Raw genomic sequence first — 56,120 nt, 5'->3', positions numbered from 1 at the left:
CCTCGAACGCCTGCAGCAGCGGCACCCCGGCCTTGAGCAAGGTCGCCAGCTGCCGGCTGAACCCCGCCGGGTCGGCCTTTGCCCGCCGTTTCGGCAAACTGAAGCCAAGCCCGCCGGCAGGCCGCAAGCTGGCGACCTTGATGCCCTGGCGGATCAGCCCGGCGCGCACATAAGCCGGGCTGCGCCCGGGCGTTTGGCCACTGACCGGCGTGCCATTGGCGTCGGTGCCGTGCCAGGTGTAGAGGAGTGTGGATTGGGTCATGCAAAGGTCCTTTTCCTGCCCGTGCGACAAGCCTGGAAACAGCTTGCCGCGTCCATGCAAGGGCGCGCGTCCGTGATGCTCACTAGAGTAGTTCAGCGAAGACGACGCCCCAGCGGGCAGGGGTGACAAAAGGTGTCTGTTCAGGCCTACTGCGCCGCTGCCAGCCGGGGTCGAGCCTGACCTCAACGAGTACGCGTATCAAAAAGGAAACCGTTCATGAAAGGGCAACGCGGTATCACCCTGATCGAACTGATGATCGTCGTTGCGATCATTGGCATTCTGGCGACCATCGCCTTACCGATGTACACCAACCACCAGTCACGCTCCAAGGCCGCGGCCGGGTTGCTGGAGATCAGCGCGCTGAAGACGGCGATGGACCTGCGGTTGAATGACGGCAAGGATGTGGCGGATGTGGCCGCGTTGGGTGGCCAGCCGGCGACGGCGCATTGCGCGATCACGGCTAGTGGCAAGGCGGCGGATGGCAACGGGAGCATTGTTTGCACGCTGGTGGATGCGCCGGCTACTGTGCTGGGCAAGGCACTGACCCTGACGCGTTCGGCTAGTGGGTGGGCGTGTACTACCGACATTGAAGAAGACCTGGCGCCGAAGGGGTGCAAGGCGCCTTGAGGGTAGGGCAATAAGTCAGAGGAAACAGGGGTTTGCGTAACGGGTGCGAGCAGTGGTACGTTGCGCTACACGCCGGTGTAGCTCAGTCGGTAGAGCAGCGCACTCGTAACGCGAAGGTCGCAGGTTCGATTCCTGTCTCCGGCACCAGATTATGTTGGCACGATGCAGGTTTTCCTGGTTTCGGCCCCTCCAGAAATGCCCGCCTTGTGCGGGCATTTTTGTTTCTGCCTCACTGTGCTTTTGGCAGCTCAGGCTACTTCAGCCCCCCCGCTTCGCCTGAGTGCATGGTCCGGGGCTTTTCACTTCCGATTGCACAGGTTTCAAGATAATGGGTGCCTGGCATTTGGCTTTCGCCCAGTGTTTGCGGGGTGTTTGGCGAATTTTTTTAAGATAGTGCTTTCACCGGTTAGAGATATTTTTCAGATGGCCAAGCTTTCCATCACTATCTCCAGCTGTTGACCCCGCCTGGTCATCACATAGCCAGCAGGCGAATCGCATATCATGTGGGAGCGGGTTCACACGCGAACCGGCGCAGCCGGTGCTATCACCGAGATGCCTACTTCCCTTGGAGGTTGGCTTGGGCCCACTGTTCGGCGGTCGTGACTTGAATCGCTTGCCGCTCATTGAAGGTCCCAGCTTTCGGCCAGGCCACGCCTCGGCCCTGGGCAAATACAGCGCGATACTTCTTGATGTGATGAGTCGGGTCTTTTTCCAGCTCTTCCATCAGATACGGGACCGTCCATTCGTTACGTTTGAAAGGTCGTCCAAGGACACGTTCGAGCAGCCCGGCAACCTCATCGTAAGTAACAGTGTCGCCGGAGAGGTACACGATTTCGTTGCGGAAGCGGGGCTCGAAGAAAACGATTTCTGCTGTCAGCGCCCCGATGTCGTCTGGTGTGGTAAGGGTGACGCTGTTCTCAAGGCCGCCCAGCGCGTTCACGGTGTCATTTTCGAAGTCCACCACCTCAAAAATAGGCTCGAACATAAAGCTGGTGAACATGCCAGTCGAGATGATTACCCATTCTGTCTTGTCTTGAGCACGCAGCAGCTCGCGGACGTCAAGCTGGGCATCAAAGAGGTCCTGCGGGCTTCCGCGTCCGATCACCTCAAAATCCACGCCGAACTGCCAAGGGAAGTAGCGCTTAACGCCGGACTTGAGGGCCGCCCTGGCCAGCTTCATCGGAGTTTCTCGGCCTGCAACCATTCCTGCGCAGCCAATGACGGTGTCGAATTGGGCGAACACCTCTGCAAGCTGGTCGATGGAGTCGTTCACCAGATCGGCTGCGACCATGTGAATGCCGAGGCTACGAAGCTCATCGATTTCAGTTTTTTTTGCAGGCTCCTGTGTATTGATGGTGGATTTGCGGAGCAGCACGCTGACCTTTGAGCCAGGGGCTCGTTTTGCAACCTGGGCAAGGTTGCGAAGGACTGGCAGGCCAAGTTCACCTGCGCCCAAAACGAGGATCGATTGAGGGGTAGGCTGGGTGGGATGAGTCATGATTTGTCCTGAATAGAGTTGCTTGTAAGATGGACAAATGCTTGCACGACTATGCAGCGTTCGTAAGAAGGCACACGCGTGATACCAGGGGGAACAATGTCGGATCATGAGGCTCTGAGGCAGGCCGAAGCTATCTGCCAGACGCTCAGAGAGGATGACGATGGGGTCAGGCGTGAGGTTCTCACGCATGCGGGCAGTCGCTGGTCTCTGGGTATCCTGCACGCTCTGGGCGTCTACGGCACGATGCGCCACGCCGATATCAGAAGACAGCTGAATGGCATCACACAGCGGATGCTGACCAAGACACTGCGATCACTTGAGCGGGATGGCTTGGTCAACCGTCACGAGTTCCAGGAGATTCCGCCCCGTGTGGAATATGACCTCACGCCGCTGGGGGTGGAGCTGCTTATCCGCATGTCGCCTATCTGGATGTGGGTGGTTGAAAACGTGGACCTGATTCGCCAGGCCCGCCACAGGTTTGATAGCCAGGAAGGAAAGACACCATTCTGGCAAGAGCCCGTCCCGATGCCAGCGGGTTCAGATACTAGGCATGACACCCCGCTGATAGCTCAGGCTATAACATCGAAAAGAGACAAATAACTTATCTGTTTTTGCACGGTCCGTTTGCGAACAGGCGAAGCTTACAAGAGCTTGGTCACATCATGATTAACATGTGCCCGAACCTGACGCTAGCGAACGACCCGGTAGTAGTCCGGCATGTCCTCCAACGCTGACCAGCATACGACGCTCGATGCGTCGTCGAGCGAAGCCTCTCCCTTATCCACATCAGCCAACAATGCCTTTACCAGAGCGCAGATCTGGCTCCGGACATCATCCAGGCTGTTTATTTCTGCAAGCCGCAAGCTATACGTCCAGCGGTCTGCAGCGCCGTTTTTCGTTTCCCAGCGGAAAAGGCGGGCGGTGCCGTCTTGCAGGCGGTTCATGGACCTCGGGGAGATATCGCGCATTTCAAAGCCCATGTAATTCTCGTACTTCACATCTGTCGGGTCATCCCACAGGTTGATATGAAGCAGAGGCTCCGGGCTGAAACCACCTTCAGCATCATCACAAAGAAAACTCATCTGGAATGCCAGATGCGCTGTTACCTTACGCTTGCCTTTCGGTGTGAGAGGCAGTGACCAGGCTGCGGCGCGGAAAATCCAGCCACTCGTATCAGTTTTGTAGCTGCTCGACCACTCGCCTGGTTTGTAGAGGGTGTCCAGTGGGCTCTTGCAGAACAGGTCGCTGACCTCGCGCTTGATCAGGTTCGCAAGTGCTTCGCATTCATCGCCGACCTTGGACACGAAGGCGATAGACGCTGAGATCGCTTTACCGGTTTCACTCATTTGCATTGCACTCTCAAGACTTCACTGGCTCAGACTGAGCGAAAAAAATATGGCCTGAAACCGCTGGAGGTAGCGGCTGTTTGATGGACTTGAACCCACCGAAGGGCTCGACGGCCAGCAGTTTTAGGCAGCGACGGACTTGCTCGCTCCAGCGTCGCAGCTCAAGTCCTGGCCCCGTACGGATAGTGGACACGGCGGTGAGGATGTCAAACCACGAGCGCATGAGCAGCTTACCGTTCCAGACATCCCGGCGATTCAACGCGTTGGTGGCTTCGCTGGTATCCAGGCCGATGAACATGTGAAGCGCGCGGTTTTGCTCATCTTTATCTAGATAGCTTTCCCACTGCTGGTGCAGTTGGTCCTGGCCGCTCAAGGGGGCACGCCATTTGAGTTCAACTAGCAAAATCTGACTATGCGTGCTCCAGGTCAGCTCCACACGAAGGTCTGGCTCGATCCGACCTTTGCGTGGCCAGAAGTGCATCTCTGCATGAGTAGGTGTATCAGCGGGAAAGGCGTATTCAGGATTTCGTAGCTGCACCAACGCGCCCCAGAAAGCGGCAATAGCCGCCGGGGAGAGAAGCGCCAGAGGGCCCAACAGCGTAGAGGTGATTTCGTCTTCCTCGGCCACTCTATGCTCAGTTGTTTCGTCCCGATGGCCTAGATAGCGCCGGTAGAGCCTGGATTTCTTGTGGCTAAATGCATGCAACATGAGGACTCCTTGTACTTTGCAGACTCGCTCTACTCAGGCCTGAAGGGTTCATTACCGGAACTGGTACCGAAGGCCGCGCAAAGTAATCTGGGCAGCCATTCCGCTGCTCGACCAGTCAAGGTAATGGCATCCTTTGTATCGACGGGTTCGGTATTTATATGAACAACATGGGCACCGTGTTCACGGGCGATCTCGGGGATCCGTGCGGCCGGATAAACCATTGCGGATGTTCCTACGGACAGTAACAGATCGGCGTTTCTTGCAGATTTGAACGCGGTTCGTAATTCGAGCTCGGGCAAGTCTTCGCCGAACCAGACTACACCGGGGCGAATCTTGCCGTTGCAATGGGAGCAGCGAGGCGGCTCGAGAAGGCTTGCTTTCGTTTCCGACGAGGGGCATTCAGCCAAGGCATGCAGGCGGGCACAAGCGAAACAACGGGCAGCTTGAAGACTTCCATGAAGATGGATCACGCCCGTGCTACCTGCGCGCTCATGCAGGTCGTCGACATTCTGAGTCACCACCACCAATGCCGGCACATGCTGCTCCAAGGTCGCAATGGCAAGATGCGCCGCATTCGGTCGAGCCTGGGCGACCTGGGCCCTGCGCCATTCGTACCAGCCCCAGACCAGGGCCGGGTCATTGCGAAAAGCCGTTGCCGTCGCGAGCTGGGCTGGGTCGAACTTTGCCCATAGACCGCTCTGTTGGCCCCGGAATGTAGGGATGCCGCTTTCTGCCGAAACCCCTGCGCCGGTGAATACCACTAGCCTACGAGCATTGGCTAACCACTCCACGGCGTTCGCGAACGCAGCGTCAGTCGTCTTCATAAAGCTCAATCCCTCTTCTGAGGCGCTGAAGCAAACGTTGCTTCAACGTCTCCGGTCCTGTCACGGCAATAGAGCCCGTGTGGGAAAGCAACCACCACTCCAGCTCCCAGCTATCCGCGACTTGTGCGCGTATCCAGCCGCCTTCCTCGCTGGACATCGTCTCCATGCTTTCGCTCAGCGGTGTCTCTTGCAACAAGCGCAAAAGCCCATCGCTCACCCAGGCTTCGAGGGTGATGAGTTCAGCTGCGTTATCGCCAAACTGCATGGCACCCGAAGCGGCATAAGCCTTCAGGTCAAAGCCGCAAAGTGTTTTGGCGGATATTTCCGTGATCGCCACGTCGCTCATGCGATGGAGCGCAAATTGGCGGGCGTCTTCATGGGGCTCTGCCATTGCGATCAGGTATGTGATTTCTCCGCGTTGCACCAATCCGAGTGGATTGAGCATGAGTTGGCTCATTTGATCGCGATGCGCCGAGTAATAGCTGCAGGTCAGCTGGCGATTCTCAATCAACGCTTCTTGCACAGTTGCCAAACAGGCAGCATCGATCTTCGGCTTCACCAAGGGCAGGTAGGCAGGCACGCTGGCGACCTTCTCCGGCCAACGGCTTGCAGGCGACTGCCGGGTAAGTGCGCTCAATTTGCTATTGGCTTGCTCGAAACGAGGCTTGAGCGCGCCAAGCATGAAGGCGGGAATCAAAGGCTTGAGCATCTCTTGGGCAAGAGTCAACGTCAGGGCCTCCAGGACGGTCACCGCCGTTGCCTGGACGCTCGAGGGCGGTGCCCAGCTGAAACCGTAGGGCACGCTTTTATCGTTTTTGCGAATCGCGAACACGGTAGCCAGGTCCTCCAAGTCCCGTTCGACTGTGCGCTTGGTCGTGGGAAACCCAGCTTCTGCCAGGCGCTGCTGCAAGTCTCTCGCCGTTGCTCCGCTTCCCGAAGTAGGCAGCAACTGCAACAGCTCCCACTGGCGGCTTAGGGTGTTTCTTCCTGAGTTGGAGGGCACGGTGATTCCTTGGTGATCGAGTGATGGCTGGCTGCTCAGCATTTTCCACGATATCGAGACCGTATGGGTCGCGAGTGAGCGCGACCCATTGCGACCACCCGCTAGCGGAAGATGGTGCCCTCGTATTGGAGAGCCCGTAAGGTGGTCATGCTCACCATGTGAATATTCCAATACAGCAATAGTCAGCCAGGATTTTCAGGTTTTTCCAAGGGGGTAAAATAGTTATGTCTGAATTTGCTGATGGTGGCGATGATTATATAAATATTGTGGTTACGGATTTTGTCACGGGCCATAAGTCTGTTTGTGTTTCACTGGATGCACCGATTGAACGGCTTGCTCACCCGCGCTTTGATATCCACCTTATCATCGATGCGCCAAAAAAGTTTTGCGTTGCGGAGGCCGTTGGAGAAAATATATTCTTCATAGATGCGCGTCCAAAGGGCAGGGCTCTAGGGGAAAATCAGTATCAAGTTATCTATGATGGGGCTGAGGACAGCACAGCTGGGTTCTATCAGTGGGCTTGCGAATGCGTCGGTTTTTTCAAGGTCATGCAGTTCAATTTTGGCATTGTCTGTGTCGATTATGCTGACTTCCTCACTGCGCTATCCTGCTGCAAGGCCAATACCTTGCGTTTTGAAAAAATGACGTATGACCATCATGCTGTGGTGCCTTATGAAAAGCATTCTGGGCCGCCTTACAGGGTCATTTATTGCTGTCTTGATGGCGGATTGGATCTCTCGCTTGGACATTATGTGAAGTTCGCAGAAGCGTTAGAAGCCAGCAATCCAGAGCTTGTGATGATAAAGTCTGCCATGAAGCTCACGAAGTCTACGGTGTACTCCATAATGCTGCTGGGTGAGGCAGTCGATCAGACTTTGCCAATGCAGTGTCAACATAACCACGCCTCCTGAGCGCGGCCTTGACCAACCCCAGTATGACAACCACCTGAGTGTAGATCCGGACTTTACCTCAGGGGTTACATGGGATGCCATGCAGGGCAGCTGCGGACATCGCAAAACAGTAGATCGAAGTCCGGGTTTTTGAGCCACAAGGCGAGAATCCTGAGGTTTGCGGAGCGAATCTTGCGATCGTCCACCTTTCGAAAACGTCTAGGCGGTGTCTCTCGCTGACTTGCGAAGCTGTCGCTGTGAAACCGCGCCAAGCGCTTGCGGATTGCTGGAGAGCGTGAAGTGAGCAGCTCGGGCTCGATGTCCCATAGCACAAAAACATAATCGTACTGGCAGCCGTGGCGCCTATAGGTGCGTGCCATATACAAATCTCCATATCATTATCTGGCTGACATGGTGGTCTCCTTCGGCAAGGTTGGAAGGGTAAGTGTTTCGGAGCGTGTGTGATGCACGCTCCGGTTTAGGCGATTGATTACAGGTCGTCTAGCAGCTCGATTTCGCGGGTGATGAGAGCAGTGATGTCGATCAGGCCTTCGCTGGGGAATACTTCAGTATTTATCCACCACGCGTTACGACAGCCCGGAGTGAAGTGCAGTGCACCCATGTCTTGAAGTACGGCTGCCAGCGCGCTGGCGTCAGGTGGGTTACCCTTCTTGTCGGTCGCTTCGTAGTAGGCGTTGCCGATACCAAACGCGCTTTCGCCGGCACGGACCTTCGTTGCGCTATTGGCCAGAGGGAATGGCGTGCTGCCCGATACTTCCCGAAGAATATTCAACATCTTGTTGATGACCTTGATCGGATAGCGGCGGCCTCCATGAAGCTGTATTCCGCCGTCATCGATCAGGTAATGGAATTTGTTGCCTCTTGCAGCGGTGTAGCACTCAGTCCAACCGTCACCTGGCATTGGGGGAGCGGTCAATATGGCCTGAGCATTGCTCCCGTCACGGGGCAGGTCATAACCGATCATGAACAATGCAGCCTCCAATTGACGTAGCGCCGGTACGGCAGAGGAGGCAGCGAAGTCACTGGCTGGTGCTCGTGCCAGTGCTGCTGCCAGAATCCAGCTAGCTTTGAGATTCCACTCTGCATGATGAGCACCGGCGATCAAACGTGGAAAGCTGAAACCAGCCTGGCTAGGGTTGCGGTTCTTGGGCGATTTTGCATGAGGACCCTCTTTCGAAGGCGCCCAGGGAAAGGCGAGCTCGGCGGGGACACTCGAGAGCTGTTTCTCCCGGCAGTACTTCACGACGATCCAGCCGAGGGCGGCCGCAACGCGGCTGTCGTAGATGATGAAATCGTCGACCAGCAGCGAGTAGACCTTGGTCATACCGGCGTTGAAGCGCAGATCACTGCTTACGAGGATCTGCTCAGTCAGATCGCCGCGGGTCAATGCGGCGGCTGTCGACGCCAGGGTCTGGGCGAGATTGTCGATGTTGATACTTAGCCAGCGAATGTTTCCTGCCTCGACACCGCCCCATCTCATCACATCTGCAGCAGCGGTAAACGCAGCCTGATCGTTTGCCGTGTTTATGCTGCTCTGCAACGCACTACTCAATGCGTTCAGCGCCGCGCAGTTGCTGGTGAGGTCCGTTCCTGGTGGAACGTCATGAGCGCCTTTGTGCCGCCATTGATAGCGTGCGCAAGCATCCTGGAGCCCTTGGCATTTCCAAAGAGTGTCGTTGCGGCGGTCCGTGTATTCATGAGTGAAAAGCGAGGTGTTGTTCAGATTTCTGGCCAGCCAATCGACAAAGTCACCTACCACATGGTTCATCGTGGCAGAAGAAGTGGTGCCGAGGTACTGATCGCGATGCATGTCCCGATTCCTTGTGGTGGGTGTCTTGAGTTGCGCTAGTATCCGTCCAGGTGCGACACAACCTGTCGTATGCGGGTAGCTGGATTATCCGAATCAACACCAATAGAGACGGCTTGATCTTCGCATCCGGATGCGGGCCGACAAAGGAGCTGAATGTGAGCAAGCAGGATTTGCCGAATGCCATCAAAACCTTGAAACGGCGATTCGAACTGCTGCGCAATGTGGGATCGGCAAGATGGAAGGGCATTACCGCGACTGAGTTACTGGGCAGCGATGACAGTGGTGTGGATATTCGAACGATCCAGCGAGATCTGGAAGTCATGGCCAAGGCAGGCGTGCTCAAGGGGAAATCGCGGGGTAAACATGAAACTCCGAGGTGGTTCTTGCACGATGAAAGCCCCATTGATATGAATTTTGCGGGTGATTATGGGCAGGTAGAGGCACTGGAATTAACACCCTCCCAACTGAAATCCAGCCGCGTGGCCTTGGGGATCGTGACACTCTACGAGCACGCCCAGCACCTTTTGCACCATGCAGCGCTAGCTGATTTGAAACCGATCTATGAACGGTCCAAGGATATTCTCAGAAAAAATCACTCACTGGAGCATGGCTGGGTCGGAAAGGTCGTGCACGGAACCCAGCAAGTTCAACTCCGCCCAGCCAAGGTTTCCAGTGTAGTGCTACACGCAATTCAGACCGCCGTTCTGGAGGGCACCCAAGTCAGGGCGGACTACCGATCCCGTCGTAGCAAAGATACCAAAAGCATGCTCTTGAACCCCCTCGGCCTTGCGTATCAGGACTCAAGCATTTATTTGGTTTGTCAGCTGGACGGTGACCAGATCATTCGCAAGCTTCCACTTCAACGCTTCGAAGCCGTTCATGTGCGTCAGTCTCGTCGAGTATCGATACCAGAGAATTTCGTACTGGCTGAGCATGTGCAGAAAATTCACAAAGCGTGTGGCCCCGTCCGATTGAAAATGAGGATCAATGGGGCACTTCGTGAGCGACTGGATGAGTCGGAAACACCATTGACGGAAAATCAGGTAATGACTCCCCTGAGTACCGGCGACTGGATACTGGAGTGTGATTACGAGTACACCCAGGGCCTTGAGTGGTGGATTCTTGGTCATGGTGCTGCCATCGAAGTACTTGAACCGGCCGAGTTGCGGGAAAGCATCAGCGGTTGCGTCAGGCAAATGGCCAAAACATATGGGCACCTTTCCTCTAACACGACAAGAGAAACGCTATGACTGATGAAAAACACGATGATCGCCCTGTTTACCAGGCAACCTGCCATTGTGGAACGGTGCGTTTTTCACTTCGCTTGACCGATGGTGTGCGTACAGCGCGCCGGTGCAACTGCTCGCTCTGCCGTATGCGGGGGGCAGTGGCGGTATCAGCCAACCTGGGCGACATCACTGTCACCCAAGGGCATGAGGCGCTCACTCTTTATCAGTTCAACACAGGTGTTGCAAAGCACTACTTCTGCTCGAAATGCGGCATCTACACATTCCACCAGCGCCGCTCCTCACCGGATCAATACGGGGTCAACGTTGCCTGTATCGAAGGCATGAGCCCATTTGACTTCCCGGAAGTCCCTGTCAGTGAAGGGCGGATTCATCCAAAAGACCGCGTAGGTGGAGGCTCATTGACTGCTGGATGGCTGCGATATGAAAGCAACCATGATTGATACGCCTGGACCCTGGAACTGCTAGGCGAAGCCCTGGTCCAGCACGACGAAATGCTGGAATGCGAACACAACCCGCGCATAAGCTTTCGCTACACGGCGGGTATCCATCAGGCGATCCGGATCATCAGCCGTCTGGCCAGTGAGCAGTGTGGGAAGGTCGTGGAGCGAAACGGCCAGGCCCCTGAGCGTTAGGCGAGATCATCGATGAATGGCGGACGAGATATCACAGGCCGCTGAAGCGTTGGCATCCCAGGGGCAGGAACGCCAAGGCTCAGCGCTGCGGACTATTTCAATGGCAGTGATGGTCACCGGTCTTGTGATTGGTGTGGCAACCCCTGGCGTCAGTACCGCCACTGTGCGCAAAAGCGCCTACCGATGAGAACGAAAGGACTGCAGCGATCAACAGCGAAACGATTTTCATCAGGCTACTCCTTGCTTGGCTAGGTGATGGCTTATTGACATCTCAAGCGTATGGCAAAATGCTTCCGGTTAACAACCAGAGCAGCGCTGGCACAGCGTATAACTGTCAAAACCGAGCGATATCCTTTTGGCCCGGTTAGGTGTTTTACTTAGTGCTTTAGATTGAGAAGGATCTGATCTAGATGGTGTCGAAGGACAGCTTGAGCGGTTTGATCGCGTTTGTACGTGCGGCTGAGTCGCAGAGCTTCACCTTGGCGGGGCGTGGTTTGGGTATTTCCTCCTCTGCCGTGGGCAAGAGCGTTAGCCGCCTGGAGGAGCGCCTTGGCGTGCGTTTGTTCCATCGCAGCACCCGACAGATCAGCCTGACCAGCGAGGGGCTGGACTTCTTCGCCCGTTGCCGCACCCTGCTGCAGCAATTGCAGGACGCCGAGGCGGCCTTGGCCAACTCCAAGCAGAGGCCCAAGGGCGTGCTACGGGTTAGCCTGCCGGCAGTAGGCTACCGTCTGATTTCCGGAAGCATGCGCGAATTCTACCGGCGCTATCCCGAAATAGAACTGGACCTGGACTTCAGCGACCGGATGGTCGATGTGGTGGAAGAAGGTTTTGACGCGGTAATCCGTAGCGGTGCGCTGCCGGACTCGAGCCTGGCCGCCCGCAAGATCTGCACCTTCCGCTTCGTGCTATGCGCGGCACCCGAATACCTGCAGCGCTATGGCGTCGCCCGCACCCTTCAGGACCTGAGCAGCTATCGGGGTATCGGCTACAAGCTGCCGTCGAGCGGCAAGCTGCAGCCATGGACGTTGCAGGCGCAGGGCGAGCGGGTTCAAGTGCAGGTTGAAACGGCGATGGTCATGAACAGTGTCGAGGCGGTGCTGGCGGCCTGCCGAAATGCCATGGGCGTGGCCTACCTTCCCGACTTTGTGATCCAGGAGTACATCGCCAGTAACGAGTTGACTCTGGTAATGCGTGAACTGAGTCTGCCGGGTGACTTCTGGATCGTCTGGTCGCCGACCAGGCTGCTGTCACCTAAAACACGCGCTTTCATCGACTTCTTGGGCGAGACTGACCTGATGACCAACGCCAGCTGAGCAACCAGCTGGCGTTGCATCACGCAGGTCAGGCAATCAACAGCTTCTTGAAGCGCGCCGAGTAACGGATAGCCTCGACCACCTTGAGCCGGACCGGCACTTTGTAGCTGTCCATGCGTTCGCGGCTGTACTGGCGTATAGCCCGCAGGACCTCGGCGGTAGCATCGCCATAGTCGCCATCGAGTACCACCTCGGCGGCGACGAACTGCCCGGTCAGGCCGTTGCGCTCGCCATAGGCCTTGCAGTCCTTGATGCGCGGGTGCTGCATCAGCACCGATTCGACCTCGGCGGGGTACACCTTCTCGCCACCGACATTGATGATCTCCTTGCTGCGGCCAAGGATCTTCAGGTAGCCATCAGCATTGACTTCGACCAGGTCGCCGGTCTTGAACCAGCCGTCATCGGTGAAGCTGTCCATGCTGTGGTTGAGGTAGCCCATCACCTGGGTAGCGCTGCGCAGCCACAGTTCGCCGTCGACCACACGGTATTCGGTATCGCCTTCCTGGAAGCGCATGAACAGGCTGTCGGAGGACTGCGAGCTGGTGTTCATGATACCGGTTTCGCTGGTGCCGAAGGTTTGCAGGAATTTCACCTTGGGCAGTTTCTCGCGCAAGGCCCCCAGCAGGCTTTCGGGCATCGGCTCGGTGCCGTAGGTAATCATGCGCAGGGCCCCCAGGTCGTAGCGCCCGAAGACATTGTTGATAAGCATCAGATTGAGAAAGGTCGGCGAGGTCGGCAGCACCGTGATCCGGTGATCGGCGATCAATCGGGCGACGATGTCCGGGCTCTTGGTGGCGGCAATGGTTGCCGTGCCGCCGATGGTCAGGATGTTGAGCAAGGTATTGATGCCGCCAATATGGTCGAACAGCAAGAACAGGAAAATGCTCAGGCGCCGAGAGCGCTTGTTCTGGTAGCTGGCCACCAGCCGATCAAGGTCGTGCAACATGGCCTTGGGCTGCCCTGTAGTACCGCTGCTGAACAGGATCAGGCCAGCATGCCCGAGCCCCTTGAGCTTGGCCACCAGAGCATTGTCTTCGCCCTGCGGAGTGTGCCGGGTGACCTCGCCGCTGTCGGCATTGATCTGGTACTCGGCTTGAGCGGCGGCAAGCTTGTTCTGCACTTCCTGCTCGTTGCTGGCGGTGTTCAGCGCAATTACATTGCCGTTCTGGTACAGCGCCAGGAACAGCGCGATGCCACGGAACGAGAAATCGCCCTGGACGAATACCGTGGTCTGCGCTGCGACACCTTGGGCCTGCAGGTGTTCGAGCTGGTGCAGTACCTCGGCCTTGAGTTCGGCGTAGCTATGGCTTTGCTGCTCGGTGTTGAGAAATGGTGTATCGGCAAAACCGTCGAGCTGGTCGATCAGAGGCTTGAGAGTCATCAGAAATTCCCTTTTGTGAGGCTTCGCTCAGAAACGCACCGGAAGTTCGTTGGGACGGCGCAGCACGGTGCCGTTGATCCAGGCCAGCGATTGCGGCGCGCGGTCCAGCTGCATGTCGGGCAACTGTTCGATCAGCGTCTCGAGCACGATGCCGATTTCCAGGCGGGCCAGGGCCGGGCCCATGCAACTGTGGATGCCATGACCGAACTGGATGTGTGCGGCCTTGTCCTCACGCAGTGGGTTGATCCGCAGCGGCTCGCTGAACACCGCCGGGTCGCGGTTGGCCAGGAACACATTGGCATACACGCAGGTGCCCGCCGGAATCTCACCACGGCTGGTACTCACCGCCTGAGTGGTGATGCGCGGGAAAGCCGACAGCTTGCCGATCGGGATAACCCGGATCAGCTCCTCGATCAGTGCCGGCAACTGCTCTCGGTTACGCTGGGCGTGCATCCACAGCGCGGGGGCGCACAGAAGCGTGTAGACCGATTTGGTCATCACGCTCAGGGCGTTGTGATCGCCACCTAGCAAAATGCCCAGCAGCACGCCGACGAATTCCTCGTCGGTGAGTGGGTCGTCCATGCTCGCACGCTGGTCGACGTACTGCCGGATGAACCCGTCCGGTTCGGCGTGGCGGGTGCCACGCACGAAGTCCATCAGGTAATCGAAGCTAGCCTTGACCGCTACTTCGATACCCGGGATATCGTCCGGCGGCGCCGACTGGATGATCTGGCTCCAGGGGCGGAACAGTTCGCGGTCCTGCAGCGGGATCCCGAGGATGTGGCACACGGTGGAGGCAGTCAGGTCCTGTAACACCGAGGCGAACAAGTCCGGTGCCAGCTCGCCGTCACGCATGCGCTGGACGTTGCGCCGGGTGGTGGTTCGTACATGCTCGCGCAGGCTTTCCACCCCGCGCTTGCTGAAGGCTCGGGCCACAGTGGCACGCGAGCGCATGTGTGCCGGGTTGTCGAGGTTCAGCAGCAGCTCCGGCTGGGTCGGGCCTGGAAGGAAGGTCGGGCCACCTTCCACGTTGCACAGGGTGCGGCTGATACTCGGGTCGGCCAGGAAGCTACGGCAATCGTCGTAGCGGGTCAGGTGTGTGGCGACGTGGCCGCTTGGCAAGCGGATCTGCTGCAGTGGCTGGTCGCTGTCGAGCACGTGGTAATAAGGCGCGGCATCCAGGTTGGGGATGTCCATCACAAAGGGGAAGCTGTGGGTCGTCATGTCGGGCCTGCCACGTGTCAACGGGATGGATAAAGCAGCGCGCGCACGGCGTCGCGCACTTCGAGGCTGTCCTGGAAGTGAATCGCCTGCCAGCCGGCGGCGCGGGCCGCCTCACAGTTCTCCTCGACGTCGTCGATCAGTACACAGCCGTGGTCGTCTACACCCAGCTCGCGGGCAGCCAGCGCGAAGATGCGTGGGTCGGGCTTGCGCAGGCCGACCTTGCACGAATCGATGATGCCGTCCGTGACGTCGTCCAGGCCGACCATGCGCCGCCACGACGTTTCCCACTCAACGGTGTTGTTGGTGAGGATGGCCGCCTTTACCCCGGCCGCCTTGACCTCGTGGAACAGTTCGAACATGTGCGGGTTGACCTCATGGTCAGCAAACCACTGCTCGCCGTGGTTGTCGAAATCGCAGCGGCTGAGGTCGATGCCGGGATACAACTTGCGCAGCGCGGCGCTCATTGCCTGCCCCCATTCCACCTGGGTCATCAGGGCAAGCTCAATGGGGGCCTGGAACTGCACGCCCAGTGGACGTGCGACTTCGTGCATGGCCGCTTCCATCTGCTGGCGGTTGATGCCGGTCTTGCTTTCATAGACGCGGTACAACTCAGCGATAGAGGGGGAGAGTACGCCGCCGAAGTCGAACCAGATTGCCTGAGTAGTCATGGGTGTTGTCCTTGTCAGAGTGAAGTCGTCAGGGTGACGGGGGGAATCAGCAGGGTGTCGCGCAGCGACAAATGCGCCAGGCCAACCGAAAGGCCGACGCCAAAGCCACAAGCCACCAGGTTGTCCTGGCGCAGGCGTTCGGCATCCGGGCTGGCCGACAGTAGTACAGGGATCGATGACGGCCCGGTGTTGCCGATACCGTCCACATGCACTGGGATACGAGCCGCGTCGATGCCAAGCTTTCGGCCGAGGTAATGCAGCATGAAGGCGTTGGCTTGGTGCAGCAGGAAGTAGGGGATGCTGTCAGCCGGTAGCTGCAGCTCATGCAAGAAGGCATGCAGTGCGGCCGGAACCTGTTCCAAGGCGAAGTTCATCACCTGCGCACCGTCCATGAACAGGCTGCCAATTGCTGCGCTGGTGGTGCCTGGCTCGCGCTCTGCGGCCTGATAGCGTAACGGTGTCCCCAGATGCCTGGCGCCGTTGCCGTCGGTGGAAAAAGCGAACGAGAAACTGTGGGGGCCAGCCTCTACCAGGGTGGCGCTGGCACCGTCGCCGAACACCATGCGCACATGATGGTCCTGTGGCTGTAACAGCTTGCTGATGACGTCGCTGGTGCACAGCAACACGCGTCGGCAGCTACCGCTGGCAACCAGCAGCGAGGCCTGGAAAAGGCCATACACGTAGCCAGAGCAACCGAAATTGAGGTCGAACGCCGGGATGTCCCGGCGCAGGCCGAGCCGGGCTGCGAGTATTGCGCTGCTCGCCGGCATCAGTGCATCAGGTGTCTGGGTCACCAGCACGAGTGCATCGATGCTGTACGGGTCGACATCTGCGGTGTCAAACAGGCTGCGAGCGGCACCACAGGCGAGATCGGTAGTGGACAGCTCGCCGGCGATTCGCACACTGCCGATGCCGGTGCTTTTGGCAATCCGCGCGGCTTCGCGCTCACCGAACAGCGCGGCGAAGTCATCAAGGGTGAGTTGACGATCCGGTAGCGCCGATGAAACCGCGCGGATCGAAAGGCCATGAAGGGTGCTGTTCATCGGAGTACCTCAGGCAGGTTCTGCGAGGCTGCTGGCGACCGCTTCGAACAGTTCACCGAGGGTGTTCAGTTCGTCCAGGATCTCCGGGTGCAGGGCAAGGCCGAACTGGTCATTGAGCACGCCAAGCAAGGTCACCTTGGTCAGCGAGTCCCAAGTGGCCAAAGGCTCAAGCAGGAGGTCATCGGCAAGTTTCGATTCGGGCAGTTCCAGAAGCCCGGCCAGCTCTTTTTTCAGGGCGAGTATGTCCATGCTGTATGTCTCCAGTTGGGTAAAGCCGATAGGGTGGGGGGCAGAATGCGGTCAGAGCCCGCCGAGGTAGATCACCTGGCCGGTGATGAAGTCGCTCTGCGCCGACAGGAAAAAGTCGGTGACATGGCTGACGTCATCGAAGCTGCCCAAGCGCTTGATCGCCTGTTGCTGTAGCAATGCGTTCATCTTCGACGCAGGAATGGCGCGGGTCAGGTCGGTGTCGATCGGTGTCGGCCCAAGGGCATTGACCGTAATCCCGTAGCTGGCCAGCTCCTTGGCCATCACTGCGGTGAGGGTTTCAACAGCGGCTTTGGAGGCCGCGTACAGCGCTTCACCCTCGAGTTTGAGTGGCCTGGCCACCGTGGAGAAGTTGATGATGCGCCCGGCACCCTCACGTTTCATCAGCTTTGCCGCCTCGCGGCTAAGTAGAAAGGTACCGAGCAGGTTGGTGCGCACGATCTGTTCAGCGGTACTGTAGGGGGTGAGCAGCGAGTGGTTCATACTGGCGATGCCGGCGTTGTTGATCAGATGATCCAGGCGTTGGTGGCGGCGGCGGATCTCGCTGACCATGGCTAGCACAGCGGCCTCGTCGGCCACGTCCAGGGCGAAGTGTTCGTACCCGGGATGGTCAAGATCGCTAGCCTGGCGGCTGCAACCAATGACCCGATGACCACGCGTCAGGTAGTGCTCGGCCAAGTGCCGACCGATACCTTTACGGGTGCCGGTGATGAGCGTGATCGGCTCAGCCATGTTCCACCTCGGCGCAACGCTTGCTGATGTAGTTGGCGAACGAACCGACGGTGGCGAACGGGCTGCGTACCGCCGACATGGCGCTGTCGTTGACCAGGGTCAGGCGCACATCAAGTTGCTGTTCGAGCAGTGCCTCGACTTCGACAACGATGGACACCAGGCTCATTGAGTCCAGCGCACCGCCATGCCCGTACAGCGCGGTTTTTTCGCCGGCGGCCAGGTCGATGGGGTGAGCCAGGCTCTGGTTTTCCAGGCGGATGGCGGTGTAGATAATTTCCAGGATACGGGACTTCATGGGACGCTCCTTGTGTCAGTCCATCATCGTGATGTAACGGTGCAGCAGCTGGTTTTCCTTCAGGTAGAAGTAGCGCGAGTCGATCACGGAGGTATCGAACTCGACCGTCGCGAGGGCCCGTCCTTGCTGGCGGAACTGCATGGCGACGGTGAAGCGGAAGTTGATCGGCCCGCTGCGCTTGAGGGTGACCGGAATGCACAGGATTTCTGTCGGTACCGGCAACAGGAAGTCGTTGTAATCGACCCGAATACTGTTGGTGATGAAGTTGGCTTTGCCCCGGGCCGCGGGTGCGATGTAGAACTGTTCGGCGGTGGCGATCGACAGCTGTCGGGCGGCTTCCACGATCATCATTCCGGAGATGTGCTGGCCGGTGAGATGGTCGCTGAGCTCGGCGTTGGCTTCATCGATCATCAGCGCCGCGCTGAAGGTGCCATTGCCGTTATCGACCACTTTCGAGATGGCTATATTGTGCCGTTCATGTTTATGCGTTGTGCTTCTGCAGGCACGAACGCTCAGCTGTTCCGGAACCAGGCTGATTTGCGGTTTATTGAGTGCGTACAAGTTTGAAAGTTGATCATCGCTGACGCCCTGGCCAATATGCAATGTCAGTGCGGCCTGTCCGGAACTTGCAAGGGCGTGGGCGGCATCTGCGGAAATGAACAGGTCATTGTTGCAGTGATTTTTTATACGGTTGCCAACCACGATGTAATGTTTGTTGTTGGCGGTTTTGTTATCGGTCTCAACAGCGCCTGCGGTAAACGGGCACAGTGAGGCGGGCAAAGCCTGAGCGAGCGCTTCCATGTTTTACCTCTGCAGTTAGTTAAATGATGATGGTGGTGTTTCAGGCAGCAAGTGCGTCCAGCAATATCTCTGACAATCGGTCTGTTTGGGTTTGGTAGAAGAAGTGACGGCCAGGCAGGCAATGTTCGGAAAAACGCCCCCTGCTGTATTGGCGCCACGCCCGGACCTCTGCGAATGGAGCGAAACTGTCCTGGGCACCGGCTATGGCTGTCAGCGGTGTATTCAACTGCGGGCGAGGCCGATGGCAGTAGGTGCTCGCTGCACGGAAGTCGTTCCTGAGGTTGGGCAGCAGGTATTTACGTGCGGCTGGGTTGCTATACAAGTAGGGAGGAACGGTGCCGAACGTGGCAATAGAGTCGAGAAAATCGTCATCTTCATCGTGTACCCTGACGCCATGGCAGCTGAACAGATGCGGCGGGCGACAGGCCGCTACCACCAGTTCGGTGATGGCCCACGGCATGGCCGCTTGGCGCTGTGCGACTTCATATGCCACCAATGCGCCAAGGCTGTAGCCAAACAGCACGACCTGGGCTGGGCGTGACTTGTGAAGGTGCTCGATCACCTCATTGGCCATATGTCCTACAGTAGTGGGTGACGGTGCGAGTGCGCCTTGATAACGGCCTGAATAATGAATGTCGATACAGTCGACGCCCGGCGAAAGAGTGCTCTGAAGCGCTTTGAATGCACGGCTGCTACCCCCGGCAAAGGGAATGAAGACAATACTTTTTTGAGTGTTGCATGCACGCATGTTCAAACCCGTCGATAATCATTCTATGGGCGGTATGCCAAGCAAGGCGATGGCTGCCCGGATGGGCCTTTAATGTGCGAAATTATATTTCAGGATATTTCGTGGTATTTGAGCATTTTAGGCTGAAGACTCCGGACTATAAGTTGAATATGCCGGCGCGGCAGTACCCATTGGAGAACGGTGGATTGTGGTTTATTAGGGGCAGTGCTGGCTGGGCAAAAAAAAACGCCACCGGGCAGGTGGCGTTTTTTTTGAAATCACTGGCTGGGTAACGTGCCGGTGTGTGGCCGTAACATCGTAAACAATGTAGCGCCGGCCCCGAGGGAGCAGGCCAGGCCGAATAGTAGCGGGCCTTTCCAGTGCCAGTGCTGCCAGAGCCAGCCGCCCATGGCGCTGCCCAGGGCGCCGCCACAGAAGTTGCACACCATGTACACAGTGTTCAGGCGACTGCGGTACTCAGCACTGAGGCTGAAGATCCTGCTCTGGTTGCACACTTGCCCCAGCTGCAGCGCGAAGCACAGCAAGTTGGCGCCGAGTAGCAGCACGCCCAGTTGCGGCCAGCTGATCAGCAGCGTGAAGGCGAGGCACGCCAGCACGATCGACAGGATGCTCATGGCTACCGTGCCGTAGCGGTCACATAGCTTGCCCGCCATGGGCGTGAGCAGGCCAGCCAGCGCGCCCCAAAAGCTGAAGATGCCAATGTCAGCGTTGCTCAGGCCCAGAGGCGATGCCTGCAATTTGAAGGCGATCACCGACCAGAACGCACTGAACGCAGCAAACAGGCTGGCGCCCAGCACGCACGACAAACGCAACAGGGGCTCGACGCGTACCAGGCCGGCCATTGAGTACATGAGTTGCGCATAGCCGGGGGCACCGGAAGTGCGCGGGCGGGCGTCGATCAACCCGGGCAGGGCTACCGCGCAAGCCAGCATACCGAGGGCGGCGCAGCGGTACACCGCCTGCCACCCGGCAAGCTCGCTAAGCAGCCCGGCCAACGAGCGCGACAGCAGGATCCCGGCCACCAGGCCGGTCTGCAGCAGGGCAAGGTTGCGGCTACGATGCTGGGCGCAGGACAGCCCAGCGACATAGGGCAACATCACCTGTGGAATGCAGGTGCCCATGCACACTAGCGCACTCAGCGTCGCCAGGCCTGCCAGGCTACTGGTAATGCTGGCCAGGCCGAGCATCACTGCGCTCCAGCCCAGCAGGGCTTGGCACAGTCGACGTGGATCGAGGCGATCACCCAAGGGCACAATCAGCAGCATTCCTAGCGCATAACCAAGCTGTGAAGCTGTGGCGATCCAGCTGACTTCACCCGTGCCCACTTGCAACGCTGTGGCGAGTAACGGCAGAAGGGCCTGATTGAAGTACACATTTGCCACCGACAGGCCACAGACCACCGCCAGGCCGACGAGGGCGAGCACAGGGATCCCGTTGTTGCGTGAAATCGCCATGCCGTCGTCAGCCCCGCACCGAATCGGAAGCTGGCAGGCTGCTGTGAGGCGCTTTGGCACGCCTTGCCTGGTCGTCTTGCCCAAGCAAGAAGAACGCCGCACCAGCCGACAAAACGGTGAATCCGATCAGCACCAGCACCAAGGTGCCGAAGCCGTCCAGATACGCGGCCTGCAGCAGCAACGGGTCGACGCCCTGAACCTGGCCCAGGTCGCCCATTACCAGGCGCTGCGCCAGTTCGCTGTAATCGCCGGCAGGCAGTACGCGCCCAAGACTGTTACCTACCAGCGCAGTGAGCAGGGCGATGGTGATCGCCAGGGCGACACCTTCGCCCGCCACGCGGGTGGTGTTGAAGATGCCAGCGGCCATGCCTGCCTGCTCTTTGGGAATCACGCTAACCGCCAGCCCGTCCATCAGGCCCCAAGGGAAACCGGTGCCGATACCAATCACCAGCATTGCCAGCACCAGTTGCTGGTAATCGCCAATAACGGCATGGGCCAACAGGTACAACCCCGTGGCCGCCACCAGGAAGCCTGCAGCCGACAGCACGCCAGCACTTACCCAGCGGGTCAACCAGGCGGCCAGCAGCGGGACCACCAGCATCGGCGCCGACAGTGCCAGCATGATCAGGCCGCTGTGCATCGGGGCGATGCCTTCTACGCCGATCAAGCGAAACGGAAGCAGCACGATCAGCACGATGTAGCAATAACAGGTGCCGATCGGCAGAATCTGCACCCCGACAAAGCGCGGGTATTTCAGCAGGCTCAGCTCGAGCATTGGCTGCCTGGCGCGTAGCTCGATGGACACGAACGCCAGCAAGCTCAGTGCCGCGCCGCCGAACAGGCCCAGGATCAGCGGGGAGCGCCAGCCGGCCTGGGGCCCCAGGATAATCGCAGTGGTAAACAGTGCGAGCATGCTCGAGAAGGCAAGCACACCGGGCAGGTCCAGCTTGGGCGCTTCGGGGTTAAAACTTTCGCGCATCCGTGACAACGCCGCCAGCAGCGAGATTGCAGCAAGGACCGCGGTGCTGACGAAGATCGAGCGCCAGCCGAACTGTTCGATCAGCAGGCCGCTGACCATCGGCCCGAAGGCCAGGCCCAGCCCGAACGTGGTGCCAAGCAGGCTGAACGCGCGCGTGCGGGCCTGGTCCTCGAACTCTTGAGCCAAGGCCGCGGAGCCACTGGCCAGGGCAGCGGCGGCGGCAACGCCTTGCACCGCCCGCAGGGCATCAAGCCAGACGATGTTGTAGACGCTCGCCAGCAGGATGCTGACGATGACGAACAGGGCCAGGCCCAGCGTGAACAGGCGCTTTCGCCCGTAAATGTCCGACAGGGTTCCGGCTGCCATCAGCAGGCTGCCGAAACTGAGCATGAAGGCGTTGGTGATCCAGGTAAGCGAGGCCGGCTCGGCATCGAAAGCCTTGCCGATGGCCGGCGTGGCCACGGCGCCACCGGTGAAACTCAGCGGCAGCACCAGGGCGGCCAGGCAGATGGCTGCCAGAACATAGTAACGGCCCGCGTGCGGGGTGTGATCAGTAGCCTGATCCATTGCGCTATCCCTCCTGTTGTAGCACCGTGTGCGTTAAATCTATAGTGGCCGCAATAATGGATAAACAGGCTGGAACTCCAGTCATAATGGACAAAAAGGAAGTAATGCCATGGATAGCCTGAACGGCATCCTCGCCTTCGTGAAAACTGCCGAGTCGTTGAGCTTCGTCAGCGCGGCGCGGGCGATGGGTATTTCCGCATCAGCGGTCGGCAAGAACGTTGCCCGCCTGGAGAGTTCGTTGAAGGTGCGGCTGTTCCAGCGCAGTACGCGCAAGGTCAGCCTGACGGCGGAAGGCCAACTGTTCTATGAGCGCTGCCGGCGCATCCTCGACGACCTCCAGGATGCGGAGGCCATGCTGTCCCATGCGATACAGGCCCCGCGTGGTCGCTTGCGGGTCAGCCTCCCAACCATCGGCTACCGTTTTCTGCTGCCGCTGATGCCGGCTTTTCGCAAGGCGTACCCTGAAATCGAACTGGAGATGGACTTCAACGACCACCTGGTCGACCTGATCGACGATGGCTTCGATGTGGTGATCCGCAGTGGCGGGCTAGCCGATTCAAAACTGATGTCGCGTAAGCTCGGGCCGTTCCGCTTCGTCCTGTGCGCAGCGCCAACCTACCTGGCACGTAAGGGGCGCCCCCAGACGCTAGCCGACCTGGAGCGACACGACTGCCTGCGCTATCGCTTCGTCACGACCGGCAAGATCATGGACTGGAGCCTCGGCGCCGATCCCGAGATTACCCAGTTGCGCTTACCTACGGTGCTTACGCTGAACAACATGGAGGCGATGCTGATGGCTGCGGTGGACGGCCATGGCATCGCCTACATGCCGGACTTTCTGGTACGTGAATCGGTCAGGACTGGTGCCCTGGAAAGCCTGCTTGATGCGCATACCTCCGACCAGGGCCAGTTCTGGGCGCTATGGCAATCGAGCCGCCATCTGTCGCCGAAGATTCGTGTGTTCGTCGACTTCATCGCCGAGCGATTGTTCAAGGCGTAAATTGCCCGGCGCCCCACCCTGGGGATCTGCTGTGGCTCGCCCTCCTGAAACCCCAGGCCGGCCAGCACTAAACGCCGTGATAGTCAGCCCCAGCAATTGCTCTCAGAAAACCTCGATCGGCCAGCCGCCGCAGGTCCCGCCATTCGCGCCAGTCCACCAATCCCAGGCGGTCCATTTCATCGGCCAGGCGCACCAATTCCTCGTGGTGGGTGCTAGGGCAGTTTCGTCTTTGCTCGACGTCGTCGTAGAGCAGAAACCAGCGATTGATCGCTACGAGCCGGCGCTGTCCCAGGGTTATCTCTTCGCTGAACGCGTTCATGCCGATACCCGCTCAGGGATGCTGGTGATGATCCGGCGGTGTGCTGCACTCGTGTTCATGCCCGGAACCTGGCCACTGCGCAACTCGCAGGTACCGGGCTGGCCGAGCATGCAGCGGATTACGTACAGGTAGTTGACCATTGCGAATGCCCTCTGGGCTGAACCGGGACAAGCAACTTGATCAGGTTGATCCTGAGCGAGCCGCATCCGTTCAGCCGGATGGACGGCTGGCTGCGAATCGAACGGTGTTTGGCCCTCACTCACGAGCGATTGTTTTTGGACCAGGCTTTCAGGGCCGCTGATAAACGCTTTTTGTATACCCCGCCGCCATGATCGTTGTCGCAAGAAGCAGGGGCCACATCCATTAGGGCATTTCGTCAGCTCCTTCAAAATTCGTTGCAAGATGCGCCGCTTGGGCTCTGTCACTGATGAACACAGACCTTCCTGTGTAACTACCGACATGAGGTGTCAATCATGGCTAGCAATCAGGACAACCGCGGTAACCAAGGTGGCAACGCCGATACCAATCCAGGCAACTTTGCCAACGATCGCGAAAAGGCATCGGAAGCCGGGCAGAAAGGCGGGCAAATGTCAGGGGGTAACTTCAAGAACGATCCAGAGCGCGCCTCGGAAGCAGGCCACAAGGGTGGCCAGGCCTCGGGTGGCAACTTCAAGAACGACCCTGAGCGTGCGTCCGAAGCAGGCCGCAAGGGGGGGCAGGTGTCCGGGGGCAACTTTGCCAATGACCGGGAAAAAGCCTCGGAAGCCGGACGGGTCGGTGGCCAGCACAGCCACGGCGGCGGTCGCAAGAGTGACGACGACCGCTAGTCATCCGTGAAAAACGCAGGGGCAGCCCGGCTGCCCCTGCATGCCTGAGGACCTGCTTATGTTCATGCACAACAAGCGATTGCAGTACACCGTACGCGTGGCGCAACCTGATCCGGGCCTGGCCAACCTGTTGCTGGAGCAGTTCGGTGGCCCGCAGGGCGAGCTGGCAGCAGCCATGCGCTATTTCACCCAGGCGGTCAGTGAGGACGACCCTGGCCGCAAGGACATGCTCTACGACATCGCGACCGAGGAACTCAGCCATCTGGAGATCATCGGTTCGATCGTGGTCATGCTCAACAAAGGGGCCAAGGGCAACCTTGCTGAAGGCGTGGAGGCCGAGGGCGAGCTCTACCGCTCGCTGACCGGTGCCGGCAACGACTCACATGTCACCAGCCTGCTGTATGGGGCCGGGGCGCCACTGGTCAATTCCGCCGGCGTACCTTGGAGCGCAGCCTACATCGATACCATAGGCGAACCGACTGCCGATCTGCGTTCGAACATTGCCGCCGAGGCGCGGGCCAAGATCGTCTACGAACGGCTGATCAACGTCACCGACGACCCAGGCATCAAAGACGCGCTGGGTTTCCTGATGAGTCGCGAAATCGCCCACCAGATGTCGTTCGAAAAGGCATTGCATGCCATCCAGCCAAACTTCCCGCAAGGCAAGTTGCCAGGTGACCCAGAGCTCAACCGCACCTATTTCAACCTGTCCCAGGGCGGTGAAATGCGTGGGGCATGGAACCAGGGGCAGGACTGGATCTATGTCGACGAGCCCCACCCGGCGGTAGACGGCGGCGATGGCTCTGCCAGCATCCAGCTGGACGAGCACAGCGCGTCGGTGGTCGAGGCAATGAAGCTTCGCACCCAGTCGAATCCGGAGGCGCAACCTCTGACTGGAGCAGAGCTGGGCAAGGTCAACAGCGGACAGCAATGAGAAAGGCCCGCGCCGGAGTTGATCCGGTGCGGGGTAGCACCCTTAGCGCTTGGCTGTGGCGTCAGGGTCGGCCGAGCGGGCCAGGAACGCTCGGGTTACCTCTGGCAGATGATCCTTCAGCCATTCGGCCATGGCCACCTCTTCCTTCAGGATCGAACGACAGGCTTGTGCAGTAGCGCTGTCCCCGACCGCCTCGGCCGCCTCGATCAGCACCGTGTAAGACGCGATTTCCATGTTCTCGAACACGTACCCTGCCATGGCGCCTTTGACCACCTCATCGCTCATGGCCATCCCGCCCACTGCCTGCCCGAATGCCATGAGTTTGCCGGCCAGGTCCTTCAAGGTCGATGTGCTGCCGCCCAAGCGCTCGATGCACTCCACCAGCAGGCGCTGTTGGCCTTGGGTCTCTTCAATATGCCTCACGATGCGGCCCTTGAGTTCCGGGTAGTGCTCCAGGCGCTCAGCCTGGCCTTTGAGCATGCTTTCCGCTTGCTGCTCCATCGCATGGGCATCACGCAGCCAGTCGAGCAGGTTGTCCTTTGGAGTTGCCATGATCAGTACCTCGTTTCCGGTGATGGGTATCTGTTCAGAAAACCCTCAACGCGGCCACGGTTGGTTGGACCGACGAACGGGGCAGGCAAAGGCGAGACCAACCACTTCATGGATGAAGCAACCACAGCGCCCCGATCAATGCAGGAGGCATGACCAGTGCCCCCAGGCGCAGGAAGTCCAGGGCACCGACGTGTTCGCCTTCACGGCGAACGGCAACCAACCAGAGCAAAGTGGCCAGGGAGCCGGTAATCGACAGGTTCGGCCCGAGGTCGACGCCAATCAGCAGCGCTGCCGTGGTCCTCGCGGGTAACTCGACAATATGCCCGACGGAGCCGGCGATCAGGCCGGTCGGCAGGTTGTTCATCAGGTTGCCGGCAATCGCTGCGACCACGCCGGCGCTCCAGCTCGCCTGGGGCTCGGAGCTGCGCGCCAGTGCGGCCAAAGCATGGGCCAGGCGCTCGATCACACCCGTCTGTGCCACCGCTTCCACCAGCACGAACAGGCCGGCGACCAAGGGCAACACGCCCCATGCCACGCCTTTGAGCACCGGCATCGGGTTGCGCCGCTGGCGCAGGTGAATCAGCCCGGCCGTGGCGAGGCCGGCGCAGAAAGTGGGTAAGCCAAGCTGCCGGTCCAGGGCGGAGGTCAGCAGCAAAAGTGCGCCTGTCAGCACGATACCCAGCGCGCACAAGCGTGCACCGCTGGACAGCGGTTGCACGTCGATGGCCGTTGCCAGGGGCTGGCGGATCTGCTTGCGCTGGGCCAGCCGCAGCACCAGGTACGTCAGGCCGATGGCGGCCAGCGACGGCAAGGTGAATTGCCGCAGCCACTCCAGCAACGGCGGCATCTGGCTGCCGAACACGACCAGGTTGGCCGGGTTGGAGATGGGCAGCACAAAACTGGCGGCATTGGCGATGAAGGCACAGATGAACAGATAAGGCAGCGGCTCGGCCTTGGCTGCCCTGCATGCGGCGTACACCGCTGGGGTCAGCACTACAGCCGTGGCATCGTTTGAGAGGAACACCGTTACCAGTACCCCCACCAGGAACACCAGGTCGAACAGGCGCTGGCCAGAGCCCCGGGCGTGCTGCACCGCGTACATGGCCAACCAGTCGAACAGCCCTTCCTGGCGTGCCAGTTCAGCCAGCACCATCATACCGATCAGAAACAGGTACACATCGCCACCCTCGGCGACAGCGGCGAGGGCTGTGTGCACTGGCACCAGGCCAAACACGGTCAGCAATACAGCGGCGCCAACCGCCCAGACATACTCCGGCACGCGCCAGGGACGCAGGATTACCCCACCGGTCGCAACGGCGGCCACGGTCCAGATGAGCAAGGATGGATCAAATGCAGGCATGCAGTTTACTCGAGCAATTTTTTGTCAAAGTGATTTCGCTGACTTTTCAAACAAGCTTTTCGGATGCAGGCGGGAGGCGATGCCAAAGGTATAGGTGAGTAGCCCGATTGCGGCCACGATGCCCAGGGCGACGAAGGCTGCGCTATAGCCGAAATGCTGCGCGATCCAGCCGGCGAGTGCGTGACTCATGGCTGCGCCTGTTCCCTGGATCGTCATCACTGCACCAAGCCCTGCATTGACGTGCCCGGTGCCGCGCAGGATACAAGCGACAAGCCCAGGCAAGGCGACCCCCAGCAGGCCCGCGCCGATTCCATCAAGGGCCTGTACCGGAATCAGCGCCCACGGCGACTGCCAGAAACCGGCTATCAGCCCGCGCAAGGGCAAGGCCAACAGGGCGGTAATGATCAGCGCCCGATACCCGTGCCGTGAGGCATACCACCCGGCCCAAAGCGCCACCGGAATCATGACCAGCTGCGCCACGATGACGGTCGATGCCGTGAAGATGCTAGGGTCGGCCAACCCTCGCGTGACGACTGACTGTGCCAGCAAGGGCAGCATCGCGGCATTGCCCAGGTGGAACAGCAGCAGGGTGATCGCGAGCAGGCCCAGCTCGCGCGAGCCCGCCAAAACCCGCACCAGGGAAGGCGAAGGACGGCTACCTTGCGCAGGCAGGTTGCCGGTGAGGTCACCACCGCGGGCCCGCTCATGGTTGATGTCCTGTGGATTGATCTTCCACAGGCATGCAAGTGCAGCGCATGCCATCAGGGCCATCAGCACCAGTACGGCTGACAGCCCCCAGCGGTAGCCGGCCAGCCCGGCCAATGCCGCCGCGATCACGTTGCCGGCGTGGTTCCAGGCTTCGTTGGTGCCGAGCTGCCGAGGCAAGTCTCGCTGATCAACCATGCCCAAGGTGATGCCCATGATGCCGGCGCCCATCAACGCGCCCACAGCACCTGTCACCACCTGCGAGGCGACGGCGACGCCGAACGATGGTGCGGTCCATAGCGCTGCCGTGGCGAGAATGAGTGCGAGGGTGCCGCTTGCCAGAACAAGTCGCTTGCGGCGCGAAGCATCGATCCAGGCGCCCATCGGCGTGGTCGCCAGCATGCCAGCGATGCCGCCGGCGGCCATTACGTAGCCGATGTCATCGGCGCGCCAGCCGTGGCTGACCAGCAGCACTCCCAGGAAGGGGCCCAGGCCATCACGGACGTCGGCCAGGAAGAAGTTGAGGCCGCACAACCAGCGACGTGAGCTGGCATGTGCCGGGGGTATGAAAGGTGTTGTCGGGGGCATAGGGAAGTTCCAGTCAGCGCAAATGCGACGACCCGGCCGGTGCGGCAGAAGCTTGCACTGGCCGGGTGTAGAGGGGCATGCCCTTATGGTGCGCGGTCGTAGAGCGGCTGCAGGGTGGATAATGTGGTGCCCATGCTGACCGCTTCCAAAGCGGTGCCAAACGCATTGCGCGTGCCCAGCCCGGACGCCGCGAACGGTGCGCCCGGTTGCACGGAAAGACGCAGGCTCTCGGAAGGGAAACGAACGATGCTGCCATCGCTCAGGATGACGCCGTTGGCCTCGCCCCGTGGGCCAGTGAGCACGGTGTCCACTTGGCCTTCCACCTGTTGGGGCTGCAGGCGCTGGGCGCGCAGGTGTGGCGGCAGGGCTCGGCCTTGGCCAACCGGCGGCGGCTGGTCGTACACGGTGCGCCCGCTGTCGGCGTGGATGATGGCGTCAGCCTTGAGCATGCCTCGCGTTTCCGCCCGTCCGATGATGCGCACGGCATCCCCCACCTTGACCGTGGCCGTGAGCGCATCGGCCATGTGCGGTGGAAATCTGGCAATGGTTCCGTCGCTCAGGCGCAGGCCGTCGACTTCACCGTAGGGATTGATGAGCATCCGCTGCACCTGGCCTTCCACCGTGTACTGGCCCGTCAGGCCTGGGGCTTCCACTCCCTGATGCGGTGTCGGAGGCAGGTGGGCGGCGGCGGGCGGCATGGCATGTGCGCTGAGGCTACCGAGGCCGAATACCAGCGCAACAGGTGTGGCAATGAAATACCTGGACATAGACGAAGCTCCTTGGATCGGGAAAGCACCCAACCTGCAGGGCAAGCACCATGCCAATTAAGATTTACAATAAAATCAAGCAGTTATGTACTTTGCAGGCAATGTGCCGTCCGATCTCGTGACGCCTGGGTGTCACGGGATCGGACACCGGCTTGCGTGCGAAGGGGCTAGTCCAGACCGAACTCGGCCAGCTTGCGATAGAGCTGCTGGCGGGACAGCCCGAGGCGCCGCGCCGCCTCTGCGCGGTTGCCAGCCGTTGCAGCGAGGGCGCGCACGATCATCTCGCGCTCCAGGCGGGCGACGGCCTGTGCCATGGGGCCGTCCCAGTCGATGTCCAGGCCCGGGGTAAGCGCAGCCGCAGGCTGCAACCCGATGTGTTCTACATCGATGACCGGGCCGTGGCTGAGGATGGCCGCACGCTCCATGGCATTGCGCAGTTCGCGCACGTTGCCAGGCCAGGTATGGGCCAGCAGCAAGCGGGCTGCCGCCGCGCTCAAGCGCTTGGGCGAGTCGCCGCCCAGCAGGCGCAGAAAGTGTTCGGCCAACAGCAATACGTCGCCCAGGCGCTCACGCAGCGGCGGCAACCACAGTGGCACTACCTGCAGGCGGTACCACAGGTCTTCCCGGAAGCGCCCCTCCTTGACTGCGCTGGGCAGGTCTCGGTGTGTGGCGACGATGATGCGCACGTTCACCGGCTGGACGCGGTTGGCGCCCACGGGGGTGATTTCGCGCTCCTGCAGCACCCGCAGGATCTTCGCCTGCGTGGCCAGTGGCATATCACCTATTTCGTCGAGGAACAGGGTGCCGCCATCGGCTTCACGAAAGCGCCCGGTACGGTCATTGACGGCACCGGTGAACGCGCCTTTTACATGCCCGAACAACTCGCTTTCCATCAGTTCGGCCGGGATCGCGGCGCAGTTCACTGCGACGAAGGGGCCGCTGGCTCTACCGCTGTTGCGATGCAGGGCGCGCGCCACCAGTTCCTTGCCGGTGCCTGTCTCGCCGAGGATCAAGGCGGTGGCGTCGGAGTTCGCGGCCAGCCCGATGCGCTTGAAGACCTGGCGCATGGCCTCGCTGCTGCTGACCAGTTCGGTGCCATCCACGGGCTCTGTTGCGGCAGCTGATGCCCCGGCCGCCTGGGTGCTGTCCGGGGTGTGGGCTGCTCGCCGCAGGGCCCGTTCGAGCGTTTCGAGCAGGGCGGCCCTGGTCACGGGCTTGGTCAGATGGTCGAACGCACCCAGGCTCATCGCCTCGATGGTGTTGCCGCCACTCGCATAGGCGGTGAGCATGATGCACGGCACCTGCGAGATGCACGCCGCGCGGCGCAGGAACACCAGGCCATCCTCGCCTGGCAGGCGCAGGTCGACGATGGCCGCATCCACGTCCTCGGTGCGCAGCTGGTGCAGGCCTGCATCGGTGGTTTCAGCCTGCAGCACCGCATGCCCCAGGTCCTGCAGCATTTCTGCAAGGCTGTCGCGGAACGCAGCGTCATCGTCGACGATCAGGATTCGGGCCACGGTAGCTCCATTTCTATACGCGTTCCCTTGGCCGAGTCGGCGAGGCCGACCCGCCCGCCGTGACCTTGCACGATCTCGCGCACCAGCGCCAGGCCCAGGCCGGTGCCACCTGCGCGGGTGGTGGCGAACGGTTCGAACAGTGTTTCGCGCAAGTCGGCCGGAATGCCGGAACCATCGTCCGCCACCCACAACAGCAATGTGCCACGGCGCGTGCGATGCGCACCGAGTTCGATTGCACCGGGTGCTTCGGTGTGCGCCATCGCATTGAGCAGCAGGTTGTCGAACACCCGTGCCATTTGTGTCGGGTCGAACAGCGCAACCTTCTTCGCGCTGGCGGTCAGCTGCGGTTCAACCGCCAGTGTGATGCGTACGCCTTTGTTTTGCGCCGCTTCGGCGTGGGCATCGCGTTGCTCCGCCAGCCATTCTTGCAGGTCTACCGCCTGGCGCTCGGCGCGCAACGGTTGCGTCAACGCCAGCAGGCTCGACACCAGCGTCTCCAGCCGTGCCGTTTGCGACAGTACCGCCTCCAGGGCGCCAGCCACACGTGCTTCGCGCCGGTCGGCCGGCGCTGCCATGGCGTTTTCCACCTTCATGCGCATCGTGCCCAAAGGATTGCGGATTTCGTGCGCGAGCCCCGCGGAAACCCGCCCCAACGTGGCCAGGCGTTCCGACTGGGCCAGTTGCTTTCGCAGATGGGCGGACTGGCGCTGCCAACGCGAAATCATCCAGCCCAGCCATGCGCCGGAGGCCACGACCAGCGCCAGCAGCAGGCTCACCGCGAGGATCAAGGTGTTGACTGTTTCTGAGGCCAAAAGCGGCACGCGCATCAGCGTCCAGGCGATCAGTCGCCGGTCTTCGGTGTGCACAGGGCATGCAGCGAAAGCCACGGCTTCGCGCAAACCCGGTCGGACGTCTGCCACGAGGCCTGCTGAATCCTGCGCGCGTTGGGCCGTGGAGGCTATGCGCTCCAACTCGGCACTCGGCGGGTCGCGCTTGATTCCCGTGCCGTCGTAGGTCGGGAACGCGTAGGCCACCACACCCGCATCCGCTCGCCAGAAGCCGCCCTCCATGCCCGGCTGGTCGCGCAGTGCCAAATCAAGCACCGCCTGTGCTGCGGCTGGGGTCATGAGAGAGGGTTGATCTTGCGCAGACGGGAGTTGCTGGCCAACGCGTGCTGCACCCGCCTGCAGCGCCTGGCAACTGGTCGAGGTGAGTTGGCGCGCCTGCGCAATCTGCGGGCCGGCGCCTTGGCGGCCGATGATCAGCAGCAGCCATGCCAGCACCAGCGCAACGGCGGCAATGGAAAGCCACAGGATCAGCAGATCACGTCGAACGGAGGGTTGCAGCGACAGGGCCGGTTTCCTTTGAGGTGAGGCACCGCTGGTCGATCGGCGGGCGTTCTGCTGGCAACCTTGCCAGATGGCATATCGCCGTGCAAGGACACGGTCGGTTGAATTAGCGGGGACTCTGTGGGAGCGGCTTTAGCCGCGAACACCGGCGCAGCCGGTGCCAGGCAACGCGTTGGATTCTTCGCGGCTAAAGCCGCTCCCACAGGGTACGCGTACCGCTTCCATTTGCCTTTGTGTGGCCTTTTCGCCTCGACAGGCGATACTTCTCTGTATCGCAGGCGTGTTCCTGGTGGCGCGCGCCGCTGGGAGGTGTCACGTGAAAAAACTGGCAATCGTGGGTGCCGGCATGGTCGGCGAGGCGGCGGCGCAGATCATCGCCCGGGAAGAGTTGTGCCGTGAGTTGGTATTGATGGATGTGCAGGGCGAGATGGCGCAAGGCAAGGCGCTGGATGTGTGGCAGGCGGCAGTCGAGTCGGGTTCCGATACCCGGGTTTACGGCGGGGCCAAGGCTGAAATGCTGCAGGGGGCCGAGCTGGTGGTCATCACCGCAGGGGTGCCGCGCAAGCCTGGGCAGTCGCGGCAGGATGTACTGAGTATCAACCTGCCCATCCTCGACGGGATCATGGCCGATATCAAGCAGCATGCACCCACCGCGACGGTGCTGGTGGTGTCGAACCCGGTCGACGTGCTCACCTATCGCGCCTGGAGTCTGAGCGGGCAGGGGCGCATCAAGGTGTTCGGCCAGGCGGGTGTGCTGGATACAGCACGCATGAAGTGCTTCATCGGCGAGCAGACCGGCTTTTCCGCCCGGGATATCACCGCGCTGGTACTGGGCGGGCATGGCGACAGCATGGTGCCGCTGATGCGCTATTGCCAGATCGGTTCGGTGCCGCTGTCGCACTTCTTGTCCGGTGAGCAGATCGAGCAGATCGTGGAGCGCACGCGCAAGGGCGGTGGCGAGATTCTGGGGTTGAAGAAGCTGGGCAGCGCCTGCGATGCGCCGGGCGTGGCGATTGCGCAGATGGTCGATGCGATCGCCAACGGGCGAAACCGCATATTGCCGGCGGTGGCGATTCTGCAGGGCGAGTACGGGCGCAAGGATATTGCCATGGGTGTGCCTTGCGTACTGGCGGAAGAGGGACTGGCGCGGGTGATCGAGTTGCCGCTGGATGCGCAGGAGCAGGCGATGTTCGATCAATCGGCAGACCAGGTGGCGCGGGATATTGCTGAAATGAAGGCGCTGTGACGCTGTGGGAGTGGCTGAATCGACCTTGAGCCCTGTGCAGTACCCGTGGGAGCGGGCAAGCCCGCGAAGCAGGCGACGCGGTGGATGGCACGGGCTTCGCCCGTGTTCGCGGGCGAGCCCGCTCCCACAGGGATCGCGCCAGCTTCGCCCCTAGCGCTGATAAGCCTTGCCAAAATGCCGCTCCAGCCGCGCCTGCACCAACTCCAGCAGGATCGACAGCAGCCAGTAGATCACCGCCGCCGTGGTCAGCATCTCCAGGTACCGATAGCTCGATCGCCCGTACGACTGCGCCAGGAACATCACCTCCCACACCCCCATCACCGATATCAGCGATGAGTCCTTCAGCATCGAGATGAACTGGTTGGCGGTAGGCGGAATGATCACCCGCATGGCCTGGGGCAGGACGATATGCCAGAAAATCTGTGGCGTGCGCATGCCCAGCGCCAGTGCCGCTTCACGTTGCCCGCGGGCGACACCGAGAATGCCGGCCCGGAAGATTTCGCTCAGGTAAGCCCCGTAGTTCAGCGACAGGGCGATGATGCCGGCGCTGATGGCGCCCGGTACCAGGCCAAGCTGCGGCAGCCCCAGGTAGATCAGCAGAATCTGGATCAGCAGCGGCGTGCCACGGAAGAACGAGGTGTAGAAGCTGGCGACACCCACCAGCACCGCGCTGTTCGACAACCGCGCCAGTGCGGCGGCAAAGCCGAGCAGCACCGATACCAGCATCGAGCACAGGCACAGGAACAGGGTCAGCGCTGCGCCTTGCAGAAAGCCGTTGGGCCCCAGCTTGAAACCGGCGAGGTTGGGGAATTTCTCCAGGATGATGGAGAACTTCAGGTCGAAGCTGAGGAAAAACGCGACGAACAGGCCGAACAGCGCCAGCCAGGTCAGCAGCAGCCGGGTGCGAAAGCCGAACAGGCCGCTGCCCGCGGGCTTGACCACGGGCTTGGGGGATGGGGGAAAGGTGCTCATTTGCTGATATCGGCGCCAATCCATTTCTGCGACAGCTTGGCCAGGGTGCCATCGGCCTTCAGCTCGGCAAACACCTGGCGCACCTTGGCATCCCACTCGGGGTCGCCTTTCTCGATGGCCACCGAGTTCGGCTCTTCATACAGCGGGGCGCCGGCCAGCTTGAAGCGTTTGTCCTGGTCCAGGCGCGGCTGCGCGGTCACCAGGTTGGTGAGGATGGCGTCCAGGCGTACGCCGGCGCCCAGGCCCAGGTCCTGGAAGGCCACGTTGTCGGTGTCGTAAGGCGCGATCTGCACGAATTCGAAGGGGTACTCGAGTTTCTGGTCTTCTTTGCCTTCGATCACAAGGTTCTTGTTCAGGTAGCTCTCGTAGCTCGATGCACTGGTCAAACCCACCTTGCGGCCTTCAAGGTCCTTGGCGCCATGGATGCGCTCATCCTTGGCGTTGACCACGATCACCGCAGGCGATGCGTAGTACTCCACCGGGAAGTCGAACACTTCGGCGCGGGCCTTGCTCGGGGTCATCGAGCAGATGCAGATATCGTAACGGCCGCTCCAGCGACCCGCGGCGATCACGTCCCACGAAGGGGTTTCCAGGCGCAGCTTGACGCCCAGCTTGTCCGCCACGGCCTTGGCCACATCCACGTCGAAACCGTCCAGCTGGTTCTGGTCGTTGAGGAAGGAAAACGGTGGGTAGCTTTCCATCAGCACGTTGACCAGTTCCTTGCGCGATTCAACCCGCTCCAGCGTGGCACCGGCAAAGGCCTGGGAAGCAGTTGCGAGCAGCACAAGGCCCGCACCGAGCACAGTAGAAAATCGCATGGACATACCTGAAATGTTGGCCAATGATAGGAAACGGTATTTAATAGTTATAAGTGTCGCCTACATAATGAATTTTATTCATAAGTACCTTTAGAGTAGTTATATGAAACAGCGAGCGATGGTAATTCTCGACGGTGGCATGGGCCGTGAGCTGCAACGCAGTGGGGCGCCGTTTCGTCAGCCCGAGTGGTCGGCGCTGGCGCTGAGCGAGGCGCCGGAAGCGGTGGTTGGCGTGCATGCAGCGTTCATCGCTGCCGGGGCCCAGGTCATTACCAGCAACAGCTATGCGGTGGTGCCGTTCCACATCGGCGAAGAGCGTTTTGCCAAGGAAGGGCGACAACTGGCCAACCTCGCAGGCCAACTGGCGCGGCATGCCGCCGATACCGGTGCGCACCCGGTCAGGGTAGCGGGTTCGCTGCCGCCGCTGTTCGGCTCCTATCGCCCCGACCTGTTCCAGCCCGAGCGCGTCGAGGAGGTGCTGACGCCGTTACTGCAGGGCCTGGCCCCGCATGTCGACCTGTGGCTGGCCGAAACCCAGAGCTCGGTTGCCGAAGTGCGGGCCATCCACGCCCACCTGCCGCAAGACGGCAAGCCGTTCTGGGTGTCGTTCACCTTGCAGGACGAGGACGTGGACGAAACGCCGCGCCTGCGTTCCGGCGAGCCAGTGGTCGATGCCATCGAAGCGGTGGTCGGCCTGGGTGTGGCGGCCGTGCTGTTCAACTGCAGCCAGCCCGAGGTAATCGGCGCTGCGGTCGATGTGGCGCGCTCGGTGATCGAACGCCACAACGCTGACGTCGCCATTGGCGCTTATGCCAACGCCTTCCCGCCACAGCCCAAGGAAGCCACCGCCAACGACGGCCTGGATGAGCTGCGCGAAGACCTGGACCCGCCGGGTTACCTGGCATGGGCCGCTGACTGGCGCAAGCGCGGCGCCAGCATGGTCGGCGGCTGCTGTGGCATTGGCCCGGAGCACATTGCCGAGCTGAAACGCAATCTGGTGTAAAGCCTGAAGGGGGCCGGGCGGCTGCCGCGCCCGTCTGGCCCCCAGCCATTAAAAAAAACGCTACTCAGACCCCGATTCCATCGTTTTTCAGTCCCCCCGCCATGCCCCTATAGTCCGCTGAAAGCCGATGCCGAATCGGTGTACACAACTCAGCGGTGCGGGAACCGGATATGAACAACAACGAAAAAGTCGTGGGCAATGCAGCGGTCGGTATCGGTACGCGAGTGGTGTGGGGTGGGGAACAGGTCCAGCACCCGTACAACGCTACCCAGACCCCGATCGTGGTAAGCGCCGCCTACGGCTACAACGACATCGATGCCTGGTACGACGTGGCGCAGGGCAAATTGCCGGGCTACATCTACAGCCGCATGAGCAACCCGACAGTCGCCACACTGGAAGCGAAGCTGTGCGAGCTGGAACAGGCCGAGTCGGCGGTGGCATTCAGCAGCGGCATGGCTGCCATCAGTGCCGTGCTGCATACCTTCCTCTCAAGCGGCAAGCGCGTTGTATCGACCCGCGACAGTTACGGCGGCACCAATAAGATTTTCGAAGAGTTCCTGCCGCGCATGGGCGTGCAAGTCTGCCTGTGTGACACCCTCGACACCGAGGCGCTGGAACGCGAGATCGCCGCAGGTTGCGACCTGCTGTATCTGGAAACCCCTACCAACCCCACCCTGAAAGTACTGGACATCCAGCGCCTGAGCGCTGCCGCCCGGCAGGCCGGCGCTGTGGTGGTGGCCGACAACACCTTCGCCACGCCGCTGAACCAGAACCCGTTGGCCCTGGGCGTGGACGTGGTAGTGCACAGCGCGACCAAGTTCCTGTCCGGGCACGGTGACGTGCTGGGTGGGGTGGTGTGTGGTGCCGAGCCGTTGATGGCGCAGGTACGCCACTACCGCGAGATCAACGGTGCAGCGCTGGACCCGTTTTCCGCCTACCTGATCATCCGCGGTATCAAGACGCTGGCCCTGCGCGTGCGTCAGCAGCAGGCCAGCGCGAAGGCCTTGGCGCATTACCTGACCACCGAACCGCTGGTTGAAGCGGTCAACTACCCCGGCTTGCCCCAGCACCCGGGCCATGCGATCGCCAAGGCGCAGATGCGTGGCTTCGGCGCCATCGTCAGCTTCGTGCTCAAAGGTGGCATGCCCACCGTTGCGCGGTTGCTGCCGCGCCTGAAGTACGCCCATCGGGCGGGCAACCTGGGCGCGGTAGAAACCATCTACGGCCCGGCGCGTACCACCAGCCATGTGGAAAATACCCTCGAAGAACGCCTGGCCCTGGGTATTTCCGAAGGGCTGGTGCGCATTTCGGTGGGCATCGAGGACACCGAGGACCTGCTGGCAGACCTGGCACAGGCCTGTGCATCGGTGCGCCAGGAGTTGGCCGCAGCAAAGGAACTGCACGGTGACGAAGACGCCTGCCTGGCCGAAGTACAGGCCTGAGGCTGGCGCGTAGCACCCGCTGCTTGCGGTGGGTGCCACTTCATGAAGTCGAACAAAAACAATATGCAAGGCAATTCGCTTCGCTCTGCCAAGACGAGGTCGTTGCAACGTCCTTGCCCGCCAACTTTCATGAGTAAATCACAATGTCCCTGCAGACAACGACAACGAGAAATGCTTCGGCGCACAGCTTCAAGCAGGATATGCAAACCCGCCATATCGTCATGCTGGCGCTGGGCGGTGTCATCGGTACCGGCCTGTTCCTGACGTCGGGCTACACCGTCAACCAGGCGGGCCCGCTGGGCGCCGTCATCGCCTATATCCTTGGCGCGATCATGGTCTACCTGGTGATGATGTGCCTGGGTGAACTGGCGGTACACATGCCGGAAGTCGGCTCGTTCAGCAGTTACGCCACGCGCTACCTCGGGCCGGGTACAGGCTACATGGTGGCCTGGATGTACTGGCTGACCTGGACCGTGGCCATCGGCTCGGAATTCACCGCTGCCGGTATCCTGATGGTGCGCTGGTTCCCGGACACGCCGGTGTGGATATGGAGTGCGCTGTTCGGGTTTGCAGTGTTCCTCAGCAATATCATTTCGGTGCGGTCGTTTGCCGAAACCGAATTCTGGCTGTCACTGATCAAGGTGCTGGCGGTGATTGCCTTCCTGGTGGTGGGCGGCGGCGCGATCCTGGGCGTTTTCGAAATTACCCAGGCGCACAGTGCCGGGCTGGGCAACTTCACCCGCGAAGGGCTGTTCCCCACGGGCTTCTGGTCGATCGCCATGACCCTGCTGGCGGTAGCCTTCGCGTTCTCTGGCACCGAGTTGATCGGCATCGCCGCCGGCGAAACCCGCGACCCGGAAAAGAACGTGCCCAAGGCCATCCGCACCACGGTCCTGCGCCTGGCGCTGTTCTTCGTCGGCACCATCTTTGTATTGGCTACCTTGTTGCCGCGTGAACAGGCCGGGGTGGTTGAAAGCCCGTTCGTGATGGTCTTTGCCATGATCGGTATCCCCTATGCCGCAGACATAATGAACTTCGTCATCATCACGGCACTGCTGTCGGCGGCCAACTCCGGGCTCTATGCTGCGGCGCGCATGCTGTGGACCCTCAGCGACCAAGGCAACATGCCCCGCCGGTATGCGGCCCTGTCGCGTCGTGGCACGCCGTTCAACGCCATTGTCCTGAGCATGGCGGGCGGCATGGCTTCGCTGCTGAGCAGTGTGTTTGCCCCAGACACCATCTACCTGGCGCTGGTGTCCATTTCCGGGTTGGCGGTGGTGGTGGTGTGGATCAGCATCGCGGCCAGCCAAATGGCTTTCCGCCGCCATTACATCGCCAATGGCGGCAAGCTCGAAGACCTGAAGTTCCGGGTGCGCGGCTACCCGTTCGTGCCGCTGGCGGCGATCTTCTGCTGCTTACTGGCCTGCATCGGCATTGCCTTCGACCCGGCCCAGCGCGTGGCCCTGTACTTCGGCTTGCCCTTCATTGCCTGGTGCTACCTGGCCTATTGGCTGACGTGCAAGTTCCGCAGCCGCCGGGCAGGCCCGCTGGAAGTCGTCGCGCCAGGTTCCGAGGCCGCCAGGGCAGGGTGATACTAGGCCACCGGAACGTTGCCAAGAGAAACCGCCGATGACCCAGAAAACCCTGCCCCCCTTGAACTGGCTCAGAGCCTTCGAAGTGTCGGCGCGTTACCTGAACTTCACCCATGCCGCCGAGGAACTGCACCTCACCCAGGGGGCCGTCAGCCAGCAGATTCGTCACCTCGAAAGCCAGTTGGGGGTGGCGCTGTTCAAGCGCCTGCCCCGGGGGCTGGGGTTGACTGAAGAGGGCCAGTCCTACCTGCCGGTGGTGCAGGATGCGATAAGCCGCCTGGCGGTGGGCACCAATGAAATTTTCGGGCAGCGCCAGCGTCGGCCCTTGAAAGTACGCGGCAGCCTGTCGTTCCTGCACTTCTGGCTGGCGCCCCGACTGGCCGATTTTCGCCGTTCGCACCCACAGGTGGACATCCGCTACATCAGCAACCTGTGGGTCAAGGAACTGGATGCCGAGGACGACCTGGAAATCCGCTGGGGCAGCGGCCAGTGGGCTGGCGTGGAGGCGCAGCGCCTGACCCGTGACGTACTGGTGCCGGTCTGCTCGCCTGCGCTGATTGCCGACTCCCCGCTACGCGAGCCGCGCGACCTGGCCCGCGTCCCGTTGCTGCATGTGCTGGGTTACGAGGAGGGGTGGGGTTATTGGCTGGAGCGGGTTGGCGCCGACCAGGTCGACTCTTCCAGCGGCCTGCAGTTCGACACCCTGGTGGCGACCTTGCGCATGGCGGAACTGGGGCTTGGCGTGGCACTGGCGCGTTCGTCGCTGGTCGAGGACTTGCTGCAGGAGGGGCGGCTGGTGGCCCCTTTTGCCCAGCGCATCGAGGCGAGCGAGTCGTTTTACCTGGTACGTGGCCTGGGTGAGGCGTTGTCCACGGATGCCCAAGCCTTCAGCCACTGGCTGGTGGCGATGGCCCACCGTTAATCACATAGTTACCTGGAGCACCGATGCAGTACACATCCACGCGCGGCAACGAGATACGGGTTGATTTTCGCACGGCGCTGCTTTCCGGGCTGGCCGATGATGGCGGGCTATACGTGCCTGCCGCGGTGCCGACCTTCAGCCAGCAGGAGATTGCCAGCTGGTCGTGGTTGCCGTTCGACGAACTGGCCTGGCGGGTGATGGCTCCGTTTGTTGGCGATACCCTCGATGAACCGACCCTCAGGGCGCTGGTCAGCGACAGCTACCGTGGGTTCAGGCACCGTGGTATTGCGCCGTTGCAGCAGATTGGCCATAACGAATGGATTCTGCAGCTGTTTCACGGGCCTACCCGGTCTTCCAAGGATTTCGCCGCACAGTTGCAGGCGCGGCTCATCCGCCATTTCCTGGGGGCCGATTGCGAACGGGTCATGCTGGTAGGTGCCAGCAACGGCGATACGGCGGTGGCCGCTATCGAAGCCTTGCGGCATTGCCCGACGGCACGCTTGCTGGCGCTGTACCCCAGTGCCGGGACACCGGCCGACCGGGCGGCGGTGATGCGCAGTGCCGCTTCCGAAAGCGTCAGCTGCGTGGCCGTGGACGGCAGCTTCGATGACTGCCAGTCGCTGGTGTCGGCGCTGCTGCGTGCATGGCCATGCCCCGGGTTGATCCCCGTGAGCTTCAACTCGACCAACTGGGTCGGCGTGCTGGCGCAGATCGTGTTCTATTTCCACGCGGCGCTGCAGCTGGGCGGGGGGATTCGGCCGGTGGGTTTCAGCATCCCCACGGCCAGTTTTGCCGAAATCTACGCCGGGTTCATTGCCCAGAAAATGGGCCTGCCGATCAACCAGATCATCGTTTCCACCAACCGCAACGATGCCTTGCACCGGTTCATCCACTGCAATCGCTACAGCCGTGGCTCAACCAGCCAGACCTTGTCGCCGGTCATGGACTTCTCACTGTTCTCCAACCTGGAGCGCTTCGTCTGGGAGCTGTATGACCGCGATGGCGGGGCGACCCGGGCGCTGATGGAGCACTTCGAGGATTGTGGCGAGTTGAGCATCGGCAACCGCCAGTGGTTACATGCGCGCATGCTGTTCGACTCCTATGCCGTGGATGACGCGCTGATCCGCGAAGAAATCGTCACGCTGTTCCACGAAACCGGCAGCGCAGTAGACCCGCATGCCGCCACCGGGGCATTCGCCGGGCGCCTGCACCGGCGCAACATCGGCGCGCCCATCGTCACGCTGGGGCAGTTTGCCCCGGAAAAGTCTGCCGGGCTGCTGGCGGAGCTGGGGGCCTGGCATGGTGAAGTACCGGCCAGTGTCGTGGATGCTGCAGGCGGCGGGCCGCTGCTGGCACCCGACGACCTGGCGGGGGTTCATGAGCTACTGGCCCGGTTGCAGGCCGGACGATGAAGCGCATCCTCGATCCCCTGGACGAGCGTATCCTCGCCGAACTCACCGCCAATGCACGCATTGCCCATGCCGAGCTGGGGCTCAAGGTGAACCTGTCGCGCAATGCGGTACGCCAGCGCATCGAGCGCCTGGAGCGTGACGGCGCCATCCAGGGCTATACCCTGCGCATCGGTGAGGGGCGGCGGCCGAGTTCGTTGATCAACGCGGTCATCTTCGTCTACCGCTATGACCGCATGCGCGGAGAAGCTGTGCTCGATGCGTTGCGCCAGATTCCCGAGGTGATCCAGTGTGAAGTACTCAGCGGTGAATTCGACCTGCTGCTGCGCGTCGAGGCTTCCAGCCCGGAACGGGTGCACCATGTATGGAAGGAGATTGCCGCCATGCCTGGGGTCGAGAACACCGTCACATCGTTCGTCCTGGCCACGGTGATCTGAGACGCCCGCTGCCGTTTGCCAACCCTCGTTACAACAACGCCGCCCGGGCTTGCGCCCTGGCGGCGTTGTGCATTCCGGCGGCGCTCAGGCGTGCATCGGGTACTGGTCAGATTGGCCAGTAAATACAGCGGATTGCCATATTCAACTGGCATTGCACGGCTCTTACGCTTGTCCTCATCGACCAATCGCCTGGAAAGGACAGCAAACCATGACCGAATACAAGATCGCACTCGTTGGCTTTGGCGGCGTGAACCGTGCCCTGGCCCAACTGATCGCCGAACGCAATACGCGCTGGCAGAAAGAGCTGGGCTTTGGCCTGAAGATCGTTGGCGTCACCGACCTGTTCCTGGGTTCGGCAATCGACCGCAATGGCCTGGATGCGGCCACCCTGGCGGCTCTGCCCGCTCAGAAGGGGGCGCTGGCGCAGATCCCTCAGGGTTCTGCAGAGGCGTTCAACGAGTCGGTGATCAAGCAGTCCGGTGCCGACATCATCGCCGAAGCCACCTTCACCAACCCCAAGGACGGTGAACCGGCGGCAACCTTCTGCCGCTGGGCGCTGGAAGCGGGCAAGCATGTGGTCACTACCAACAAGGGGCCGATCGCCTTGCATGCCCAGGCGCTGAAGGCCTTGGCCAAGGCCAATGGTGTGTCGTTCGAATACGAAGGCGCGGTGATGAGCGGTACACCGGTGCTGCGCATGGCGCGCCAGACCTTGGCCGGTGCAGGCCTGGTGGGCTTCGAGGGCATCCTCAACGGCACTTCGAACTACGTGCTGACGCGTATGGAAGAGGGGCTTGGCTTTGCCGATGCGGTGGCCCAGGCGCAAGCACTTGGCTACGCCGAGGCAGACCCGAGCGCCGATGTGGAGGGGTATGACGTGCGCCTGAAAGTGGTGATTCTCGCCAACGAGCTGCTCGGTGCCTGCTTGCAGGTGAACGATGTCACCTGCAGCGGCATCAGCAACCTCGATAGCGCGGCGATCCAGCAAGCGCAGGCAGCGGGCAAGCGCTGGAAACTGATCGGCAGTGCCAGCCGAGAAACCGATGGCTCGGTGCGTGCCAGCGTCGAAGCGCGCCTGTTGCCCGGCAACCACCCTCTGGCGGGTATTTCCGGTGCCACCAATGCGGTTGCGTTCAACACCGAATTGCTGGGCGCGGTGACCGTGTCCGGCCCAGGTGCGGGGCGTGTCGAAACGGCATTCGCCCTGCTGTCGGATATCGTCGCCATCCACGCCGCTGGCCGCTCGGCCTGAGGAGCAACCTTCATGAGCCTGACTTACGTGTCCCGGGTAGCCGTCCAGCAACCCGCTTTGATCGATGTGTACAGCCCCTTCGACGGTAGCCTGGTCGGCAGCGTCGCCAACCTTGCTGCCGATGCCGTGCCAGGCCTGCTGGTTCGTGCCCGTCAGGGCGTACGCGAAAGCGCCGCGCTGCCCCGGCACCGTCGCGCCAGCATTCTGGAGCAGGCCGCGCGGCTCATCGAGCGCGATGCAGCAGATTTTGCCGGCCTGATTGTCGACGAAGCGGGCAAGACCCTGCGTCAGGCCGAAAAGGAGGTGAAGCGCTGCATCAATACCCTCAAGCTGTCTGCCGAGGAAGCGCGGCGCAACGCCGGCGAGGTGGTGCCTTTCGATGCCTATGAAGGCTCGGAGTCGCGTCAGGGCTGGTTCACCCGCGAGCCGTTGGGGTTGATCCTGGCCATTACCCCGTACAACGACCCGCTCAACCTGGTGGCGCACAAGCTGGGGCCAGCGATTGCTGGAGGCAATGCGGTCATTCTGAAGCCTTCGGAGCTGGCCCCGCTTTCTGCCTTGAAACTGGTGCAGTACCTGGTCGCTGCGGGCCTGCCGGAGACCGTGGTCACCGTGGCCACTGGCGGTGCCGAACTGGGCAAGGCCCTGGTGGCCGTGCGTGAAGTGCGGATGATTTCCTTCACGGGCGGCTTCGCCACGGGCGAACAGATTGCCCGGGGGGCGGGCCTGAAAAAACTTGCCATGGACCTGGGGGGGAACGCGCCGGTACTGGTATTGAAGGACTGCGACCTTGAGGCCACTGTCGAGTCTTGTATGTCTGGCGCATTCTGGGCAGCGGGGCAGAACTGCATCGGCACCCAGCGCATCCTGGTGGACGCTTCGATCTATGAGGCGTTCCGCCAGCGCTTCGTCGCCTTGACCCAGGCGATGGTGGTGGGGGATCCAGGCCTGCACGAAACCGACATGGGGCCAATGATCACCGAAGCCGCGGCCCGGCAGATTGAAGAGCGCGTGAACCAGGCCCTGCAGGACGGTGCTCGCCTGCTCTGCGGTCATCGCCGCCAGGGGGCCAGCTATGCGCCGACGGTGCTGGAGGGTGTTGACCACGCCAGCCGGCTGTGGCGTGAGGAGGTCTTCGCACCGGTGGTGATGCTGGCGCCTTTCGAGGATATCGAGCAGGCGATATCACTGGCCAACGCCCCGGAGTACAGCTTGCATGCTGGTGTGTTCACCCGTGACTTGTCCTTGGCGCTGAGCCTGGCGAAGCGCATAGAGGCTGGCGGCGTGATGATCAACGACTCGTCCGACTACCGCTTCGATGCCATGCCATTCGGTGGCTCCAAGTATGGAAGCCTTGGCCGCGAGGGGGTGCGGTTTGCCTACGAGGACATGACCCAGCCCAAAGTCGTCTGCCTCAACCAGTTGGGATAAGGGGAGCAAGCTTGATGATCGAACGCTATGGATCAGGCGAGCGAATGTCGCTGGCGGTCAGCTACAGGGGCCTGTTCGAAACGGCAGGCGTGGTCGCGGACGACCTGCGCCAGGATGTGCAGGGGCAGTTGCGCCAGGCGTTGAGTACGATCGATGGGCTGATGGCAGAGGCCAAGGTCGGCAAGCAGCACTTGACCCGGGTTCAGTTATGGATTGCCGACTACAGCCACTTCGACCAGGTCAACGAGGTGTACGACGCCTGGTTGCAGGGTTGTCCGAAACCACCCCGGGCTTGTGTAGGCGCAGACCTGGGAGAGGGTTACCTGGTCGAGGTACAGGTATTTGCCGTATGCCCTGAGTGCGCCTGACCCTGAGCGACCGAAACCCCGGGTCAGCGTACGGCTCGGGGCACCGCCCTTACATAGATCAGTTCGCTTACCAGCTCCACCAGTGTCTGGGTAATTACCGCTGCCGCGGCCAACCCGCGCATTGTTTCGGGCAGTGCCAGCGCCAATGGCAACACTACCAGCGAGTTGCGCGTGGCGGCGCTGAAGGTTACCGCCCGTGCCTCGGTCACCGGCAGGCGCAGCAGGCGCGCCGCAACGAACCCGAGCACTGGCGCCAACAGCATGAAGCCGATGTACACCGGAATCACCGGCAGCAAACGGTCGAAATCACGCAGCACCACGGCTATTTGCGAGGCGATCACCACCACCAGCACCAAGGCCATGGCCGGCACCGGCATCCACGCCCAGGCGTCGTTCCATGTGGACATCATGCGCGAATGACGGGCACCCGCGCTGGTGAGCACGGCGAGGACCATCGGCAGCACGATCAGCAGCAGGAAGGCTTCCACGAACGGGGTGATGGAGATGGCCACGTTGCTGCTGTCACCCAGCATCAGGGCCAGGTAAAGCGGCAGCAGCGCCAGTTGTACCAACAGCAGCACGGGGGTGGCGGCCAGGGTCAGGCGGGCGTCGCCTTTGCCGATGTGGGTGAACACCACCACGTAGTCGATGCACGGTGTCAGCAGCACCAGCAGTGCACCGATCAGGACCGCCGGGTGTGCGACCAGGCCGCGGGTAATGGCCCAGACCAGCAGGGGCACGAGGATGAAGTTGGCCAGCAGCAGGGCGGCCATGAAGCGGCGATTGCCCAGGCCCTGGCGCAAGTCGAGGAAGGGGATCTGCAGGAACATCGCGTACATCAGTACGGCGATGGCAGGGGTGACCAGGGCTTCCAGGTGGCGTGCAGTGTCGCTGGCCAGCAGGCCGAACGTGATGGCGGCGAGCACGGCGGCGAAGTAGATCGGGACCTGGTGCGTTTCAAGTTGCGCTCTGGTCAAGGTACGGCCTGTGTTTGAAGGGAGGAACGCTATCATAACCTGTGGGAGCGGGCGTGCCCGCGAACACCGGCGCAGCCGGTGCCATCCACCGAGTCGTCTTCTTCGCGGGCACGCCCGCTCCCACAGGATTCGCCTCCCGAAAACGAAAAAGCCCGGCACTAGGCCGGGCTTTTCGCTGTCAGGCGATCGCCAATCAGTTGCCGTATACCGGCAGCTTCTTGCAGATGGCCTTGACCTTCTCACGTACGGCGTCGATCACCGCTTCGTTGTTCAGGTCAGCCAGGATGTCGCAGATCCAGCCAGCCAGCTCGCGGCACTCGGCTTCCTTGAAACCACGGGTAGTCACGGCCGGGGTGCCGAAACGCAGGCCCGAGGTGACGAACGGGGAACGTGGGTCGTTCGGTACCGAGTTCTTGTTGACGGTGATGAACGCTTTGCCCAGGGCGGCGTCAGCGTCCTTGCCGGAGATTTCCTGCTTGATCAGCGACAGCAGGAACAGGTGGTTCTGGGTGCCACCGGAAACCACGTCGAAACCACGCTCGATGAATACGCTGGCCATGGCCTGGGCGTTTTTCACCACTTGCTGCTGGTAAGCCTTGAACTCAGGCTGCAGGGCTTCCTTGAAGCAGATGGCCTTGGCTGCGATGACGTGCTCCAGCGGGCCACCCTGGGCGCCCGGGAATACGGCGGAGTTCAGCTTCTTCTCGATCTCTTCGTTCTTGCGAGCGAGGATCAGGCCGCCACGCGGGCCGCGCAGGGTCTTGTGGGTGGTGGTGGTGACCACGTCGGCGAACGGAACAGGGTTCGGGTACACGCCAGCGGCAACCAGGCCGGCAACGTGGGCCATGTCGACGAACAGGTAGGCACCGACCTTGTCGGCGATGGCGCGGAAGCGGGCGAAGTCCAGAACCTGCGAGTAGGCCGAGAAGCCGGCAACGATCATCTTCGGCTTGTGCTCGACAGCCAGGCGCTCGACTTCGTCGTAGTCGATCAGGCCGTTGCCGTCGATGCCGTACTGGATGGCGTTGTACAGCTTGCCCGAGGAGCTGACGGAAGCACCGTGGGTCAGGTGGCCACCGTGGGCCAGGCTCATGCCCAGGATGGTGTCACCGGCCGACAGCAGGGCCAGGTAGACGGCAGCGTTGGCCTGGGAGCCGGCGTGCGGCTGAACGTTGGCGTAGTCGGCGCCGAACAGTTCCTTGGCACGGTCGATGGCCAGTTGTTCGACGACATCGACGTACTCGCAACCACCGTAGTAGCGCTTGCCCGGGTAGCCTTCGGCGTACTTGTTGGTCAGGACCGAGCCCTGGGCCTCCATGACTGCCGGGCTGGTGTAGTTTTCCGAAGCGATCAGCTCGATATGCTCTTCCTGGCGCAGAGCTTCTTGCTGCATGGCTTCGAAGAGCTCGGCGTCGTACTTGGCAATGGTCAAATCACGGCTGAACATGGCGGTCCTCAAGGATCGGGGTGAATTGGGGGGGCATTCTAACCGATTGATTGGCGGCTGGCATATGAAGTGGCATCAAGTCGCGGACCAATGGGCTTCATGTTGCATCCCGCGCCATGTCTGGGCTGGGCGGGGGTTGGAGTTGACTCACAAGTCCGTTTTTTATGGGGTATCCAGTTGTAATACCGTACCTGTGGGATCGCCGCCGGCAACGCATCAATTGAACATGAACAGCGTCTCGTTGGCGAACTGCGCCTCGAACTGATGCGCCGGCATCGGCCGCCCGAACAGGTAGCCCTGAACCTCGTCGCAACCATGCTCGCGCAGGAATTCCAGCTGCTCGTGGGTTTCCACACCTTCGGCAATCACCGCCAGGTTGAGGCTGTGGGCCATGGCGATGATCGCCCGGGCAATCTGCGCATCCTGCTCGCCTTCGGGCAGGCCATCGACGAAGGTGCGGTCGATCTTCAGCACGTCGATGGGGAACTGCTTGAGGTAGTTCAGCGATGAGTAACCGGTGCCGAAGTCGTCCACCGCGATGCTCAGGCCGAGGTTTTTCAGGCTGGCGAGAATCTGCATGGCTTCGTTCACTTCGCGCATCAGGATGCTTTCGGTCAGCTCCAGTTCCAGGCACGCCGGTGGCAGGCCGGATTCTTCCAGAATGGTGGCGATACGCGTGCCCAGCTGGCCGTCGGAGAACTGCCGCGCCGAGATGTTCACCGATACCTTGGGCACGCGCACCTTGGCCTTGTGCCAGGCCTTGAGCTGGCGGCTGGCCTCGCGCAGCACCCAGTCGCCCACGTCCACCACCAGGCCCAGTTCTTCGATCACCGGGATGAAGTCGCCTGGCGGCACCAGGCCGCGGGTCGGGTGACGCCAGCGCAGCAGCGCTTCGGCGCCGGTCAGGCGCTTGCCGTCGCCGCTGAACTGCGGCTGGTAGTAGAGGATGAACTCGTTCTGCTCCATGGCATGGCGCAGGTCGCTTTCCAGCTCCAGGCGTTCCAGGGCACTGGCGTTCATCTCCGCCTGGTAGAACTGGAAGTTGTTCTTGCCACGCTCCTTGGCGTGGTACATGGCGGTGTCGGCGTTTTTCATCAGTTGGCTCAGCTCGCTGCCATCCTGCGGGCTGAGGGCGATGCCGATACTGGCGGTGACGAAGAACTCGCGGTTCTCCAGCACGAACGGTCGCACCAGGCTGCCGAGGATGTTCTCGGCCACGTGAATGGCGCGGTTGAGCGCGATCTCGCGGGTAGCGCGCGGTTGCAGCAGCAGGGTGAACTCATCGCCGCCCATGCGCGCCACGGTGTCGTCGTTGTCCACACAGGCCAGCAGGCGCTGGGCCATGTCCTTGAGCATGCGGTCCCCGGCGGCGTGGCCGAGTGAGTCGTTGATCGGCTTGAAGCGGTCCAGGTCGAGGAACATCAGCACCACCCAGGCCTTTTGCCGCTCGGCCTGTTGCAGGGCGTTGTACAGGCGGTCCTGGAACAACGTGCGGTTGGGCAGGTGGGTGAGGGCGTCATAGTAGGCCAGGCGGTGGATGCGCTGTTCGCTGGCCTTGCGCTCGCTGATATCGGTGAAGAAGCACACATAGCTGGCCAGGTCGCCTTCGTCGTCCAGCACCGCGGTGATGCCGACCCAGGCCGGGTAGTGGTCGCCGTCGCGGCGCTTGAGCCACACCTCGCCCTCCCAGCTGCCGCGCTGGTGCAGCTGCTTGACCACGTAGCGCAGGTGGCCCTCCTGCTGTTCGTCGACGGTGAGCAGGCCCGGCAACTGGTCGAGTACCTCGCTGACGGCGTAACCACTGACGCGGCTGAACGCTTCGTTGGCCTGGACGATATAACCTGCCGGGTCGGTGATGAGGATCGCCGAGGTGGAGTGCTCGAATACCGTCGCGGCCATGCGCAGGTCCTTTTCGGCACGGCGTTGCTGGCTGATGTCGCGGCCCACACCGAGCACGCCTTCGAAGCGCTGCTCATCGTCCCATACCAGTACCAGGCGCAGTTCGATGGGAATCTTGCGGCCATCGGCGCGCAGGCAGTCGAACAGGAACAACTGGGTCGGCAGCTGGCTGCGCAGCTGGGCCAGCTGCGCGGGGTCACTCATGGCCTTGCTGACGCGCTCCATCAGGCTGTAGATGCCGGTGAGCTGGGCCGGGTTGGCGATGATCGACTGCCAGCCGTTGGTGAAGATCCAGTCGGCCTGGTAGCCCAACACGCTCTGCACCGAAGGGCTGACGTAATTGAGCTTGAGCAGGTTGTCGGTGGAGAAGATCACGTCACTGATGCTTTCGGCGAGCATGCGGTAGCGCTGTTCGCTGTCGCGCAGCGACTGGCTGGCCTCGATCTGCACCGTCACGTCCTTGCCCACGCCGATGATGCGCGTCACCAGGCCATCGGCGTCACGGGTCAGCACTTGTTCGCGAATGTCGTAGCAGCGCCAACTGCCATCACGGTGGCGGAAGCGCAACTGGCAGTGCAGCGGTTGGTCATGGCCGTTGTCACGCTGTTGCTGGCGCAGTGCCTGGTAGTGCGCCGCGTCCTCGGGGTGCAGCAGCAGTTCCCAGAAGCGGTCGCCCATCTGCGCCAGCTCGGTACGGTCGTAGCCCAGGGTCTGGCCAAGGTGGCGGTTGCTGAAGATCATCCGCTGGTTGAGCACGTCCTGCACGTACAACTGGTCGGGCACGGTGCGCACCACGTCCGACCAGAAGCTTTCGCGCTCCAGCAACGACAGTTCCACCTGCTTGCGGCTGGTGATGTCGCTGATGCTGAGGATCACCGCCTGGTAGTCACGGCGTTGCTGCGGCAGGCGGGCCATCAGCCACAGGTGCAGCTCGCCACCCAGCGGGGCCGGCAGGCGCACTTCCAGCTCCAGCAGCGGGCGTTGCTCGATCAGCGCGTCGATCAGTTGCATGCCGACGCTGTCGCGGCCATCGCCGGTGCCATCGATCAGGCGCTGCCAGGCACCTTCGTGGCAGTCGATGTTCAACAACTGGCGGGCTACCTGGTTGATCTCGGTGATCTTCAGCTCCAGCAGCAGCGAGCGGCGCAGGTTCGGGTCCAGGGCCAGGCTGTGCTTGAGCCCGGCACGGTTGCGCAGGTGGTAGCGGTCGAGTTTGCCGGGCAGACTGGACAGGTCGAGCACGCACAAGGCCACGCCGGTGCCTTCGAAGATTTCCTGGTAGCGCCGACGGTCTTCCTGCAGCGCCCGTTGGCGGCGGCGCATGTTGATCAGGGCCAGCACCGGCAGCAGTGCGCAGAACAGCACCAGCAGGCATTTGCCGAGCAGCGCCGGCAGCAGCTTCTGCTGGGCCCGCTTGGCGTCGAACAGACCACGCAGCTGCCAGGTACTGTTGTCGATGAAGGCCAGCATTACGCTTTGCAGCGGTTCGTTGCTGGTATCGGCCGGCGCATGGCGTTGCAGTACTTCGCCGTTGCGGCTGTTTTCCAGCAGCCACAGCGGGTGGGCGGTACCATCCAGGTGAAGGGTGAGGGTGCGGTAGTAGTCCGGCGACAGGCGCAGCAGCCAGTAGCCTCGGTCCTGGCCGGCGGCCTGGCGTAGCAACAGATAGAGGGTGCGGTTGTCGGGCGAATTGCTGAAGAAGTACGGACGACCCTGGTTCAGCCTGAGCAGCTCGTCAAGCGTCTGGCGGTCGGGGCTTGCGCTCAGACTGTCGGCCTGTAGCTGCCCGGTAGCGTCCAGCCAGGCGATGCTCTGCAGGGCCGGCAGCTGCTCGCGCAGGCTGCCCAGCAGGCCGGGCAGGGCCTTGGGCGCCGGTGCCTTGACATAGGGTTGCATCACATTCATGGCCTGCTGGGCCTTGAGTGCCATGTTCAGGCTCAGGTGGTCTGCCTGTTCGGCGGTGGCGTTCAGGCTCTGTTTGCGCAGGTCGGCCTGGGTATGGTTGAACTGGGCGAACAACTGCCACAGCAGCAGGGCCAGCAGGATCAGGGCCAGCAGCGCCAGCGCACCCTTGATCGACCCGCGCAGCGAAGCGACGGGCGCCTGTGGCGCGGAACGCAATGACGACGGATGTGTAAGATTGGTCAAGCGTTGATCCTGCGATTGGGCTGGCGATGGCAGGGATGGATCATGCACGGTGTGTGCCGGTGTCTGGTCGCCAGACCGCGGTGGTGCACTATAAGGCCGGATACCTGAAACGGGCTAGCATGCCTCGGATTATGGCAAAGTGCCAGTCCGCAGGACCGGTGGTGCCTGCCGGGTGGTTCGGCAAGCCCCTGCGACCTGTGCGAGAATAGCGCCCGCTTCAAATGACAACGCATCGGAGATGTTCGGTTTTGGTTACTCACTTTTCCACCAATGGCCTCGATTCCGCCTGCGGGCGCAGCAGTCAGACCCTTGTCAGCACTGCCGTGACCGAGGACGTATCCTGCAAGTCTTGCCAGCGTTCGCTGAGCAAACCCGAGGCGGCCGCTGTCGCCAAGAGCAAGAGCCCATCGCTGGCCGAACTGCGCAAGACCGCCAAGGCGGCAGTTGAGCCGGCAGTCGCCGTGGCCGAGGTCAAGCCGGCGGCCAAGGTTGTCAGCCGTGCGCCTGCGGCCGCCAAGCCAGCCAAAGCTGCCGAGCAGCAGCCGGCTCGTAGCGGTGGCTTCAGCGTGAAGTCCGCCTGGGCCGCGCGCCTGGCCGAGCAGGGCGACCGCTGCCGCTTGCCGCGGGGCAAGGCCAGGCAGCGTCACGTCTGAGCCATCGTTGGCTGCTGTGCTGGCCCCTTCGCGGCTAAAGCCGCTCCCACAGGGATATCACCGCCTTTAAATATTGTGCAGTACCTGTGGGAGCGGCTTTAGCCGCGAAAGGGCCGGTACAGGCAAGAGATTCCCCCTGATCCCACCCCCCACCATCCGCCCCTCCTATGCAACGCCGCGCGTTGGCGTAGAATGGTCGACTTTGTTCAATGACACCCCCGTAAATACATCCCCCTGGCCAGTGCGCCGGGGCGATCGTCGATGTCTTTACCTATCTGATTAGAGGGCTTGGTTTTGGCTCAATACGTCTACACCATGCATCGGCTGAGCAAGGTCGTGCCGCCGAAGCGGGAAATTCTCAAGAACATTTCCCTGTCGTTCTTCCCGGGCGCCAAGATCGGCGTGCTCGGCCTGAACGGCGCCGGTAAATCGACCCTGCTGCGGATCATGGCGGGCGTCGACAAGGAATTCGACGGCGAAGCCCGTCCGATGCCCGACATCAACGTTGGCTACCTGCCGCAGGAACCGCAACTGGACCCGAACAAGTCGGTGCGCGAAGTGGTCGAGGAAGCGGTCAGCGTGATCAAGGACGCCCAGGCGCGTCTGGACGAGGTCTACGCGGCCTACGCCGAACCGGATGCCGACTTCGACAAGCTGGCCGCCGAGCAGGCCAAGCTGGAAGCCATCCTGCAGGCCGCCGACGGCCACAACCTGGAGCGCCAGCTGGACGTTGCTGCCGACGCCCTGCGCCTGCCGGCCTGGGACGCGCGCATCGAGCACCTGTCCGGTGGCGAGAAGCGCCGCGTGGCCCTGTGCCGCCTGCTGCTGTCGGCCCCCGACATGCTGCTGCTGGACGAACCGACCAACCACCTGGATGCCGACTCGGTGGCCTGGCTGGAGCGCTTCCTGCACGACTTCCCGGGCACCGTGGTAGCCATTACCCACGACCGTTACTTCCTCGACAACGTCGCCGGCTGGATCCTGGAACTGGACCGCGGCGCCGGCATCCCGTACGAAGGTAACTACTCGGGCTGGCTGGAAGCCAAGTCCGAGCGCCTGGCGCAGGAATCCAAGCAGCAGAGCGCCCACGAGAAGGCCATGAAAGAGGAACTGGAGTGGGTGCGCAAAGGCGCCAAGGCCCGCCAGTCCAAGTCCAAGGCCCGTCTGCAGCGCTTCGAAGAAATGCAGTCGCAGGAGTTCCAGAAGCGCAGCGAAACCAACGAGATCTACATCCCGGCCGGTCCGCGCCTGGGCGACAAGGTCATCGAGTTCAAGAACGTCACCAAGGGCTACGGCGACCGAGTGCTGATCGACAACCTGTCGTTCTCCATGCCTAAAGGCGCCATCGTCGGCGTGATCGGTGGTAACGGTGCTGGTAAGTCGACCCTGTTCCGCATGCTGATGGGCAAGGAACAGCCGGACTCGGGCACTATCGAGATCGGTGAAACCGTGCAGCTGGCCTGCGTCGATCAGAGCCGCGAGGACCTGGACGGTAGCAAGACCGTGTTCCAGCAGATTTCCGATGGTTCCGACATGATCCGCATCGGCAACTACGAGATCCCTTCGCGTACCTACGTGGGCCGCTTCAACTTCAAGGGTGGCGACCAGCAGAAGTTCGTCAAGGACCTGTCCGGTGGTGAGCGTGGCCGTCTGCACCTGGCCCTGACCCTGAAGGAGGGCGGTAACGTCCTGCTGCTCGACGAACCGTCCAACGACCTCGACGTCGAAACCCTGCGTTCGCTGGAAGAAGCCCTGCTGGACTTCCCGGGCGCGGCGATCGTGATCTCCCACGACCGTTGGTTCCTGGACCGTGTGGCTACCCACATCCTGGCGTACGAAGACGACTCGAACGTGGTGTTCTTCGAGGGTAACTACACCGAGTACGAAGCCGACCGCAAGAAGCGCCTGGGCGATGCTGCTGCCCAGCCGCACCGTGTACGGCACAAGAAGCTGGCCCAGTAAGCCGGTTTTTCGATGCACAGGAATGGGGCCTTCTTAGGTCCCATTTTTGTGCCTGGCTGGAAAGTGGTGCTGGCTTCATTCGCGGGCATGCCCGCTCCCACAGGAGCCCCTGGAACCCAAAGCTTGTGGTGAACCTGTGGGAGCGGGCGCGCCCGCGAATGAAGCCGCCGCCGACCAAGGTTTTGTATACACTTATAGAAAACGCACCAAATAATTTCAAAAAAACGACATTTCGCCCTATTCCGGTGCGATTGCTTCTTGGTACATTCCTGAAAAAAACCAATAAGTCCAATCCTCTTGGTGAGATGTCTACCATGATCGAATCTGTCGACAATTTCCTCGCGCGCCTGAAACAACGCGACCCGGGCCAACCTGAATTCCACCAGGCGGTGGAAGAAGTGTTGCGCAGCCTGTGGCCGTTCCTGGAGGCCAACCCGCATTACCTGCAGGCCGGCATCCTGGAGCGCATGGTCGAGCCCGAGCGTGCCGTGCTGTTCCGCGTATCCTGGGTCGATGACCAAGGCAAGGTGCAGGTCAACCGCGGCTACCGCATCCAGATGAGCAGCGCCATCGGCCCGTACAAGGGCGGCCTGCGCTTCCACCCGTCGGTCAACCTGGGCGTGCTCAAGTTCCTGGCCTTCGAGCAGGTATTCAAGAACTCCCTCACCTCGCTGCCCATGGGCGGCGGCAAAGGCGGCTCGGACTTCGACCCCAAAGGCAAGAGCGACGCTGAAGTGATGCGCTTCTGCCAGGCGTTCATGAGCGAGCTGTACCGCCACATTGGCGCTGACCTGGACGTTCCGGCGGGCGACATCGGCGTGGGTGCCCGCGAAATCGGCTTCATGTTCGGCCAGTACAAGCGCCTGGCCAACCAGTTCACTTCGGTGCTGACCGGCAAGGGCATGACCTACGGCGGCAGCCTGATCCGCCCGGAAGCCACCGGCTACGGCTGCGTGTATTTCGCCGAAGAAATGCTCAAGCGCCAGGACAAGCGTATCGATGGCTGCCGCGTGGCGATTTCCGGCTCGGGTAACGTGGCCCAGTATGCCGCGCGCAAGGTAATGGACCTGGGCGGCAAGGTGATTTCGCTGTCCGACTCCGAAGGCACCCTGTACGCCGAAGCCGGCCTGACCGATGCCCAGTGGGATGCGGTGATGGCGCTGAAGAACGTCAAGCGTGGCCGCATCAGCGAACTGGCCGCGCAGTTCGGCCTGGAGTTCCGCAAGGGCCAGACTCCGTGGAGCCTGCCGTGCGACATCGCCCTGCCGTGTGCCACGCAGAACGAACTGGGCGCCGAAGACGCCCGCACCCTGCTGCGCAATGGCTGCATCTGCGTGGCCGAAGGCGCCAACATGCCGACCACCCTGGAGGCTGTGGATATCTTCCTGGAGGCCGGCATCCTGTACGCCCCGGGCAAGGCCTCCAACGCCGGCGGCGTGGCCGTGTCGGGCCTGGAAATGTCGCAGAACGCCATGCGCCTGCTGTGGACTGCCGGTGAGGTGGACAGCAAGCTGCACAACATCATGCAGTCGATTCACCATGCTTGCGTGCATTACGGTGAAGAGGCGGATGGCAGCATCAACTACGTCAAAGGTGCAAACATCGCGGGCTTCGTGAAGGTGGCTGATGCGATGCTGGCGCAGGGCGTCGTTTGATCTGAGGCCGCAGGGGGCCGCTTTGCGGCCCGATCGCGACACAAGGCCGCTCCTACAGGATTGCGCGATCATCCAGGTTGTCGCGATCCCTGTAGGAGCGGCCTTGTGACGCGATGGGCTGCAAAGCAGCCCCCAGGGCCCTCAATCTTCACCCATAACCTCAACCACTTCGATCACCTGCTCCCCCACCGGCCGCCGCCAGACCACCTCATCCCCAGGCCC

At 61.5% G+C, this 56,120-nt stretch carries 55 protein-coding genes, 1 tRNA gene and 1 pseudogene (1 of these 57 running past the window's edge); 24 read left to right on the top strand and 33 right to left on the bottom strand.

Annotated elements, in window-relative coordinates; translation table 11 throughout:
* Positions 1–262, bottom strand: the 5' end (the start) of a protein-coding gene (locus CAF70_RS22890) for a type II secretion system F family protein (protein WP_085626714.1). Its footprint begins 947 nt before the window's first position; the window shows 262 of its 1,209 coding nt (coding positions 1–262); it begins with the start codon at positions 260–262; its stop codon lies beyond the left edge, outside the window.
* A gap of 216 nt (positions 263–478) precedes the next feature.
* On the opposite strand from CAF70_RS22890, the gene CAF70_RS22885 reads away from it, so the two are divergent.
* Both CAF70_RS22885 and CAF70_RS22880 read left to right on the top strand, forming a co-directional pair.
* Complete coding sequence (locus CAF70_RS22885; protein ID WP_085626712.1) at positions 479–889, top strand: pilin; 411 nt, start codon at positions 479–481, stop codon at positions 887–889.
* Between the two features lie 71 nt (positions 890–960).
* A tRNA-Thr gene (locus CAF70_RS22880) sits at positions 961–1,036 on the top strand.
* A 409-nt stretch (positions 1,037–1,445) separates the two neighbouring features.
* Here the strand turns inward: CAF70_RS22880 and CAF70_RS22875 are convergent.
* Complete coding sequence (locus tag CAF70_RS22875; protein ID WP_085626710.1) at positions 1,446–2,387, bottom strand: aromatic alcohol reductase; 942 nt, start codon at positions 2,385–2,387, stop codon at positions 1,446–1,448.
* 96 nt (positions 2,388–2,483) lie between these two features.
* Between CAF70_RS22875 and CAF70_RS22870 the strand changes: the two genes are divergently transcribed.
* Positions 2,484–2,987: a helix-turn-helix domain-containing protein gene (locus tag CAF70_RS22870; protein WP_085626708.1), complete on the top strand. Its 504-nt coding sequence runs from the start codon at positions 2,484–2,486 to the stop codon at positions 2,985–2,987.
* A gap of 89 nt (positions 2,988–3,076) precedes the next feature.
* On the opposite strand, the gene CAF70_RS22865 is transcribed toward CAF70_RS22870, so the two are convergent.
* From CAF70_RS22865 to CAF70_RS22850, 4 genes are read right to left on the bottom strand one after another with little or no spacing between them, the layout of a single operon-like run.
* Positions 3,077–3,733, bottom strand: coding sequence for a hypothetical protein (locus tag CAF70_RS22865; RefSeq protein WP_143491659.1), 657 nt, complete (start codon positions 3,731–3,733; stop codon positions 3,077–3,079).
* 13 nt (positions 3,734–3,746) lie between these two features.
* Complete coding sequence (locus tag CAF70_RS22860) at positions 3,747–4,442, bottom strand: hypothetical protein (RefSeq protein WP_085626705.1); 696 nt, start codon at positions 4,440–4,442, stop codon at positions 3,747–3,749.
* Between the two features lie 29 nt (positions 4,443–4,471).
* Positions 4,472–5,266 carry an NAD-dependent deacylase gene (locus CAF70_RS22855; RefSeq protein WP_085626704.1) on the bottom strand — a complete coding sequence of 265 codons (795 nt, stop codon included), beginning with the start codon at positions 5,264–5,266 and terminating at the stop codon, positions 4,472–4,474.
* Positions 5,253–6,311, bottom strand: coding sequence for a YafY family protein (locus CAF70_RS22850; protein ID WP_085626703.1), 1,059 nt, complete (start codon positions 6,309–6,311; stop codon positions 5,253–5,255). The genes CAF70_RS22855 and CAF70_RS22850 overlap by 14 nt, the downstream gene beginning before the upstream one ends.
* A 182-nt stretch (positions 6,312–6,493) precedes the next feature.
* On the opposite strand from CAF70_RS22850, the gene CAF70_RS22845 reads away from it, so the two are divergent.
* Positions 6,494–7,180 carry a hypothetical protein gene (locus CAF70_RS22845; RefSeq protein ID WP_085626702.1) on the top strand — a complete coding sequence of 229 codons (687 nt, stop codon included), beginning with the start codon at positions 6,494–6,496 and terminating at the stop codon, positions 7,178–7,180.
* 469 nt (positions 7,181–7,649) lie between these two features.
* Here CAF70_RS22845 and CAF70_RS27740 read toward each other — a convergent pair whose 3' ends face one another.
* Positions 7,650–8,990 (bottom strand): hypothetical protein, encoded by a 1,341-nt coding sequence (locus CAF70_RS27740; protein ID WP_178076419.1) that lies wholly within the window; start codon positions 8,988–8,990, stop codon positions 7,650–7,652.
* A gap of 155 nt (positions 8,991–9,145) precedes the next feature.
* On the opposite strand from CAF70_RS27740, the gene CAF70_RS22830 reads away from it, so the two are divergent.
* The 3 genes from CAF70_RS22830 to CAF70_RS27995 are packed head-to-tail and all read left to right on the top strand — an operon-like array spanning position 9,146 to position 10,872.
* Complete coding sequence (locus CAF70_RS22830) at positions 9,146–10,240, top strand: YafY family protein (protein ID WP_085626700.1); 1,095 nt, start codon at positions 9,146–9,148, stop codon at positions 10,238–10,240.
* Positions 10,237–10,680, top strand: a complete 444-nt coding sequence (locus CAF70_RS22825; protein ID WP_085626699.1) for a GFA family protein — start codon at positions 10,237–10,239, stop codon at positions 10,678–10,680. The genes CAF70_RS22830 and CAF70_RS22825 overlap by 4 nt, the downstream gene beginning before the upstream one ends.
* 12 nt (positions 10,681–10,692) lie before the next feature.
* Positions 10,693–10,872 carry a hypothetical protein gene (locus tag CAF70_RS27995; protein ID WP_143491664.1) on the top strand — a complete coding sequence of 60 codons (180 nt, stop codon included), beginning with the start codon at positions 10,693–10,695 and terminating at the stop codon, positions 10,870–10,872.
* 97 nt (positions 10,873–10,969) lie between these two features.
* On the opposite strand, the gene CAF70_RS27315 is transcribed toward CAF70_RS27995, so the two are convergent.
* Complete coding sequence (locus CAF70_RS27315; protein ID WP_143491658.1) at positions 10,970–11,101, bottom strand: YHYH domain-containing protein; 132 nt, start codon at positions 11,099–11,101, stop codon at positions 10,970–10,972.
* Positions 11,102–11,300: 199 nt separating this feature from the next.
* On the opposite strand from CAF70_RS27315, the gene CAF70_RS22820 reads away from it, so the two are divergent.
* The gene (locus tag CAF70_RS22820; RefSeq protein WP_325175955.1) at positions 11,301–12,188 is read left to right on the top strand and encodes a LysR family transcriptional regulator; all 888 of its coding nucleotides are present in this window, start codon (positions 11,301–11,303) and stop codon (positions 12,186–12,188) included.
* A 28-nt stretch (positions 12,189–12,216) separates the two neighbouring features.
* Here the strand turns inward: CAF70_RS22820 and CAF70_RS22815 are convergent, their stop codons facing one another.
* From CAF70_RS22815 to CAF70_RS22765, 11 genes are all read right to left on the bottom strand, one after another.
* Positions 12,217–13,569 (bottom strand): fatty acid--CoA ligase family protein, encoded by a 1,353-nt coding sequence (locus CAF70_RS22815; RefSeq protein WP_085626697.1) that lies wholly within the window; start codon positions 13,567–13,569, stop codon positions 12,217–12,219.
* 27 nt (positions 13,570–13,596) lie between these two features.
* Entirely contained in the window at positions 13,597–14,793 is a 1,197-nt protein-coding gene (locus CAF70_RS22810) for a cytochrome P450 (protein WP_085626696.1), read from the bottom strand.
* A 17-nt stretch (positions 14,794–14,810) separates the two neighbouring features.
* Positions 14,811–15,461, bottom strand: coding sequence for an HAD family phosphatase (locus CAF70_RS22805; RefSeq protein WP_085626695.1), 651 nt, complete (start codon positions 15,459–15,461; stop codon positions 14,811–14,813).
* A gap of 14 nt (positions 15,462–15,475) precedes the next feature.
* Entirely contained in the window at positions 15,476–16,504 is a 1,029-nt protein-coding gene (locus CAF70_RS22800; RefSeq protein WP_085626694.1) for a ketoacyl-ACP synthase III, read from the bottom strand.
* Between the two features lie 9 nt (positions 16,505–16,513).
* Complete coding sequence (locus CAF70_RS22795) at positions 16,514–16,753, bottom strand: acyl carrier protein (RefSeq protein ID WP_085626693.1); 240 nt, start codon at positions 16,751–16,753, stop codon at positions 16,514–16,516.
* 51 nt (positions 16,754–16,804) lie between these two features.
* The gene (locus tag CAF70_RS22790) at positions 16,805–17,503 is read right to left on the bottom strand and encodes an SDR family NAD(P)-dependent oxidoreductase (RefSeq protein WP_085626692.1); all 699 of its coding nucleotides are present in this window, start codon (positions 17,501–17,503) and stop codon (positions 16,805–16,807) included.
* Positions 17,496–17,798, bottom strand: a complete 303-nt coding sequence (locus CAF70_RS22785; RefSeq protein ID WP_085626691.1) for a hypothetical protein — start codon at positions 17,796–17,798, stop codon at positions 17,496–17,498. The genes CAF70_RS22790 and CAF70_RS22785 overlap by 8 nt, the downstream gene beginning before the upstream one ends.
* 15 nt (positions 17,799–17,813) lie before the next feature.
* Positions 17,814–18,599, bottom strand: coding sequence for an AfsA-related hotdog domain-containing protein (locus CAF70_RS22780; RefSeq protein ID WP_085626690.1), 786 nt, complete (start codon positions 18,597–18,599; stop codon positions 17,814–17,816).
* 40 nt (positions 18,600–18,639) lie between these two features.
* A complete protein-coding gene (locus CAF70_RS22775; protein WP_085626689.1) occupies positions 18,640–19,347 on the bottom strand; it encodes a thioesterase II family protein in 708 nt (235 codons plus the stop codon).
* 257 nt (positions 19,348–19,604) lie between these two features.
* The gene (locus CAF70_RS22770; RefSeq protein ID WP_085626688.1) at positions 19,605–20,801 is read right to left on the bottom strand and encodes an MFS transporter; all 1,197 of its coding nucleotides are present in this window, start codon (positions 20,799–20,801) and stop codon (positions 19,605–19,607) included.
* A gap of 7 nt (positions 20,802–20,808) precedes the next feature.
* On the bottom strand, positions 20,809–22,347 hold the full coding sequence (locus CAF70_RS22765; RefSeq protein ID WP_085626687.1) for an MFS transporter: 1,539 nt from the start codon (positions 22,345–22,347) through the stop codon (positions 20,809–20,811).
* 109 nt (positions 22,348–22,456) lie between these two features.
* On the opposite strand from CAF70_RS22765, the gene CAF70_RS22760 reads away from it, so the two are divergent.
* Positions 22,457–23,347, top strand: a complete 891-nt coding sequence (locus CAF70_RS22760; protein ID WP_085626686.1) for a LysR substrate-binding domain-containing protein — start codon at positions 22,457–22,459, stop codon at positions 23,345–23,347.
* 67 nt (positions 23,348–23,414) lie between these two features.
* Here CAF70_RS22760 and CAF70_RS22755 read toward each other — a convergent pair whose 3' ends face one another.
* Positions 23,415–23,666 carry a hypothetical protein gene (locus tag CAF70_RS22755; RefSeq protein ID WP_085626685.1) on the bottom strand — a complete coding sequence of 84 codons (252 nt, stop codon included), beginning with the start codon at positions 23,664–23,666 and terminating at the stop codon, positions 23,415–23,417.
* Positions 23,663–23,806 carry a hypothetical protein gene (locus CAF70_RS27590; protein WP_158090323.1) on the bottom strand — a complete coding sequence of 48 codons (144 nt, stop codon included), beginning with the start codon at positions 23,804–23,806 and terminating at the stop codon, positions 23,663–23,665. The genes CAF70_RS22755 and CAF70_RS27590 overlap by 4 nt, the downstream gene beginning before the upstream one ends.
* 333 nt (positions 23,807–24,139) lie before the next feature.
* Here CAF70_RS27590 and CAF70_RS22750 point away from each other — a divergent pair, with 333 nt between their 5' ends.
* Complete coding sequence (locus CAF70_RS22750; protein ID WP_085626684.1) at positions 24,140–24,493, top strand: general stress protein; 354 nt, start codon at positions 24,140–24,142, stop codon at positions 24,491–24,493.
* A gap of 58 nt (positions 24,494–24,551) precedes the next feature.
* The gene (locus tag CAF70_RS22745) at positions 24,552–25,427 is read left to right on the top strand and encodes a manganese catalase family protein (protein WP_085626683.1); all 876 of its coding nucleotides are present in this window, start codon (positions 24,552–24,554) and stop codon (positions 25,425–25,427) included.
* A gap of 42 nt (positions 25,428–25,469) precedes the next feature.
* Here the strand turns inward: CAF70_RS22745 and CAF70_RS22740 are convergent, their stop codons facing one another.
* The 6 genes from CAF70_RS22740 to CAF70_RS22715 all read right to left on the bottom strand — a co-directional run bounded on the left by CAF70_RS22740 (position 25,470) and on the right by CAF70_RS22715 (position 32,199).
* Positions 25,470–25,979 (bottom strand): ferritin-like domain-containing protein, encoded by a 510-nt coding sequence (locus tag CAF70_RS22740; RefSeq protein ID WP_085626682.1) that lies wholly within the window; start codon positions 25,977–25,979, stop codon positions 25,470–25,472.
* Between the two features lie 106 nt (positions 25,980–26,085).
* A complete protein-coding gene (locus CAF70_RS22735) occupies positions 26,086–27,339 on the bottom strand; it encodes an arsenic transporter (RefSeq protein WP_085626681.1) in 1,254 nt (417 codons plus the stop codon).
* A gap of 24 nt (positions 27,340–27,363) precedes the next feature.
* Positions 27,364–28,632, bottom strand: a complete 1,269-nt coding sequence (locus tag CAF70_RS22730) for an MFS transporter (protein ID WP_085626680.1) — start codon at positions 28,630–28,632, stop codon at positions 27,364–27,366.
* An 83-nt stretch (positions 28,633–28,715) separates the two neighbouring features.
* On the bottom strand, positions 28,716–29,399 hold the full coding sequence (locus tag CAF70_RS22725; RefSeq protein ID WP_085626679.1) for a hypothetical protein: 684 nt from the start codon (positions 29,397–29,399) through the stop codon (positions 28,716–28,718).
* Between the two features lie 167 nt (positions 29,400–29,566).
* The gene (locus tag CAF70_RS22720; protein ID WP_085626678.1) at positions 29,567–30,916 is read right to left on the bottom strand and encodes a sigma-54 dependent transcriptional regulator; all 1,350 of its coding nucleotides are present in this window, start codon (positions 30,914–30,916) and stop codon (positions 29,567–29,569) included.
* Complete coding sequence (locus CAF70_RS22715; protein WP_256573313.1) at positions 30,901–32,199, bottom strand: PAS domain-containing sensor histidine kinase; 1,299 nt, start codon at positions 32,197–32,199, stop codon at positions 30,901–30,903. Before CAF70_RS22715 ends, CAF70_RS22720 begins: the two co-directional genes overlap by 16 nt.
* A gap of 382 nt (positions 32,200–32,581) precedes the next feature.
* Between CAF70_RS22715 and CAF70_RS22710 the strand changes: the two genes are divergently transcribed.
* Positions 32,582–33,511, top strand: coding sequence for a malate dehydrogenase (locus tag CAF70_RS22710; RefSeq protein WP_085626676.1), 930 nt, complete (start codon positions 32,582–32,584; stop codon positions 33,509–33,511).
* Positions 33,512–33,661: 150 nt separating this feature from the next.
* Here CAF70_RS22710 and CAF70_RS22700 read toward each other — a convergent pair whose 3' ends face one another.
* A complete protein-coding gene (locus tag CAF70_RS22700) occupies positions 33,662–34,483 on the bottom strand; it encodes an amino acid ABC transporter permease (RefSeq protein ID WP_085626675.1) in 822 nt (273 codons plus the stop codon).
* Positions 34,480–35,301: an ABC transporter substrate-binding protein gene (locus CAF70_RS22695; protein ID WP_085626674.1), complete on the bottom strand. Its 822-nt coding sequence runs from the start codon at positions 35,299–35,301 to the stop codon at positions 34,480–34,482. The genes CAF70_RS22700 and CAF70_RS22695 overlap by 4 nt, the downstream gene beginning before the upstream one ends.
* A 118-nt stretch (positions 35,302–35,419) precedes the next feature.
* On the opposite strand from CAF70_RS22695, the gene CAF70_RS22690 reads away from it, so the two are divergent.
* The 9 genes from CAF70_RS22690 to CAF70_RS22650 all read left to right on the top strand — a co-directional run bounded on the left by CAF70_RS22690 (position 35,420) and on the right by CAF70_RS22650 (position 45,157).
* Positions 35,420–36,304, top strand: a complete 885-nt coding sequence (locus CAF70_RS22690; protein WP_178076420.1) for a homocysteine S-methyltransferase family protein — start codon at positions 35,420–35,422, stop codon at positions 36,302–36,304.
* A gap of 170 nt (positions 36,305–36,474) precedes the next feature.
* On the top strand, positions 36,475–37,746 hold the full coding sequence (locus tag CAF70_RS22685) for a cystathionine gamma-synthase family protein (RefSeq protein WP_085626672.1): 1,272 nt from the start codon (positions 36,475–36,477) through the stop codon (positions 37,744–37,746).
* Between the two features lie 143 nt (positions 37,747–37,889).
* Positions 37,890–39,338, top strand: coding sequence for an amino acid permease (locus CAF70_RS22680; protein WP_085626671.1), 1,449 nt, complete (start codon positions 37,890–37,892; stop codon positions 39,336–39,338).
* A gap of 37 nt (positions 39,339–39,375) precedes the next feature.
* A complete protein-coding gene (locus CAF70_RS22675) occupies positions 39,376–40,260 on the top strand; it encodes a LysR substrate-binding domain-containing protein (protein WP_085626670.1) in 885 nt (294 codons plus the stop codon).
* A 23-nt stretch (positions 40,261–40,283) separates the two neighbouring features.
* Entirely contained in the window at positions 40,284–41,672 is a 1,389-nt protein-coding gene (locus tag CAF70_RS22670) for a threonine synthase (protein WP_085626669.1), read from the top strand.
* Entirely contained in the window at positions 41,669–42,106 is a 438-nt protein-coding gene (locus CAF70_RS22665) for an Lrp/AsnC family transcriptional regulator (RefSeq protein WP_085626668.1), read from the top strand. The genes CAF70_RS22670 and CAF70_RS22665 overlap by 4 nt, the downstream gene beginning before the upstream one ends.
* Positions 42,107–42,314: 208 nt before the next feature.
* Positions 42,315–43,358, top strand: a complete 1,044-nt coding sequence (locus CAF70_RS22660) for a homoserine dehydrogenase (protein WP_085626667.1) — start codon at positions 42,315–42,317, stop codon at positions 43,356–43,358.
* A 12-nt stretch (positions 43,359–43,370) separates the two neighbouring features.
* Positions 43,371–44,789, top strand: coding sequence for an aldehyde dehydrogenase family protein (locus CAF70_RS22655; RefSeq protein WP_085626666.1), 1,419 nt, complete (start codon positions 43,371–43,373; stop codon positions 44,787–44,789).
* A gap of 44 nt (positions 44,790–44,833) precedes the next feature.
* Entirely contained in the window at positions 44,834–45,157 is a 324-nt protein-coding gene (locus CAF70_RS22650) for a RidA family protein (protein ID WP_085626665.1), read from the top strand.
* A gap of 23 nt (positions 45,158–45,180) precedes the next feature.
* Here the strand turns inward: CAF70_RS22650 and CAF70_RS22645 are convergent, their stop codons facing one another.
* From CAF70_RS22645 to CAF70_RS22630, 3 genes are all read right to left on the bottom strand, one after another.
* Complete coding sequence (locus CAF70_RS22645) at positions 45,181–46,134, bottom strand: arsenic resistance protein (protein WP_085626664.1); 954 nt, start codon at positions 46,132–46,134, stop codon at positions 45,181–45,183.
* Between the two features lie 193 nt (positions 46,135–46,327).
* On the bottom strand, positions 46,328–47,581 hold the full coding sequence (gene glyA / locus CAF70_RS22635) for a serine hydroxymethyltransferase (RefSeq protein ID WP_025337620.1): 1,254 nt from the start codon (positions 47,579–47,581) through the stop codon (positions 46,328–46,330).
* Positions 47,582–47,797: 216 nt separating this feature from the next.
* Complete coding sequence (locus tag CAF70_RS22630) at positions 47,798–51,628, bottom strand: bifunctional diguanylate cyclase/phosphodiesterase (RefSeq protein WP_085626663.1); 3,831 nt, start codon at positions 51,626–51,628, stop codon at positions 47,798–47,800.
* Between the two features lie 248 nt (positions 51,629–51,876).
* Between CAF70_RS22630 and CAF70_RS22625 the strand changes: the two genes are divergently transcribed.
* The 3 genes from CAF70_RS22625 to gdhA all read left to right on the top strand — a co-directional run bounded on the left by CAF70_RS22625 (position 51,877) and on the right by gdhA (position 55,898).
* Positions 51,877–52,281: a hypothetical protein gene (locus CAF70_RS22625; protein ID WP_085626662.1), complete on the top strand. Its 405-nt coding sequence runs from the start codon at positions 51,877–51,879 to the stop codon at positions 52,279–52,281.
* A gap of 294 nt (positions 52,282–52,575) precedes the next feature.
* A complete protein-coding gene (ettA, locus tag CAF70_RS22620; protein ID WP_085626661.1) occupies positions 52,576–54,243 on the top strand; it encodes an energy-dependent translational throttle protein EttA in 1,668 nt (555 codons plus the stop codon).
* A 314-nt stretch (positions 54,244–54,557) separates the two neighbouring features.
* Positions 54,558–55,898 (top strand): NADP-specific glutamate dehydrogenase, encoded by a 1,341-nt coding sequence (gene gdhA, locus CAF70_RS22615; protein ID WP_063911744.1) that lies wholly within the window; start codon positions 54,558–54,560, stop codon positions 55,896–55,898.
* A 141-nt stretch (positions 55,899–56,039) separates the two neighbouring features.
* Here the strand turns inward: gdhA and CAF70_RS28235 are convergent.
* Positions 56,040–56,120, bottom strand: a pseudogene (locus CAF70_RS28235) (transcription elongation factor GreAB); the annotation flags it as partial.

This window comes from Pseudomonas sp. B19(2017) (assembly GCF_002113165.1).
In the GTDB taxonomy this organism is placed as follows: Bacteria; Pseudomonadota; Gammaproteobacteria; order Pseudomonadales; family Pseudomonadaceae; genus Aquipseudomonas.
Note: the sequence above shows the minus strand (reverse complement) of the source record. Positions and strands in the feature narration are given on the sequence as shown.

Bases quoted from the DNA above. Each gene is read 5' to 3' on its own strand.
- CAF70_RS22805 (WP_085626695.1), bottom strand. From the start codon at position 15,461: ATGACTACTCAGGCAATCTGGTTCGACTTCGGCGGCGTACTCTCCCCC.
- CAF70_RS22700 (WP_085626675.1), bottom strand. From the start codon at position 34,483: ATGAGCACCTTTCCCCCATCCCCCAAGCCCGTGGTCAAGCCCGCGGGC.
- CAF70_RS22760 (WP_085626686.1), top strand. From the start codon at position 22,457: ATGGATAGCCTGAACGGCATCCTCGCCTTCGTGAAAACTGCCGAGTCG.
- CAF70_RS22740 (WP_085626682.1), bottom strand. From the start codon at position 25,979: ATGGCAACTCCAAAGGACAACCTGCTCGACTGGCTGCGTGATGCCCAT.
- gdhA (WP_063911744.1), top strand. From the start codon at position 54,558: ATGATCGAATCTGTCGACAATTTCCTCGCGCGCCTGAAACAACGCGAC.
- CAF70_RS22800 (WP_085626694.1), bottom strand. From the start codon at position 16,504: ATGAACAGCACCCTTCATGGCCTTTCGATCCGCGCGGTTTCATCGGCG.
- CAF70_RS22770 (WP_085626688.1), bottom strand. From the start codon at position 20,801: ATGGCGATTTCACGCAACAACGGGATCCCTGTGCTCGCCCTCGTCGGC.
- CAF70_RS22745 (WP_085626683.1), top strand. From the start codon at position 24,552: ATGTTCATGCACAACAAGCGATTGCAGTACACCGTACGCGTGGCGCAA.
- CAF70_RS22725 (WP_085626679.1), bottom strand. From the start codon at position 29,399: ATGTCCAGGTATTTCATTGCCACACCTGTTGCGCTGGTATTCGGCCTC.
- CAF70_RS22785 (WP_085626691.1), bottom strand. From the start codon at position 17,798: ATGAAGTCCCGTATCCTGGAAATTATCTACACCGCCATCCGCCTGGAA.
- CAF70_RS22870 (WP_085626708.1), top strand. From the start codon at position 2,484: ATGTCGGATCATGAGGCTCTGAGGCAGGCCGAAGCTATCTGCCAGACG.
- CAF70_RS22670 (WP_085626669.1), top strand. From the start codon at position 40,284: ATGCAGTACACATCCACGCGCGGCAACGAGATACGGGTTGATTTTCGC.
- CAF70_RS22755 (WP_085626685.1), bottom strand. From the start codon at position 23,666: ATGAACGCGTTCAGCGAAGAGATAACCCTGGGACAGCGCCGGCTCGTA.
- CAF70_RS22825 (WP_085626699.1), top strand. From the start codon at position 10,237: ATGACTGATGAAAAACACGATGATCGCCCTGTTTACCAGGCAACCTGC.
- CAF70_RS22735 (WP_085626681.1), bottom strand. From the start codon at position 27,339: ATGCCTGCATTTGATCCATCCTTGCTCATCTGGACCGTGGCCGCCGTT.
- CAF70_RS22675 (WP_085626670.1), top strand. From the start codon at position 39,376: ATGACCCAGAAAACCCTGCCCCCCTTGAACTGGCTCAGAGCCTTCGAA.
- CAF70_RS22680 (WP_085626671.1), top strand. From the start codon at position 37,890: ATGTCCCTGCAGACAACGACAACGAGAAATGCTTCGGCGCACAGCTTC.
- CAF70_RS22730 (WP_085626680.1), bottom strand. From the start codon at position 28,632: ATGCCCCCGACAACACCTTTCATACCCCCGGCACATGCCAGCTCACGT.
- glyA (WP_025337620.1), bottom strand. From the start codon at position 47,581: ATGTTCAGCCGTGATTTGACCATTGCCAAGTACGACGCCGAGCTCTTC.
- CAF70_RS22885 (WP_085626712.1), top strand. From the start codon at position 479: ATGAAAGGGCAACGCGGTATCACCCTGATCGAACTGATGATCGTCGTT.
- CAF70_RS22650 (WP_085626665.1), top strand. From the start codon at position 44,834: ATGTCGCTGGCGGTCAGCTACAGGGGCCTGTTCGAAACGGCAGGCGTG.
- CAF70_RS22665 (WP_085626668.1), top strand. From the start codon at position 41,669: ATGAAGCGCATCCTCGATCCCCTGGACGAGCGTATCCTCGCCGAACTC.
- CAF70_RS22865 (WP_143491659.1), bottom strand. From the start codon at position 3,733: ATGAGTGAAACCGGTAAAGCGATCTCAGCGTCTATCGCCTTCGTGTCC.
- CAF70_RS22775 (WP_085626689.1), bottom strand. From the start codon at position 19,347: ATGCGTGCATGCAACACTCAAAAAAGTATTGTCTTCATTCCCTTTGCC.
- CAF70_RS22750 (WP_085626684.1), top strand. From the start codon at position 24,140: ATGGCTAGCAATCAGGACAACCGCGGTAACCAAGGTGGCAACGCCGAT.
- CAF70_RS22855 (WP_085626704.1), bottom strand. From the start codon at position 5,266: ATGAAGACGACTGACGCTGCGTTCGCGAACGCCGTGGAGTGGTTAGCC.
- CAF70_RS22795 (WP_085626693.1), bottom strand. From the start codon at position 16,753: ATGGACATACTCGCCCTGAAAAAAGAGCTGGCCGGGCTTCTGGAACTG.
- CAF70_RS22655 (WP_085626666.1), top strand. From the start codon at position 43,371: ATGAGCCTGACTTACGTGTCCCGGGTAGCCGTCCAGCAACCCGCTTTG.
- CAF70_RS22685 (WP_085626672.1), top strand. From the start codon at position 36,475: ATGAACAACAACGAAAAAGTCGTGGGCAATGCAGCGGTCGGTATCGGT.
- CAF70_RS22780 (WP_085626690.1), bottom strand. From the start codon at position 18,599: ATGGAAGCGCTCGCTCAGGCTTTGCCCGCCTCACTGTGCCCGTTTACC.
- CAF70_RS27590 (WP_158090323.1), bottom strand. From the start codon at position 23,806: ATGGTCAACTACCTGTACGTAATCCGCTGCATGCTCGGCCAGCCCGGT.
- CAF70_RS22875 (WP_085626710.1), bottom strand. From the start codon at position 2,387: ATGACTCATCCCACCCAGCCTACCCCTCAATCGATCCTCGTTTTGGGC.
- CAF70_RS22660 (WP_085626667.1), top strand. From the start codon at position 42,315: ATGACCGAATACAAGATCGCACTCGTTGGCTTTGGCGGCGTGAACCGT.
- CAF70_RS22695 (WP_085626674.1), bottom strand. From the start codon at position 35,301: ATGCGATTTTCTACTGTGCTCGGTGCGGGCCTTGTGCTGCTCGCAACT.
- CAF70_RS22860 (WP_085626705.1), bottom strand. From the start codon at position 4,442: ATGTTGCATGCATTTAGCCACAAGAAATCCAGGCTCTACCGGCGCTAT.
- CAF70_RS22810 (WP_085626696.1), bottom strand. From the start codon at position 14,793: ATGACGACCCACAGCTTCCCCTTTGTGATGGACATCCCCAACCTGGAT.
- CAF70_RS22765 (WP_085626687.1), bottom strand. From the start codon at position 22,347: ATGGATCAGGCTACTGATCACACCCCGCACGCGGGCCGTTACTATGTT.
- CAF70_RS27740 (WP_178076419.1), bottom strand. From the start codon at position 8,990: ATGCATCGCGATCAGTACCTCGGCACCACTTCTTCTGCCACGATGAAC.
- CAF70_RS27315 (WP_143491658.1), bottom strand. From the start codon at position 11,101: ATGAAAATCGTTTCGCTGTTGATCGCTGCAGTCCTTTCGTTCTCATCG.
- CAF70_RS22690 (WP_178076420.1), top strand. From the start codon at position 35,420: ATGGTAATTCTCGACGGTGGCATGGGCCGTGAGCTGCAACGCAGTGGG.
- CAF70_RS22845 (WP_085626702.1), top strand. From the start codon at position 6,494: ATGTCTGAATTTGCTGATGGTGGCGATGATTATATAAATATTGTGGTT.
- CAF70_RS22815 (WP_085626697.1), bottom strand. From the start codon at position 13,569: ATGACTCTCAAGCCTCTGATCGACCAGCTCGACGGTTTTGCCGATACA.
- CAF70_RS22850 (WP_085626703.1), bottom strand. From the start codon at position 6,311: ATGCTGAGCAGCCAGCCATCACTCGATCACCAAGGAATCACCGTGCCC.
- CAF70_RS22790 (WP_085626692.1), bottom strand. From the start codon at position 17,503: ATGGCTGAGCCGATCACGCTCATCACCGGCACCCGTAAAGGTATCGGT.